This is a genomic window from Arthrobacter sp. BPSS-3, assembly GCF_044628475.1.
Lineage (GTDB): Bacteria > Actinomycetota > Actinomycetes > Actinomycetales > Micrococcaceae > Arthrobacter.
Genome location: NZ_JBIMMV010000001.1, coordinates 1 through 55,700 on the forward strand (window position 1 = coordinate 1; position 55,700 = coordinate 55,700).

A 55,700-nucleotide genomic window follows, 5' to 3' on the forward strand; every position below is an offset into this window, starting at 1 on the left:
CGTCGCCCAGGAACTCAACGGCCGCCCACGCAAAACGCTCGGCTGGGATACCCCGGCCGAGCGTCTGCGTGATTTACTACTAGCTACCTAGCCACCAGCAGTGTTGCAACGACCACTAGAAACCGCCGGGTGGGGTGCGGGCCGCCGTCGTGGGTGGGTGCTAGTCCCGGACCGCCGCCATCAGCTCGGCGACGTCCAGGGCATCCCCGAGCCCGAGGGCCAGCGCGGCCACCTGGCCCGTGTCTTCCGAAGTGCGCCGGCCGCCGACGTTGAGGCGGAACTTCTCGGCCAGCTCGTCATCGCTCAGCGGGTTTCTCGGGCCGCCGCGGTTGAACTCCACCCGCGCCTCATGCCATTCGCCGTCCCGGGTGTTGACGCGCAACACCGCCGGGAACTGGTGCGGGTAGATCTCACTGCTGCGCTCATCGGCGTGGCAGCGGACCAGCCCGGCCAGCCGCAGGGTTTCCGGATCCTTCGCCATCGCGTCGGTGAAGTCGTGATGCCCGACGCCCAGGCCGGAGCCGCCCAGGAGGGCCCGGGCGACGGTGAAGGGGCCGGAGAAGGCGGCGTGGTAGCCCGATTCCGGTTTGGCCTTGGACTCGGCGGGCTCGGCGATGGTCCGCAGCACGGGCGCCGGAACGCCCAGTTCGATGCCGACGATGTCCTCCGGCCGGACGCCGCGGTCGCGGAGCTCGCGGGCGGCGTCGATGCCGGCGTGGGTGAAGTGGTTGCACGGGTAGGGCTTGAAGAAGATGCCCGGGAGTTCCCATTGCTCGCCGAGACCTTCGACCACCTTGGCGGCATCGGCACGGTCCCCGCAGAAGGCGTGCAGGAAACCGAACCTGCCCTCGATGACCGTAGGCGGCCCGGTGAGCCCGTGCCGGGCCAGTTCGGCGGCCGTGATCCCGGAGTGCGCCGCCCAGCCGCAGTGCGTTCGCTTGACGCTCCCGCCGGTCCGGTTTGCCTCGAGCAGGCCCGCCCCGAAGCTGGCGGCGATGCCCATCGCGTCGGCGATGCCCTCGGCGTCGAGCCCGTAGAGCATCGCGGCGGCGGCAGCCGATCCAATAGCGCCGCAGATGGAGGTGGCATGCTGGCCGCGCTCGAAAAACTCCGAGTTTCCCAGGGCCTCGTCATAGCCGCCCATGCCCAGCCGTACCGTGATTTCGATGCCGACGCCGGCCGCGTCCAGGAGTGCCGCCCCGCTGGCGCCGGTGGCTTCCGCCACCGCCAAGGCCGCCGGGATGACGGAGGCGGAAGGGTGCAGGACCGAGGGCAGGTGCGTGTCGTCCGAGTCCATCGAGTGGGCCAGGGTGCCGTTCACCAGGGCCGCCGTCGCCGCGGGGAAACGGCGGCCGGTGCCGATGGCAGTGGCATCCTCGTTTCCGCCCCAGCCGGTGGCGACGCCGATCACGGCGGCCGCGGAGGGCTGGCTGTGGGCGGCCAGCGAGTTGCCCAGCAGGTCAAGCACCCGGCGGGCCACGTCCTTGCGCAGGTCCGGGGCAAGGCCGTCTTTTCGGGTATGGTCCGCCAGGGCGGCGAGCCGGCCGACGACGGTGCCGGTGAAATCGTGCCGGCTCATCGGGTCACCACCGCGACCGGGCGGATCGGGGAGCCGGTGCCGCCGACGATCCGCAGCGGGGCCATGACGAAGGTGAATTCGGTCAGCCCGTGCCGGGAGGCGTCCTCAAGGTTCAGGTGCTCGATGATGTGGATGCCGTTCTCCACCAGCATGATCCGGTGCACCGGCAGCACGCTGTGGCCCTTGCCGGCGGGGATGTGTTCGAAGGCGGTGGTGTCCGCGCCCGCGGCGACAATCCCGGCCGAAGCGAGCCAGCGGGCCGCTTCCACATCGGGACCCGGGACGCCGTCCGTCTGGCCGAGATACCGTGCGGGGTCCCCGAAGTGCCGCGCCCAGCCGGTCCGGATCAGGACCACGTCGCCGGAGCGGGGCGAGACCCCGGCGGCGTCGGCGGCATCCTGCAAATCCTTCGCGGTGATTGCCTGGCCCGCCTCCAGGGCCTCCACCCCGTGCAGTGCGGCGATGTCCAGGAGCAGGCCGCGGCGAAGCAGGAACGGGATCTGGTCCGCCCCGAGCTGGGAGAACTTCCCGCCGCGCTGGGCGTCCGCCGCGTCCACGCCGCCGTGCAGCATGCCCTCGTGGCTGACGTGGGAGAGGGCGTCGACGTGTGTTCCCACGTGTCCGCCGGTGACGATGATTTCGTTGGAGGCGGACCCTCCGTCGGGCCGGACCATGTCACCGTGCCGGCGGATCAGGGTCATCCGGAACCCGGGGTGGTTGGGGGAGCAGGGCATGCCGGTGAAGTGCGGGTGGCCGAGTTCGACCACTTCCTGGGTGCTGCCCGTGACGGCGCTGAGCAGGGCATCGGTGGTGGACGTGGTCGCGTTATGCATGGAACTCCTCGTAGGGGACTAGTCGCGGATGGCGAGGTCGAGGACCAGCCGGGCGTTCTCCACGACGGCGGGGTCAATGAAGCGCCCGTCGGAATCGAGAACGGCCGTCTCTCCGGCCTCGGCGGACGATTGGGCGAGGGCAACGACGCCCTCGGCGCGCGCCACTTCCTCCGGAGTGGGAGTGAACGCGGTGTTGACGACGTCGATCTGGCGGGGGTGGATCACGGTGCGGCCGAAGAATCCCTGCCTCCGGCCCTGCAGGCTGCTGCGGCGCAGGCCCTCAAGGTCGGCGACGTTGGTGTAGACACTTTGGACCGGGGAAGCGAGGCCGTGGGAGCGGCTGGCGGTGACAATCCAGCCGCGCGCCCACTCCAGGCCTTCCGGCGAAACCCGCAGATCAGCGGCGAGGTCGGCCTCGCCGAGGGCCAGTCCGGTGACCCGGGGATGGGTGCCGGCCAGCAGCGGGGCGTCGCGGAGTGCGGCCGCCGTCTCAACCAGGAGATGAAGCTGGCAGCCCAGGGCATCGCCGGCCCGGCGGATCGCGGCGGGATCCTCGGCCTTGGCGATTCGGACGCCCGCCGGTTTGCGCTCCGCCCGGCCCAGCGTCTCAAGCTCCTGCGCGGACCACGGCGTGTCCAGCGGGTTGATCCGGATCCAGACCTGGCGCCCGGCCCCGGCCGTTTCGAGGGCACCGACTGCATTCGCCAGGGCCATGTCCTTGGCCGTGGACGGCACTGCGTCCTCGAGGTCGATGATGACGGCGTCGGCGGCCGAATCCAGCGCCTTGGCGATCCGGTCCTCCCGGTGGCCCGGGACGTAGAGCCAGCTGCGCGGAATCATGAGGCGGCCTCCCGGCCGGCGGCCTGGGGGTTGTAACCAAGGTTGCGGGAGACCTTGGCGGCCGCTTCCAGCAACGCTTCCTCGTACCGGGAGCGCTTTTCCTCGGACATCCGGTAGCTCGGCCCGCAGACGGAGATGGAGCCAACCACCTGTGCGTCGTCGGAGAAGACGGGGGCGGCCAGCGACGCCGCACCCTCCTGGCGTTCACCCTCGGAATGGCACACGCCCCTCGCCCGTGCGTCCCGGAGGGAAGCGCGCAGCGCCTCGGGGTCGGTCACCGTCGCCGCGGTCTGCCGGGGCAGCGGCCTGGAGAGGATGTCCTCCTGCTCGTCCTCGGACAGGAATGCCAGGATGGCGCGGCCGGAACTGCCGCTGTGCAGGTCGAAGCAGCGGCCGATCTCCACGGTCATCTTGATTTCCTGGGTGCTCTCCACCTGGTCGAGGTAGACCCGGCCGCCCGGGATCCGGGCCGACACCGTTGCGGTTTCGCCGGTCTGCCGCTGGAGTTCCACCAGGGCTTCCCGGGCGCCCCGACGCAGCGGCGAGGTGTCCAGCGCCCGCGCCCCAAGGGTGACGGCGGCTGGCCCCAGCCGGTACCGGCGGCTGCTTGCCTCATAAGTGAGGAGGCCGCGTTCGACGAACGTGGACACGATGCGGTGCACCACAGCCTTGGACAATCCGGTGGAGCGGGCGATCTCGGAGATCCCGAGGGCACTGTTCCGGCGGCCGAAGGCCACGAGGACGTCGGCCGCACGGGCCGCGGAGGTGGTCCCGCTGGACGTGGTTTCCATAGTTGGCTCCCTGGATGACTGACGAAGTCCGGATTGACGACTTTTACCATTTGTACCGCCTAACGGAACGCTTGTCGAGACTTCCGCCCGAGAGAAACCCGCGAATTATCGGAAGTTTCTGAAAAATAACCCTTGCGCACTGGAATGTGATCGGGCAAAGTGTTCCACGACACAGACCAAATATGTTCCGCCAAGCGGAACAGGTAGGGAGGTGAGAATGCCCGAGTACGATTTCGATCTGGCCGTGGCAGGTGCGGGCGGTGGTTTGATCGCCGCGCTGCGTGCCGCGGATCTGGGCCACGACGTCGTCGTCATCGACGCGGATGACCAGTTCCAGCGCGGAAACAACACCTCGATGTGCACCGCCATGATCCCCGCGGCCGGCACCCGCTGGCAGGAAGCCGCCGGAATCGACGACAGCCCCGGCCGTTTCCTCGGAGACATCGACCGAAAGACCGGCGGCAGCGCCGACCGACGGCTCGCGGAGGCCCTGACCGCGGCGAGCGCACCCATGGTGACATGGATGGCCGACGAACTCGGGCTGCCCCTTGAACTGGTGACCGACTTCCACTACCCCGGACACAGCGCCGACCGGTGCCACACCATCTCCGGCCGGCACGGATCCACCCTCTTGGCCCACCTCGTGGACCGCGCCCGCCGCCACGAGCGGATCGAACTCATTACCCCCATGACCCTGGAAGAGGTCGAGGTCAGCGGCGGAGCGGTCTCCGGCATCGTCGCCTCCACCCCGGACGGTTCCACGGACCGGCTGTCCGTCCCGGCCGTGCTGCTGGCCACCAACGGATACGGCGGCGCGCCGGAACTGGTGGAGCGGTGGATCCCGGAAATGGCGGGCGTCCACTACCACGGCGGGTTCTACAGCCGCGGGGATGCCCTGCGGATCGGCGCCGGCCTTGGCGCGGACTCGGCCTACCTTGACGCCTACCAGGGGCACGCCGCCCTCTCCGCCTCCAGCCAGACCCTCGTGGGCTGGGCCACCGTCCTGCACGGCGGCCTGATCGTGAACACCGAAGGACGGCGCTTCGCGGACGAGACGACCGGCTACTCGGAGTTTGCGGCGATCCTGGCCGCCCAGCCCGGACAAACCGGCTGGATCATCATCGACCAGCACATCGAACAACAATGCCTGGCCTTCACGGACTTCCAGCAGGTCGCCGACAGCGGGGCGCTGGTGCGGGCCGAGACCGTGGCCGATCTGGCGGAGCGCCTCAAGGTTCCCGCGGACGCGCTCGCCGACGACGTCGACGCTGCCGCGAGGGCAGCCCGGGGTGAGGAGCCCGACCGGCAGGGCCGCAGCGACGAGCGTCACGCCTTGACCGGCCCCCTCGCCGCCGTCCGCATCGTTCCCGCACTCTTCCACACCCAGGGCGGCCTGGTGGTCGATCACCACGCCCGCGTGCTGACCCGGGTGGACCAGTCGCCCATCCCCGGCCTCTACGCCTCGGGCGGGGCCGCCACCGGAATCTCCGGCCACGGCGCCGCCGGTTACCTGGCCGGCAACGGCCTGCTCACCGCCTTCGGCCTGGCCTGGCTGGCCGCCGAAGACCTGGGCGCACGCACCTGACCGCGTTCCGCGCGGTCCCACCTTTCCATCACCAGAGCATCAGGAGTTTCACGTGAGTACCTTCCTCATCAAGAACGGCACCGTTGTGCGGCCCGAGGAGAACGCCCCCGACGACGGCGAATTCTTGGACATCCTCGTCACCGACGGCAAGATCACCGCGATCGGGCCGAACCTTTCCGCCGACGGCGCCGAGATCGTCGACGCCGCGGGCAAGCTGGTCTTTCCCGGCGTTGTGGACGCCCACCAGCACTGGGGTATCTACAACCCGCTGGGCGAGGACACCGTCTCCGAGTCCCGGGCAAGCGCCCAGGGCGGCGTGACCTCCGCGATCACCTACATGCGGACCGGTCAGTACTACCTGAACAAGGGCGGCCCCTACAAGGAGTTCTACCCCGAGGTGCTGGCCACCTCCGAGGGCAAGGCCTACATTGACTACGCCTTCCACCTTGCCCCGATGTCCAAGCAGCACATCGAGGAAATCCCGTCGCTGGTCGAGGACCACGGCGTCACGTCCTTCAAGATCTTCATGTTCTACGGCAGCCACGGCCTGCACGGACGCTCCACCTCGCAGAGCGAATTCCTCATGATCCCCGAAGACGAGAACTACAACCTGGCGCACTTCGAATTCGTCATGCGCGGCATCCAGGCCGCCCGGGAGAAGCTGCCCGAGTTGGCCCCGCACATCTCCCTCTCCCTGCACTGCGAGACCGCCGAGATCATGAGCGCCTACACCAAGCTCGTGGAGGAGGAAGGCACCCTCACCGGTCTCGCGGCCTACAGCGCGTCCCGGCCCCAGCACTCCGAGGGCCTGGCCGTGACCATCGCCTCCTTCCTGGCTGACGAGACCGGCCTGCCCAACATCAACCTCCTGCACCTGAGCTCGGCCAAGGCGCTGAAGGCCGCGATGAAGATGGCTGAGGCGTTCCCCCACGTGGACTTCCGCCGCGAGGTAACCATCGGGCACCTGCTGGCCGACATCGACACCGCCCACGGCCTGGGCGGCAAGGTCAACCCGCCGCTGCGCCCCCGCGACGACGTCGAGGCCCTCTGGGAGCACATGCTCGCTGGCAACATCGACTGGGTGGTCTCCGACCACGCGTGCTGCAAGGACGAGCAGAAGTTCGGTGACGACCGCGACGACATCTTCGCCGCAAAGTCCGGCTTCGGCGGCACCGAGTACCTGCTGCCCGGCCTGATCACCGAGGGCCGCAAGCGCGGGCTGTCCCTCCGCCGCATTGCCGAGCTGACCTCCTCGAACCCGGCGTCCCGCTACGGCCTGCCCGGCAAAGGCCGGCTGGTGGAAGGCGCCGACGCCGACATCGCGATCGTGGACCCCGACGCCGTCTGGACCGTACGCGCCGAGGACTCCGAATCCACCCAGGAGTACACGCCGTTCGAGGGCTTCGAACTCGGCGCCAAGGTCACGGACACGTTCGTCCGCGGCCACCGCGTGCTGACCGACGGCGTCATCACCGGCGAACCCGTCGGCCGCTACCTGCAGCGCCCGTACCTGTGAGCGCCAACGCCTTCGGCGCCGTCGCCGAGACCAACCACGGACCGCTCCGCGGCCTGAAGGTCCTGGATGCCTCGACCATCCTGGCGGGTCCGCTGGCGGCCCAGATCCTCGGTGATTTCGGCGCCAACGTCATCAAGATCGAGCACCCCACCAAGCCGGACGGCATGCGGGGCCACGGGCTGGATAAGGACGGGATCCCGTTGTGGTGGAAAATGGTCAGCCGCAACAAGCAGACCGTGACCCTTCACCTCGGAACCCCGGAGGGCCAGGAGATCTTCCGGGAGCTCGCCGCCACCGCGGACGTCGTCGTCGAGAACTTCCGGCCCGGAACCTTCGAGCGCTGGGGCCTCGGCTATGACGTGCTGTCCAAGGACAACCCCGGCCTGGTGATGCTGCGCGTCAGCGGCTTCGGCCAGCGCGGCCCGTACTCGTCCCGGCCCGCGTTCGGGACCCTGGTCGAGTCGATGAGCGGGTTCGCGCACCTCACCGGCGAACCCGACGGGCCGCCCACCCTGCCCGCGTTCGGGCTCGCGGATTCGATCGCCGGCGTCGCCGGGTCTTCCGCCGTCGCCATGGCCCTGCTGGAACGGGACCGCAACGGCGGTGAGGGCCAGGTGATCGACCTGGACCTGCTCAGCCCGATCATGACCGCCGTCGGACCCGCCGTGATCTACGCGGACCAGCTGGGACTGGACCAGGACCGCACCGGCAACCGCTCCCAGAACAACTCTCCGCGCAACCTGTACCGGACCAAGGACGACCACTGGGTGGCCGTCTCGACCAGTGCGCAGGCGATCGCCGAGCGGGTGCTGCGCCTGGTGGGCCACCCCGAGGTCATCGACGAGCCCTGGTTCGCCACCGGCAGGCAGCGCGCCCAGCACGCCGAGCTGCTCGACGGCTACGTCGGCAGCTGGGTCGAACAGCGCACCCGGGACGAGGTGGTGCAGGAGTTCGAGGCCGCCGGCGCGGCCGTGGCACCGGTCTACCGTCCCAGCGAGCTGCTCGTTGACGAACAAATTGTGGCCACGGAGATGATCACCCGAGTCCCCGACCCAGATCTTGGATCGGTCCGCATGCAGAACGTGATGTGGCGGATGACCAAATCCCCCGGCTCCATTCGGCATACCGGGCGCCCGCTCGGTGCCGACACCGACGAGGTCCTCACCGCCCTCGGACACGATCCCTCCGAACTCCGCGATCTCCGTGAACGCGGCGTCATCTGACCCCTAGGAACCCTATGAAATCGCGTTGGTTTACGCTCTGCATTGTCCTTGGACTGGTGCTGGTCAACTACATCGACCGCAGCGCCATCTCGTTCGCTGCGACGCCGATCCGGGAGCATTTCGGTATCTCCGCCGCCGAATACGGCATTATCAGCTCGGCCTTCTCCGTCGGGTACATGGTCTTCGCACTGCTCTCCGGACCCCTGGTGGACCGGTTCGGCTCCCGCAAGATCCTCATCTGGGGCATGATCGTGTGGGCCGTGTCCTCGGCGCTGACCCCGGCCGCCGGCGGCTTCCTCGGCCTGATCCTGGTCCGGATCGTGCTCGGCGCCGGTGAGGCTCCCTGCTTCCCGGCCGCTACCCGCATCGCCAGCCGGTGGCTCCCGGCCCAGGAGCGCGGCAAGGCACTGGCCCTGGTGGGCGGCGTGGCCGTCTCCGGCAGCCTGCTGATCGGCGGTCCCATCCTCACCCAGCTGGTGAGCCTCACCGGGTGGATGGGCATGTTCTGGATCCTCGCCGCCGCGGGCGTCCTGTGGGTCCTCATCGCGGTTCCGTACCTGAAGAACTCCCCAGCCGAGGCGGCTTTCTGCTCCGAGGAGGAGCGCGCCTACATCAAGAGCGGCCAGACCGAGGGCGAAGCCTCCGGCCGGGAAGAAAAGATGGAGTGGGGACCCATCCTGCGGAACCGCAACCTCTGGATCGTGGGGCTGGGCTACTTCGCCTGGGGCTTCATGTTCTGGGCCTTCATGTACTGGCTGCCGCAGTACCTCCAGGCAGGATTCGGGCTCTCCCTCAAGGCCGTCGGTGCGTTCTCGGTGGCACCGTGGGCTGCCGGCGTCGTCGGCGCCCTGGTCGGCGGCGTGCTGGTGGACCGCATCTACAAGCGCACCCAGCAGGTCCGCTCCCGCTTCACCATCATCGGTGTGGCGCTGCTGCTGGCCGGCGCCTCGCTGGTTCCGCTCCTGGTGATGCCGGTGACCCTGACGCTCGCCCTGGTCTGTATCTCCCTGGGCGTGGGCTTCGGCTTCATCACGGGCGGTATCTGGTGGGTTGCCTCTATTGACGCCGCTCCCAAGCAGCCCGGCACCGCCGCCGGGTTCGCCGATGCGTGCTTCGCGCTCTCCGGCATCATCGCCCCGAGCGTCATGGGCTTCATCGTCTCCGAGTCCGGCAGCTACACCGGCGGCTTCGTGATCATGGCCGTGCTCTGCGTCATCGCCGCCGCAGCGCTCCTGTTCTTCACGAAGGAACCGGCCCGCGTCACGGCCGAGCAGGAGGCGGCTCCGGTGCGGGGATAGTTCCCGGAGGCACCACGAGGGGCCGGGCAGCCGAGCGGCTGTCCGGCCTTTCTGTTGGCTACCTTTCTGTTGGCTTCCGGGTACCGCGGGAGGCATGATCGGTGCAGGGCGCCCGCCCGCAGGCGCCGTTTCCAAGCGACAGGAAGTCTCCATGAGCAGCCAGCAGCCTGAATCCACAGCACAAACCGTCCTGATTACCGGAACTTCCTCCGGCATCGGACTGGCCACCGCCGTCGCCGCCGCGCAGGCCGGCTGGACCGTCGTCGCCACGATGCGCAACCTGACGAAGGCGGACGCCCTGCGCTCGGCGGCCGCGGAGGCGGGGGCGGAGCTGGACATCCGTGAGTTGGACGTCACCGACCAGGCAGCCATCGACCGCGAGATCACCTACTGCTCGGAGCGCTACGGCCGGCTTGACGCGGTGGTGAACAATGCCGGAAGCGCCACCCTCGGGACCGTGGAAACCCTCACTGTGGAGGACATCCGCGTGGCCATGGAGGTCAACTTCTTCGGCGTCGTCGCGCTGACCCGGGCCGCGATGCCCCTCCTGCGGGCCAGCGGCGGCCGGCTCATCACCATCAGCTCGGTGGGCGGCGTGGTGGGCCAGCCGTTCAACGAGGCCTACTGCGCGGCCAAGTTTGCCGTCGAGGGCTTCCTGGAGAGCCTCCAGCCGCTGGCGGCATCGGTGGGGGTGGGCGTCCACGTGATCGAACCCGGCCCGGTCTCCAGCGAGTTCGTCGCCAACGCCGGCATCGACCCGAAGACCATGCTCGCCGACGCGGGACCCTACGCGCCGGCCCTCACCGCCTACCTGAACCGGACCACCCAGCAGTTCGGCAGCTCCAATGCTCAGACCCCCGATGAGGTGGCCCAGGTGATTCTCGCCAGCCTCCGCGACGAGGGGACGCCGTTCCGGGTGCAGACATCCGACTGGGCCCGGGGCTTCGTGGGCACCAAACTCAAGGACCTCGACGGGAGCCTGGTCACGGGGATGACCGCGGGGTGGGTGACCGACTGAAAACAGGGGCGGCTGCTCCTTGCGCACCGCCGGTGCATCCACGAGGATAAAGCCCTCCCCGCCGCGACAGAGGAGTCAGCGCCATGACCAAGTACCTGATCTCGTTTCCGAGCGCCGCCATGGACGTCCCGCTTGAGGAACTTCCCGCCGTCGCCGACGCCGCGCACGCCGTCGTCCGCGAGGCCCAGGCCGCCGGGGTGTGGGTGTTTGGCGGCGGCATCGACGAAAGCGTCCCGCCGGTGGTGGTCGACAGCGGCGGCGAGGCGCGGCAGGGCACCTACCCGCAGACCGCGCATCTGGAGGGCGGCTACTCGATCCTGGACCTGCCCTCCCACGAAGCGGCCGTGGAATGGGGCGCCAAATTCGCCAGGGCGTGCCGCTGCCCGCAGGAAATCCGCGCCTTCGGCGACGACGCGGAAGCCTGACCACCGGCCATGGCGGCCATGGACTGCCTGGTGATCTACGTGCCCGCGGCCGACGCCGATGCGGTCCGCCGGGCGCTCGGTGACGCCGGCGCGGGTCGGTTGGGCAACTACTCGCGCTGCTCGTTCAGCACCGCGGGCACGGGCCGGTTCACCCCGCTGCCCCGGGCCGCGCCCGCCGTCGGCGCCGTGGGCACGCCGGAGGAAGTCGCCGAGGTCAGGATCGAGGCCCTCTACCCGCGGGACCGCCGCGACGCCGTCGTCGCAGCGGCGCTGGCCGTGCACCCGTACGAGACGCCGGCCTTCATGACGTTTCCGGTGGACATCACCCGGCCCGAGGCTCCCTAGCGGCTGCTGACCTTTCCGGACAGCCGGGCCAGCGGCGCCAGCACCAGCGGCCGCGCCGCGAACCAGGCGCCCGCCGTGATGGCCAGGCCCGCCGCGAAGAGCCAGAAGCCCACCCAGTTCACCTCGTCCGTGCCGGCGAACATGTGGTTCAGGTTCCGCAGGGCCCCGGTGGCGAACACCAGGAATACGTGAACCAGGATGAACAGCACGAAGAACAGCATGGTGGGGAAGTGCAGCGCGCGGGCCACCTCCACGGGATAGACCCGGTTCAGGGTGGTGGCGTTCTTGGGCCAGAGTTCGCTCATCCGCACGCCGGTAACCACGGCAAGCGGCGCCGCAATGAATACCACCACGAAGTACATCAGCTGCTGCAGGCTGTTGTAGTTCACCCAGCCGTCCTCCACCGGCCAGTCGAGGGTCAGGTACTGCAGCAGGGCCGACGCCGCGTTGGGGAACACCTCCCAGCTGGTGGGTACGATCCGCAGCCAGTGCCCGGAAGCGAACAGCAGCACCACAAAGATCAGCCCGTTGGCCAGCCACAGGATGTCCAGCGACTGGTGCAGCCAGAGCGTAATGCTGATCTTCTTCCCGCCCCGCGCCGGCGTCCAGTAGGCGGGAGGCTTCTGCTGGGTCCGCACCTGGTAGCCGGAGCGGATGATCAGCACCATCAGGAAGAAGTTCAGGAAGTGCTGCCACTGGGCCCACCAAGGGAAACCGGCCTGCGCGGTGTCCGGCAGCTCGTAAGCGCCGGGGTAGCGGCGGAGGAACTCCGGGACGCCCGGCAGCGTGGTGACGCCGCGGGCGGCGAGAATCAGGATGCCGGCGGCGACGACGGCGCTCACGGCGATGAGCACCACCCGACGGATCCAGCCGGCCAGGGTCCGCGACCCGTAACGGCGGGGTTCGGGCTTCGGCGCGGCGGGCTTCTCCTTGGCGGGTGCAACCGGGGCAGCGACCGGTGCGGGCGCCTCGGCGGCCGCCGGGGCAGGAGCCTGAACAGGGGCCGCCGCGGGAGCCTGGGCCTCGGGCGCCGAGTCGACGACGGGTTCCGGGACCACGGGTTCCGGGACCACGGGTTCCGGGGCCACGGGAACCGAAACCGGTGCCGCTGAAGTGGCATACCGGGCCGGGGCGGTGCCTGCCGGGGGCCACGGCTCGCCACCGGCAACCCGCGGGAGGCCACGGCGCAGGGGAGTGGTACCGGCCTGAGCGGGGGCCGGAGCCGCGGCGGCGGGTGCCGTTGCCGCGGGAGCAGGAGCCGGGACGGGTGCGGATGTGGCCGCTGCCGGGGCGACCGCTGCGGGGGCCGATGCCTCGGCCGGCGCGCTAGCAGCCGCTGACAGCGGCGTCATTCCGGCGGGTGGCCAGGGCTCACCGCCCGGGACGCGGGGGAGGCCTCGCCGAAGCGGCCGGCCACCGCCGGACACAGGGGCAGTTGCCGATGCGGGAACGGGCTCGGCCACGGGAGCAGCCGCGGGCGCCGAAACTTCCGGAGCGGACGCGGGCGCCGAGACAGCCGCCGAAGCGAAGCGCTCAGGAGCCTCGCCCGCGGGAGGCCAGGGCTCGCCGCCCGGAACCCGGGGGAGTCCCCGGCGGAGCGGTCGTGAGGGGGCCGCCACCGCTACTTCTTCCGCGCTTCGAGGGCGCTGATCAGCTGGGGGACCACCGTGAAGACGTCGCCCACCACGCCGAAGTCGGCGATCTCGAAGATCGGCGCGTCGGCGTCCTTGTTCACGGCCACGATCGTCTTCGCTGTCTGCATGCCCGCCCGGTGCTGGATGGCCCCGGAGATACCGAGCGCCACGTACAGCTGCGCGGACACGGACACCCCGGTCTGGCCCACCTGCTGCGACTGCGCGACGTAGCCGGCGTCCACCGCGGCGCGGGAAGCTCCGACGGCCGCGCCCAGGGTGTCGGCGAGCTCCTCCACCAGGGCGAACTGTTCCTTGGAAGCGAGGCCCCGGCCGCCGGCCACCACCTTGGCGGCCCCGCGGAGTTCGGGGCGGGTTGAGGCTGCCGCGGCGCCCTCGAAGGACTCGATCCTTGCCGCGGGCTTCCCGGAGGCGGTCACCGTGAGGGTCTCCGGGGCCGCGGTCCGGCCCTCGGCCCGGGCCTCGATGGAGCCCTGCCGGATGGTGATGACGGGCGGCCCGAAGGTGGCCGTGGCAGTGACGTTGTAGGCGCCGCCGTACACGGAATGGTGCGCCACCACGCCCTCCTCGTCGCGGGAGACCCCCACGGCGTCGACGCAGACGGCGGAGCGGGTCCGGGCTGCGAAGCGGCCGGCCAGGTCGCGGCCGTTGAGGGAATGCGAGATCAGCACGGCGTCCGGCCGGACCAGCTCCACGGCGGCGGCCAGGGCGTCCACGGCCGGGACGCCGAGGGCCTCCCGGTCCGGAGTCTCCGCGACCAGCACATGGGCGGCGCCGAGGGCCGCGGCCTCCGCGGCGGGATCACCGGACGGAGAACCATCGCCGGGGGTGCTCCCGGCCTGCGGGGCAGGGATGACCAGCGCCACGGGGGTGCCCACGGCGGCAGCGGCGCCGAGCAGCCCGGCGGCGGCCTTCTCCAGCTCCCCGGCGGCGGTGGTTTCGAGCGCCACCAGGATGGCGTCAGTGGGAAAATCAGTCATGTCGTTGCTCCCTACGCCAGGCGGTTTTCGATCAGGAATGCGGCGATCTTTTCGCCCGCGTCGCCGTCGTCGACGATCTTCACGCCGGCCGCGCGCGGCGGCCGTTCCGCGACGGAGAGCATGATGGACCGCGCTGCCTCCGGATCGTCGGCCGTGACGCCCAGGTCCGCGAGGGCGATGACCTCCAGCGGCTTCTTCTTGGCCGCCATGATGCCCTTGAAGTTGGGGAACCGCGGCCCGGGCAGCGCCTCGGTGATGGAGATGACCGCCGGCAGTTGCGCGGAGACCTGCTGCACGCCGTCGTCCACCGGGCGGGTGCCGGATACGCTGCCGTCCCCGATCGAGACGGAGCTCAGGCCGGTGGCGTGCGGGACGTCGAGGAGTTCGGCGAGCATCGCGGGGATCATGCCGCCGGTGCCGTCGGTGGAGAGGTTGCCGGTGACCACCAGGTCGAAGCCGGTGCGGCGGATGGCGGCGGCGAGGGTCTCGGCGGTGAGTCCCAGGTCCGCGCCGCGGAGGGCCTCGTCGCAGACGTGCACGGCGCTGCCGGCCCCCATCGCCAGGCCCTTGCGGAGGGTGGCGGTGGCGGATTCGGGGGCGAGGGAGAGGACGACGATGTCGGTTCCCTCGTGCGCGTCGGCGTAGCTCAGCGCCAGCTCCAGGGCGCGCTCGCCGATCTCGTCGATCACCGCCTCGTTGGCCGCGCGGTCCGCGAGGCCGGTCTCGAGGCTTAGTTTCCGGTCCCCGTAGGTGTCCGGAACTTCCTTGACTAGGACGACAATCTTCATTGATGGCTCTTCCTGTGGCGGGCATGCCGCCGGGAGGCGGCACGCCGAATCTCCCTAGAGTCTACGAAACCTGCCGCTCTCCTCAGCGCGCCGAGGCCAGCGCGTCCCAGGCAAAGCTGGCCAGCCAATGGCTGGACATGAATTCGTCCGTGCTCACCGCGGCCAGGCCGGCCTCCAGCAGCGGTGCCGCGGCGCCGTCGAGCACGCCGCACAGCTCCTCCGTCGAGGACCCGGATGCGGACCCGGACGCGGAGAGGGCGGCGCTGATCCGGATCAGCTGCCCGGCCCGGCTGAGGTTCAGGCCGTTCAGATGCGCCAGGTAGCCGTCGGTTTCGTCGGTGACCGTGAACGGCGCCAGGATCCGGAACCCGGGCGCCAGGTCCGGCAGGAAGCGGGTGAACCAGGCGGCGAAGTCCCCGCCGTCGAGCACACGCGCCATCAGGTCCGCCTCGCTCAACCCGGCGGAGAGGAAGTCCTGGCCGCTGAGCTCCCACTCTCCGGGCCAGCCGGCGTCGTCCTTGAACCAGCGCAGCGCCGCCTCCTCGCACACGGCGGCGGCCCGGTCCCGTCCCAGCGCGCGGAAGGCGTCCAGCATCAGCCCCAGGCCGAAGGCGGCATTGGTGTGCAGCCCGTGCCGGACCGGGAACTCGGCCTTGGCGGTCCAGTCCGCCACCAGCGACGCCACGATGTCCACCAGCGGTTCCAGCGCCGCGCCCCATTCCCGCACCTGCGCGTCCTCCGCCGTGATGGCGGTGGCGGCGAGCCGCACCAGCCAGGCCCAGCCGTAGGGGCGCTCCCAGCTGGGGTTGGCCTGCAGGTAGGCGCCCTCCACGGCGAGGTTCTCCGGGGTGAGGTTGGCTGCCAGCACCCGGCGCAGCGCCGCGTCGCGGTCCGGGCTGACGCCGTGTTCCAGCAGGGACACGCCCAGCCAAGTCATGTGCACGCAGGAATGCCAGTCGAACGAGGTGTAAAACGCCGGGTGGAGCTCGCGGGGGCTTGGGCGGTCCTCAAGCGACGTCTCCACGTGGTGCGACGCGTAGGGGTACGGCCGGCCCAGGTTCTCCAGCACGATGTCCGCGTAGGTGTCGGCCAGCCGGTCCATCTCTTCGGTTCCGGCGGTGACTACGGTGACGGCGGACGGTGCGGCGGAGTGGCTCATGGTGCCCCTAACGGGTGGTGGCGGACGGGATCAGTTGAAGGCCAGGAAGTACATCAGGCCGATGTTGGCGGCCAGCAGCGGCACGGCGGTGGCGACCTGCGCCTTGATGACGCCGTACTTGTTCTTCATCTCCAGGAGCGCCGAGGGCACCAGATTGAAGTTGGCCGCCATGGGGGTACAGAGCGTGCCGCAGAAGCCGGCCAGCATGCCGATCGCGAAGATGATGGCCGGGGTGCCGTGGAAGCCCTGGACCAGCACCGGCCAGCCGATGGCAGCCGTCATGATCGGGAACGCGGCGAACGCGTTGCCCATCAGCACCGTGAAGAGGAACATGCCCACGGAGTAGACGATCACGGCGGCGATCAGCGAACCCTCCGGCAGGACGCCGGTGGCCAGGGTGCCCACGGCCTTGCCCACGCCGGCCTTGGTGAACAGGATGCCCAGGGTGGAGAGCATCTGCGGCAGCAGCGCGGCCCAGCCGATGGATTCGAGGATCCGGCGGCCCTCGAAGATGGGGGTCAGCTTGTTCTTGGGCTTGAGCAGCACGACGGCGACGACGGCGGCCGCGATGGCGCCGACGGCCAAGGCCAGGAGCGTGGTGTTGGCCGGGTCGAACAGCGGCTGGCCGCCGATCTTCAGGACCGGGGCGAGCAGGACGATGATCACGGTGACCACCGGCAGGGTCAGTGCCGGGATGAAGAGCTTGTTGCCGAAGCGGGCGGCGAAGGCGGTGCGCTCGGCCTCGCTGGTGGTGCGGGACTTGCCGTCACCCAGGGGCCCGGTGCTGGCCAGGACCACCAGGACCAGGACGGCCACGCCCAGGATCCATGCCGGGGCGGTGTTCGCCTGCACCCAGGAGCCGTAGAAGAAGCAGAGGCCCAGCAGGCCCCAGAAGGCCGAGCTGCCCCAGCGCTTGGGGTGGCTGGTGTCCCGGGAAATCAGGAACGCCCAGGCGATGAACAGAATGCCAATCAGCCAGAAGACGGCTTCAACCTTGATCATGCGGTCTCTCCTACGGTGACTGCGGACTTCTCTTCCTCGACGGCGGCGCGGACGTCCTTGTCCAGCTGGCGGTCCAGCCGCAGCAGCCGGAAGCCGTGGATGAGGAAGGCGATGATGGCGGTGGGGATGGCCCAGACGGCCAGCTCCAGGGGTTCGAGGTGCAGCTTGTAGGTGGTGTCCACGAACGAGGTGATCAGCAGGATGGAGCCGACCGCCACGAAGATGTCTTCACCGAAGAAGACGCCCACGTTGTCCGCCGCGGCGGAGTGGCCCTTGATCTTTTCCCTGACCTTGTCGGGGACGTGGCCGTAGCGGCGCAGCGCGGCGCCCTCGGCCATGGGGAACACCAGCGGCCGCACGGTCTGGGCGTGGCCGCCGATGCCGGTGAGGCCGACGGCGGCGGTGGCCTGGCGGACCAGCAGGTATCCCAGGAGCACGCGGCCGGCGGTCAGCCTGGCCAGCTTCGCGATCAGCGTCTTGGCCTGCTCCTGCAGCCCGAAACGTTCGATGATGCCGATGACCGGCAGGACCACCACGAAGATCGTCACGGACCGGCTGCTGGCAAAGCCGGAGCCGAACGCGTTGAGGATCTCCAGCGGGGAGAGGCCGCCCAACAACGCCGTAACGATGCCGGAAACGGTGACAACAATGAGTGGGTTGAGGCGGACGGCGAAGCCGACGATGACCAGCAAGACCCCGATGAGTACGAGCATATCCATCCATCCCCGCAGGACGCAGCAGTGTTCCGCGGACGAGAGTAGTTAGGGGCATGGCCGGCCCGGCCGAGCTGAAAGGGGTGACTTCCGCAAAGTGATGCCCATCACTGTGATCCACAGCTTATGGTTTTGTTGAACAATGCGCAAGAGGGGTGGCGGACCGTGCCGTCCGGGCCCCGGCGGCCGCCCCGCTTCCGGTGGGAATCAGGCTTAGTGCAGCTCGTGCGCCATCGCGGCCAGCAGCTGCGCCTCGGCCCGGTTGAGGTAGTCCCGCATCAGCTCCGCCGCCTCGGCGTTGTGGCCGGCGGCAATCAGCTCCAGGACCCGGGCGTTGTCCGCGACATAGGGTTCGTGGAAGGCGGGGTCCGAGCCCATCGAGTGGAACACCAGGCGCATCTCGGCCAGTACCTGCTTCATCAGTGAGTCCAGGCGCTCGCTGCCGGCGCGGGCCACCAGGGCGCGGTGGAACTCCTGGTTGGCGCCCGCCATCCCGGCGATGTCGCCGCGGGCGCGGGCATACTGGGCATCGGCGACGACGGCGCGCAGCTCATCCACCGGCGCGGCCTCGTGCCAGAGGACGGCGGCGGGTTCGACGAAGCGGCGGACCCGGTAGATTTCGCGGATGTCCTCGGCGGCGGGCCGGGCCACAAACACCCCGCGGTTGGGGATTCGGGTCACGATGTGCTCGGCATGCAGGGCGGTGAAGGCCTCGCGGAGGGTATTGCGGCTGACGCCGAGGGCCTCGCCGAGGGCCTCCTCGGAGAGCTTGGTGCCCGGGGTGAGGTCGCCAGCGGCGATCCGCTGCCGCAGCTGGTCCGAGACCCACAGTCCGGTGTGCGAGTGGGTAGACCCCTTCGCCACGCCGCGCAGGGACTCCAGGACCGCTTCAAATGTCATGGCGCCAAGCCTAGTGGAGCGGCCAGGCTGCCCCTTACGGCAGGCGTGACGGGCGCAGGACCGACGCCTCGCCCGCCCGCGACGGGTCCAGTGGCACCGGGCTGACCAGTACCGCCGGACCCCGGTGCAGCACGCCTTCGGACACCACCCGGCACCGCACGCCACCACGCCCGCGCATCGCCTTGTGGGCGCCGGGGGCCAGCATCGAATCCATCCAGGCGCAGGGGTGGGCGGGTCGTCCGGCCTTGAGTCGGACCGTGTCCCCGCCGGACTCCAGCATGAACTCGTGGCCCAGCAGTGGCGCCAGCTCGGCGCCGCGGATAATCACGTTGCGACGGGTCAGCAGCGGGTCCAGGGGCGGCGTGCCGAGCTCCGCGGCGATCGCTTCCAGGCCCTCGACGGCGAACAGGGTGGCGGCGGCGTCCATGTGCGCGGCCTTGCCGAAGAACCGGTCCCCGGCGATCCCCTTGCCCGCAACGAACTGCGCCTTTTCGGCGTCGTGGGTCGGGACGTCGGCCGCGCCCTCCCTGGCCCGGCCGAAGTAGGCGTGGGCGGGGGAGACCAGCAGGTGCAGGATCTCGATGTCGTAGCGGTAAGCCTCGCTCATGCCTCCACGCTACCGCCGGCGCCGCCGGTCCGGGCGAGCTTCATTATCTTGACGATAACTTCACTATGGCGGAGCATCGAGGCATGGACAATCTTGGCGGCCACCCCGGCCTGACGCTGGAGTCTCCCGGGGTCGAAGACCAGGCCGAGCGGGCGATGACCGCCGTCGGCGCCCTGGTGCTGCACCTGCGCCGCGAGGCCGGCTTCAGCATCGGAGGGCTCGCCGCCGCGGCCGGGTTGAGCCCGGGCCTACTGAGCCAGATCGAGCGCGGCCAGGGCAACCCCTCGCTGACCACCCTGATCAAGCTCTCCCAGGCGCTCAAGGTGCCGGTGGGGCGCTTCTTCGACACCGGGGACCAGGGCGGCGCGCTGGTCCGCCGCGACGAGCGCCGCCGGCTGGAAGTGGCCGAAGACAACCTGATCTACGAGCTGCTGACCCCGCACATGAACGGGCAGCTGGGCATGCTGCGCGCCCAGATCGCCGCCGGCTGGGACAACAAGGACGCCCCGTTCAAGCATGCCGGCGAAGAGTGTGTGACCGTGGTGCAGGGGCGGCTCTACGTTTGCGTCAACGGCGTGGGGTATGAGCTGGAGGAGGGTGATTCGCTGACCTACGACTCCTCCCTGCCGCACTGGTACCGCAACCCCACCGACCAGGATGCAGTGCTGATCGGGGCGATGACGCCGCCATCGTTCTGAGGGGGCACGCCCCCGGTTTCGTTCAATAAAATGAATAAATACGGCTCAAAGTGTTGACAGGGGTCGTCCAGGGGCCAAATACTGGGGACAGCGGGGCCGTTCGGCCGCCGCCGCGCCGGGCCGGAGACCGCAACCGGACCCCCATGGCGCAACACTCCAACACCGTTCCGGGGGAATCCACCCATGACGCCTGCCACCTCACCGGCTGCCACGACTTCGCCTGCCACCTCTCTGCCTGCCACCTCCGGGGCCGTTGCGCCCAGCGCCGCCGCCGTTGACTGGTCCGCTACGCTGATCGGCTTCGACACCACCAGCCGCAACTCCAACCTCGAGCTCATCCGGTTCATGGCGGACGAACTCTCCGCCCGCGGCATCACACCGCTGGTGGTCCCCAGCCCCGACGGCCGCAAGGCCAACCTCTTCGGCACCATCCCGGCCGCCGACGGCACCGTCACCGGAGGCATCATGCTCGCCGGGCACACCGACGTCGTCCCCGTCGACGGCCAGGACTGGCACAGCGACCCCTTCGCTGCCGAGATCCGCGAGGGCCGCCTCTACGGCCGCGGCGCCACCGACATGAAGGCTTTCAGCGGCGCCATCCTGGGGTTCCTGCCCGAGTTCCAGTCCCGGCCCCTCGCCGAGCCGCTCCACTTCGCCTGGACCTACGACGAGGAAGTTGGCTGCCACGGCGCCGTCGTCCTGCTCGCCGAACTGGAAGCCCGCGGCATCCGGCCCCGGCTCGGCTTCGTGGGGGAGCCCACCAGCATGCGGCCGGTCTCCGCGCACAAGAGCAGCCAGCTCTTCCGCGTCACCGTCTCCGGCATCGCCGCGCACTCCTCGATGACCTCCACCGGCGTCAACGCGATCGAATACGCCGCCCGGGCGATCGCCGCCATCCGGTCCCACGCCGACGAGCACCGGCTCTCCGGCCCCTTCGACCCGACCTTCGTGGTGCCCTACACCACCGCCAACGTCGGCGTCGTCAGCGGCGGCGCGGCCGTCAACACCGTCGCCGAGCACTGCGCCTTCGAATTCGAATTCCGGACCATCCCCGGCGTCGACCCGGAGGGCGTCATCGCCCGGATCCGGGAAGCCCTCGAGGGGCTCCGGACCGAGATCCAGGCCGAGAAACCCGGCACGGACATCGTCATGGAACAGCTGGGCGCCGTCCCCGGCCTCAGCCCCGAGGGCCCGCGCGCTGCCCTGGACCTCGCCCAGCGGCTGACCGGCAACGCCGTCGAAGAGACAGTTGTCTACGCCACCGAGGCCGGCCTGTTCCAGCGCGCCGGCATCGACACCGTGGTCTGCGGACCCGGGTCCATGGACCAGGGCCACACCGCCAACGAATACATCGAATTGAGCCAGATCGCCGCCTGCGAGGACTTCCTCCGCGCGCTGGCCGACCACCTGACCTCCACCGAGCCCACCGAAGGGACCCCGCAGCCATGAGCCATCCCACCACCACCGGCACGGCCGCCGCGGGAAGCGCAGCCGACGCGGACAGCCAGGCCGCCCCGCGCACCCTCAACGCCGTCGAACGCAGCAACGCCCGTAAGGCCGTCGTCGCCGCCTCGATCGGCAACGGACTCGAATGGTTCGACCTGATCGTCTACGGCACGTTCGCCGTCACCATCTCCAAGCTCTTCTTCCCCACCACCAGCGACGCCGCGTCCCTGTTGCTGACCTTCGCCTCGTTCGGTGTCTCCTTCATCATGCGGCCCCTTGGCGGCATCCTTATCGGACGATACGCGGACAAGGCCGGCAGGAAGGCAGGCATGCTGGTCTCCATCCTGGTGATGTTCGTGGGCACCCTGCTGATCGTCGTCGCTCCCACCGCGTCCATGATCGGCGTGACGGCCAGCATCATCGTCCTGGTGGCACGGCTGCTGCAGGGCTTCGCCACCGGCGGCGAATTCGGCACCGCCACGGCCTACCTGATCGAATACGCCCCCACCCGGAAGGCGTTCTACGGCAGCTGGCAGGTAGCCACCCAGGGCGGCGGCATCCTGCTGGCCGGCGTCTTCGGGTTCGTCCTGAACAGCTACCTCAGCACCCAGTCGCTGGAGTCCTGGGGCTGGCGGCTGCCCTTCATCTTCGCCCTCGCGATCGGCCCCGTGGGCTGGTACATCCGCTCCAAGATGGAGGAGACCCCGGAGTTCCTCGCCACGGAGACCTCGACGGCGCCGCTGCGGGAAACCTTCGTCGGCAACGGCGGGCGCCTCTGGGCGATCGTCGGCGTCGTCTCCCTGGGCTCCGTGGGCGTGTACATCGCCCTCTTCATGCCCACCTACGCGATCGTGAACCTGAACATGCCCAAGGCGGTCGCGTTCCTCTCCACCCTGATCTTCGGCATCGTGATGAGCGCAGGCTCCCCGTTCATCGGCATGCTCTCGGACAAGGTGGGCCCGGCCCGGGTGATGACCTGGGCCGCGGGCGGCACGATCGTCGTCGGCATCCCGGCGTTCCTGGCGCTCATCGCCGCCCCGGAGCTGCCCACCATGATCGTGGTGGAACTGGTGCTCTCGGTCCTGGCCACCGCCTACTTCGCCCCGCTGCCGGCGATCATGTCCTCGATGTTCCCGGCCCGGATCCGCTCCACCGGCCTCTCGCTGGGCTACAACATCGGCGTGACCGTCTTCGGCGGCTTCGCCCCGTTCATCCTCACCGCGCTGATCGGCAGCACGGGATCCTTGCTGGTGCCCGGCTACTACCTGGTGGCCATCGCCATCATCGCCGCGGCCAGCCTGACCGTCGCCCGCAAGGTCTACCGGCAGGCGTAACGTCATTCCATCGCTGAGGGAGCCCGTCCCGGCCGAGTGCCGGGGCGGGCTTCCTTGCTGCGGGGGCATTGTTGTTCAGCGTCCTGGCGCCTCACGCCGCCGGGACCGGCTTGACCCGCAGCGGGGCAAGGAACAGCACGATCACCACGGCCGTGATGGCACCCGCGGCCATGATCGAGGCCAGCACCACCACCTGGAACACCCCCGCAGACAGCGGGGAGATACCGCCGAAGATGGCGCCCACGAAGGCGCCGGGCAGGGTGACGAGGCCGGTGGTCTTGCTCTGGTCGGTGGTGGGGAGCAGCCCCGCGTGCACCGCCTCGCGGGCCAGCTCGGTGGTGGCCTGGCGCGGCCGGGCGCCCAGGGCCAGCCACCCCTCCACCTCCTCCCACCGGGCCGCGGCAGTCTGTTGGAAGTGCCGGCCGGCCAGGGTGGTGATGGACATGGCGTTGCCGATGACGATGCCGCCGATCGCCAGGGCATAGCGCGGCGAGAACTCGATGGCGCCGGTGGCGAAGACGACGGCGAGGGTGACGGCCACCCCGGCACCCATCGCGGCGCTGACCCGGCCGAACATCCGCCGGTCCCGGCCCAGCCGGCGGGTGGCCGTCCACGTGGCCACAGTGAACATCACCAGCAGCGCCAGGGCCACTAGGTAGCCGTTGGTGATGACGCCGCTGAGGATCAGGCTGATCGCCGCCAGCTGCAGGGCGCCGCGAAGGATCGCCCACGCCGGCGCGAACCGGGCGGGGACGCGGTAGGCCGTGAGCACCGCGAGGGTCACCGCCACCAGCACGGCGACACCGGCCAGCGCCGGCAGCAGATCTGCGGGAGGGGTCATGCGGCCAGCCTATCCGGGGGCAAAGAAAGCGCCGCCCGGCATCAGCTGGGCGGCGCATTCCTCAGGGACGGGGCAGGCGGCGGCCTGCTCCGGAGGGGCTACTTGCCTGAGTTCTCTCCCTTGGAGGTCTCTCCCTGCGCGTCCCCGTCCTGGCCGTCATCCTTCGGGCCGCTGACGGAGGCCACGGCCCCGGTCTGCTCGTCCAGCAGCACCTTGCCGGGACGCTTGTGCTCGAAGTTGAACATCGCCTTCAGGGAACCCGCCCCGGCGTCCGCGGAGGCGTCGCCGACCTGGCCGGTGTGCCAGTTGTCCTCGATGAAGCGCAGGATCGAGGCCTGGTCCGTCTGGGTGTGGTCCACGAAGTTTTTCTTCGCGTACGGGGAGATGACCACCAGCGGCTGGCGCGGGCCGGGTCCGCAGCGGTCGGCGTAGCCGCCGGCCATCGGGACACCGGCGGCCGCGCCGTTCTGGCACCACGCGGCGTCGTCGGCAGTGTTGGAGGAGTTCTTCACCTTCGCGGCGGCGTGGTCGTACCAGCCGTCCGAATCGTCGTAGGCCAGAACCACGGCGGTGTTCTCCCAGTTCTTGGACTTCTGGATCTGGTTGACCGTGGCGGTGATGAACCTCTGCTCATCGATCGGGTCGGAGTAGGCGGCGTGCCCGTCCTGGAACATGCCCGCCTTCAGGAAGGAAACGGCCGGCATGTTGTCCGTGTTCACCACCTTGCCGAAGTCGGTCAGGTCGTACTGGTGGTTGGCCTGGCCGTCGTGGCCGATTTCCGCGTCCGAGGCCGGGGCCAGGTGGTGCGGGTTGGCCGTGGACTTGTAGTACTGGAACGGCTGGTGGTGCGGGGAGTAGTCCACCACGGAGGCGCCGGCGGCGTTGGTGTGGCTGGTCAGGCACGACGCCGGGGCCGTGGCCGTCGCGGGGGTGCTGGGGGTGAAGCCGCCCTGGAACCAGCCCCAGGAGGTGCCCTTGGCGCTGAGCAGGTCACCGATGTTCTTGCCGGTCATGCCCGCCAGGTTGTTGGTCTTGGCGTGGCTATTGTTGGAGCAGTCGTCGTAGACCGGGTCCGGGTCGTTGATGACCGTGCCCACGCCGTTGGCGTCGGGCTGGCGGACGGTGTAGCTGCCGGCGGCGGGCGTGACCACGGGCCTGCCGTCCGCGGTGAACTCGGTGGCGCCGTGGGTCTGGCCGGAGACCAGGTTCAGCGCGCCCGGGGTGGAGGGACCGAAGACGGTGCTGTAGTGGTTGTCGCTCATGGCGTAGTTCTGGGCGTAGTTCCAGATGCCGGTGACGGTGTTGCCGTCGTAGTAGTCCATGGTCAGCCCGTCGCGGCCGTACTGGTTGGGGCCGCACGCGTCCCGGCTGGTGTACTCGACGAACTTATCCATCAGCCCGCCGTTGTAGGCCTTCTGCTCGGCACCGTAGTTGTGGTCCTGGTCGCAGGTGACGGCCTGCTGCGGGGTGAGCCGCTCGGGCTGCTTGGCGTTGGGGTTGTTCGGCGCCAGCAGCCCGGCGGAGGCCAGCGTGTCGATCTTCTTGGGCGTGTTCTTCGCGGCCGTGAAGGTGGCCGCCGGGGCGCCCGAACCCTGCTGGGTCTCGCCGGGGATGTTCGCGGCCTTCGGGTAGGTGGCGAAGTAGTGGTCGAAGGAAACGTTTTCCTGGAAGATCACGACGACGTGCTGGATGGGCGTCGCCGTGCCGCGGTGGTCATCGCCGCCGGCGGAGGCGGGGCCGGCGCCGACGCCGACCAGGCCTGCCGTGAGGGCCGTGGCGGCCAGGGCGGTGGCACCGGTGGCGGCGGCGATGCGCCGTCGGGTGGAGCGGGGGGCTGGGGGGATCATGACTATCCGATCGGTTCGGGCCTGCATTGGGGCTGGTGCCGCTAGTTGGCGGCTTTGACTGTTGCTTCGTAGGTGAGGATTTCGGTGCCGTTGCCTTCGTCGCCGCTATCCGGAGCCACCTTCAGGGTCAGGTGGTCGCCGTCGGCGGTCATTTTGAACGGGTTGCGGGTGGCCACGTGGCCGGCGGTGGACCACTGCTGGAACGGCACATCGCGGGTCACGGCGTGGGACTTCAGGTCGATCATCGCCATCCCGCCGAGTTCGTAGGTTCCGGCGGTCCCGCCGGCGGCGGGCGTCTGCGGGAGGTTGGTGATGCCGCCGCAGAGCATCTTGGAGGACGGGACGTACTGGCAGTCCTGGTAGTCGATGAAGTAGTTCGGGTTCTGCCAGGTGGCGAGCTGCTTACCCTGCAGGTCCCATTCTGCGAAGCGCCGCGATCCCCAAGTGTTTCCCACCAGGTGGCCGGTCTGCTTGTCCATGACGATGCCGCCGAAGTGGTCCTTGACCTCGAACTGCTTGTGCACGTCCAGGGTTTTGGCATCCACCCGGTAGATGATCGCGCTGCTGTCCGGGCGGTACTGCGCCACCGGCACCCAGACGTTGGTTCCGTCAAAGTCGATGCCGCCCGGGTGGTACATGTCGCCCTCACCCAGGGTGATGTCCTTCTGCAGGTTCCCGGCCTTGTCCATGACGAACAGGTGCCCGATGCCCTTGCCGGGGGTCCGGTCGAAGCCGTTCTGCGGGGTGGCGAACTTGGTGGTTGGCTCGGTGATCTGGACGGCCGAGAGGAAGATGTGGTCCCCGCTGAACGCGATGCCCTCCGTGTGGTACGTCGGGAAGTTGAGCTTCAGCTTGGAGGTCTGCTGCCAGGCCGTTCCGCGGTCCACGCGGTTGAACGCGTCCCTCAGGGCACTGTCACGGCCGTCCTGGGCGTGGGAGCCGGGGTCCGATCCACCGCGGTGGTCGTTGTCCGCGGCCTGGGCGACGGCGGTGCCGCCGATCGCGGATGCGGCCAGGACGATGGCTGCGGCGGCGGTAAGGATGCCTCGGGTACGAGTCGCGCTCATGGCGAGCCTCTCAGGGTTGGATCTCCGGCTGACCCGGCCAAGCTACCCGCAGGTAATGAACCGGGCGTGGAGCCAAGATGAACGCCCGGGGGCCGGTTCCGGCCCGCTCCTGACTGCGCACCAGACTGTGATGCAGCTCACGTGAAGTCGACCGTGAGGATTCCCGTGCCCGCCCCGTCTTCCTAGTGACGGCGCATCAGTGCGCCTCCCTCAACGAACAGGAGTGATAGCAATGACCAACCAGACGCACACCCCCGCAGACGTTCCGGCCAAGACCACGTCCACCGCGGTCGCCACCACCAACCAGCACACCAAGAACGACGGCCGCGGCAACACCACGGTGGCCGACGGCGTCGTCGCCAAGATCGCCGGCATCGCCATCCAGGAGATCGAGGGCGTCCACGCCCTCGGCGGCGGCGCGGCCCGGGCCCTCGGCACCCTGCGCGAGAAGGTTGGCCAGAAGGACCTCACCCAGGGTGTCAGCGTCGAGGTCGGCCAGACCCAGGTTGCCGTCGACGTGACCCTCGTCGTCGAGTACCCCTACCCGCTCCAGCAGGTGGCCGATAACGCCCGCGACGCCGTGTACAACGCCGTCGAGGACCTGGTCGGCATGGAGGTCACCGAGGTCAACATCACCATCACCGACATTCACGTCCCCTCGGATGACCAGGATGACGACGACACCAACGAGCCGAGGGTCGCATGAGCCCGACGGTAGCCGGCGTCGCCGCCGGCGCCGTCCTGGCGGTCGTCGCCTTGGCGTTCGGCTTCTGGGGACTGGTCCTGACCGCCCTGTTCATGGGCATCGGTGCCATCCTCGGCCGCAGCGCCGAGGGGCGGCTGGACCTGGCCGGAGTGCTGGACGCCCTGCGCGGCAAGCGCTCATCGTCATGACCCGCACCGGCCACACCCGGATCACCGGGACGGCCCTGCGGCACACCATCGAAGCGGTCACAGCAGAAGCCTTCGGGGTTCCCCGGGGCAACGTCTCCGCCCAGATGGACGACGACGCCGGCCAGCTGGCCGCCGCGGTGACCGTGCAGCTGGCCGTGCCGCCGCTGCTCGGCCCCCGGTCGGACCAGCCGGTCAGCCTCTTCGACCAATCCCGCGCAGCGCGGCAGGCCATCCTTGATCGCGCCCCGCAGCTGACCGGGATGCAGCTGGGCCGAGTGGACATCCGGCTGAGCGGCGCCAAGACCCCACGCGAGCACCAGGAAAGGAGAGTGGCGTGAACCAGAACCAGGCAACCCGGCGGATTCTCCGGCGGGAAACCCACTCCTCCCGAGCGACAGTCTCGGCCGTGACCGCGATCCTGCTGGCCGTCCTCTTCCTCTGGCTGGCGCTGGAGACCGTGCTGGGACTGCTCGGCGAACCCGCCCTGCTGGCCGCTCCGGGACAGCTGTGGCGCTGGCTGACCGGACTGCCCCAGGCCACCATCCCGGCCGGGCTGGCCGCGGCCGGCGCGGGCGTGGCGCTGCTGGGCCTGGCCCTGCTCCTCACCGCGCTCGCGGGCGGCCGCCGCTCCCGGCGGGCCCTCGAAAGCGACCGCACCGCCGTCGTGGTGGACGACGAGGTTATAGCCGCCGCCGTCTCCCGGCGGGCACGGCTGGCCGCCGGGCTCACTCCCGGCCAGGTGACCTCCACGGTTTCCTCCCGGTCGGTCACGGTCCAGGTCCGCCCCACCTCCGGTGTGCCCGCGGACCGGGATGCCATCCACGCGGCGGTGGGCGGCGAACTCGCCGCCTACCGCCTGGACCGCCGGCTCGCGCCCTCGGTCCGGATCCTCAAGGAAGGAGTGCTGGGACAGTGAGCAACACGAACAGGGCACTGAACCGCATCCTGCTGGCGCTGGCCGGGCTGGTCCTGCTGGCCGCCGGCGCCGTGACGGCCGCGGCCGGCCTGGTCCCGGACATCGCTGCCGGCTGGACCGCCACCGGCACGTTCCTGGCGGACCAGGCCCGGTCCGCACTGGGCTCGGCGCCCCTGCCGGGACGGCCCGGGAGCTGGTGGTCGGTGGCCGCGGTGGCCGTCTTCCTCATCGCAGCCGCGCTTTCCGTGGCCTGGCTCGCCTCCCAGGGCGGCGGCCGGACTCCCCGGCTGGCCAGCGACGACGACGGCGACCGGGGAGCCACCACCATCGACGCCGGTCTCATCGGCACCGCCGTCGGCGAGGCGCTGGACGGCAACCGCCTGGTGGTCGGCAGCAACGTCTCCGCTTGGGAAAACCGGCGCGGCACCGGACTGCGGCTCCGGCTGGAGGCCCGGAAGGGCGCCTCACCGCGGGAACTCGCGGACACCGCCGAGGAACTGGTCCGCGGCATCGACGCGCTGATCGGGCATCCGGTCCCGGTCCTGGTACGAATCACCACCGGAGTACGGTCCCGGGTGGCCGGCGCAGACCGCGCCCGCTGACCGGTACCGGAACAGAGCACCACCCCTCACACGAGCACGACCGATAGGAAAGGAACACGATCATGGGGATCGATGACAAGGCCAACAACGCCGTGACCAACCACCTCGGCGCCGCCAAGGAGGGTGCCGGCAAGCTGACCGGCAACGAACAGCTGGAACGCGAGGGCCAGCAGGACCAGGCCAAAGCCCAGCTGCAGGACGCCGGCGAGAAGATCAAGGACGCCGCGGCCGACGTCGGTGGCAACCTCCGGGAAGCCGCGCGCAAGATCAAAGAAGGCTTCAGCAAGAACTAGTTCCACCGGCCGCACCCGGCCCGGGCCGCCCCCTACGGGTACCCGGGCCGGTGCCCGGCCCACTTTTATGGCCCGCTCTCTACGGCCCGCGATGAAAGCGACAGACACGTGACTGGTTCACCCCCGGCGCCGCACCACCTGGACGCCGTCCCGGATGCGCTGCTTGCCGGCCGCGCCGCCGACGGCGACACCGCGGCCTTCGAAACCCTCGCCCGGCGTCACGGGCCCGTGATGCGGGCCGCCGCACGCCGCCTGACCGGCTCCCTCGCCGACGCCGATGACGTCGTGCAGGAGGCGCTGATGCAGGCCTGGCGCCAGATCGACACTTTGCGGGAACCCGCGGCGGTCAGGGGCTGGCTGCTCCGCATCACCGGCAGCCGCAGCATCGACCACCTGCGCCGCCGCCGCTTCCATACCGACGTCGACTCGGTCGAGGAGGCCCTCGACGCGGGCATGGCCGGCCGGCCCGCCAGCCCGGACCCGGAATCTTCGGCTGTCAGCGGCTCGCGGATCGAAGCACTCAAGCGGGCGCTGGCCGCACTGCCGGAGGAACAGCGCCGCTGCTGGGTGCTCAAGGAATTCAACGACCAAAGCTACGAGGACATCGCGCAGACCCTGAACATCAGCACCGCGAGCGTCCGCGGCAGGCTGGCACGGGCGCGGGTCACCCTGGCGCGCGAAATGGAGGAATGGCGATGAGTACACCCAACGACACCCTCGACTGCGGACATACCCTGGCCGAACTCAGCACGTATCTGGACACCGGCGAGTTCGCCGACCCCGGACACCTCAATCAGTGCCCGGAATGCCAGGCGGGACTTGCGGCGCTGGGCAGCATCTCGGCGCTCGGCACCGACCTGCGCGACGCCGACATCGCGGCGGCGGGATCCGGGACCGACGACTGGATGCAGTCCATCCTGGACAACCTGCGGCTGGAACTCAGGCCCGGGCGGAGCATTCCCGTCCGCGGCGGCCATGCAGACGACATCCTGTCCGAGACGGAAGGCGCCATTTCAGCGGTGATCCGTTCCGTGGCGGATGCGTTGCCCGGGACCGCGGCGGGAAAATGCCGGCTGCACGGGGACGTAGGAACCCCGGGGGCGCCGGTGACCGTCTCCGTGGACCTGGCCGTGGTGTACGGCCACCCGTTGGAACAACGGGCGGCCGAGCTCCGCAGCCAGCTGGCGGAAACGCTGTCACAGCAAACCGAATTGAACATCACGTCGATCGACGTCACCATTACCGACATCCTGGCCCCGCCCCCATCGGCGGACCGGACCCAGACCACACCGGAGGAGAAGCCATGACCGAGCCCCTGCGCCCGAGCGCCAGCGCTTCGGACCACGCCCCGGCCGTCGCACCGGACACTGCTGTCAACGGCGTGCCGGACAGTGCCGTGGCACGCGAATTGCACCGGGCCCTCGAACAGGTCGACGGCGTCCAGACGCTCTACCCGGCCCACCCGGTGTGGCAGAACATTGCCGGCGCCGCCCACGCCGCGGTCACCGGCGAGGCTCCCAACCCGGTGGCTGTGGACGCCTCCGGCGACGTCGTCACGGTCAAGGCCCGCATCGGCGTGGCCACCGGACACCGCGCCCCCGACGTCGCACGCGCAGCGGCAGCCGCGGTCCGCGCACACCTGGAACCCCGCCGCTGTGCGGTGGAGGTTGCCGTCGTCCACATCGCCGGATGAGCGCCCGGCCGGCATTACCGGTCGATGCGCTTCAGGGCGCGAGCGACGGCCGCGGCTGTGGGCCGGCGGGAGGGTTCCGGATCGGTCATCGCATGCAGCAGCACGGACCAGCGTCGCCCGACCGTCGACGGGAGCCGCGGCAGCCGCAGCGTCCGGGCCACCATCGATTCCAGCGCCGGACCAGGGAAAGCCTTGATGCCGGTGAGGCATTCGAAGATCACCAGGCCCAGGGCATAGATGTCGCTGGCGCTGCTGGTCCCGGTGCCGTGGACCGCCTCGGGGCTGAGGTAGTGGGGCGTGCCGGACGTGGCGCTGTTGGCCCGGTGCCGGGCGCTCGTGGCGATGCCGAAGTCTGTCAGCATGGCCCGGCCTCCTGTGCCGGTGTCCCCGGATGTGAGGCCGGCCAGGATGATGTTGGCCGGCTTCACGTCGTTGTGCACGATGCCGCGGCGGTGAAGGTGGGCCAGTGCCCCGGCAATGTCGGCCGACCATACGGTCACCTGCCGGGCGCTGAGGGTGTTGCCGTGCAGGTGGGAGCGCAGGTCGGGGCCGTCAACCAGCTCGGTGACGACGTAGCCGCGGCCGGCCTCCGTTGCGGCGTCGTCGGCCGCCCGGCCGTGGCCCAGCACCCGAACGATCGCGCGGTGCCGCAGGGGGCCGTGGAGGTCCCTTTCGCGGATAAACGGCGAGGCGGCGTCTACGGTCCCGGCGCGGAAGATTTTGACTGCCAGCTCGGGGGCGGAACCCCGCGCTGCCAGGTCGGTGGCCCGGTAGACGTCCGCCTCGGAACCGCGGCCCAACAGGTCCCCGAGGCGGTAGCGGCCGTCCAGGAGGCGTTCGCCGGCGCCGGTGCCCGTGGCGGCGGGGGTGCCCGCCGGCCGGCTGACGATGCCGGGGGTAGCCGCCGGGCAGGTCCCGGGCTTGGCGGGGAGCGGCGTGTGTGTGGCCGGAGCTTGGCCGGGCGTCCGACGGTGCAGGGGGCGGGCCGCACGGTGTTGGTCGCCGAGAACTTGGGCGAAGGTCACAGCAGGAGCCGGGCGAACTCGTCGTCGGGCAGTCCGGCAGCCTCGATGAGCTCGGTGCTGGTCGAACCGTTAGCGGCCGCGGCGCGCAGGGCGGACAGCAGTTCGTCCTTCGCAGCGTCCAGCTCCCATTGCAGGCTCTCGACCCGGGCCGCGGCGGTGCGGACGGCGTGCAGCGGTTCTCCGGCGGCGGCCGCGTCCTGCCGGAAGCCGCAGGGGCAGATCCACTCCGCGGAGCCCGGCAGCTGGAAGCCCCAGAGCAGGGAATCCAGCGACGCTTTCCGTTTCACCATGGCCCCACCGCAGTGCTGCGGGGCGGCGTCGACGGGCACTGATGAGGCGGCGGGGGCCGCCTGCTGGGGTTCGAGGACTGCCGTCATGGGATCACCGATCTATTAGCTAGGAGACAACGTAGCTAGTCTAACTAGTATTATTGTCTTGTCCAGCCCGGCTCCGAGGCCGGGGGCAGGCCGGGGCTAGGATGGTACGACTCATCCGCCGTTTCCAGGCCGGCCGGCAGGGGCAGCAACGAGACCGACGAGGGTCGGTGAGAAGGCGGGATGATCACGTGGTAACCGATGTGCTGGTCCGCAACAACGTCCGGACCCTGGGTCCTGAGGACGGCCCGGCGCTGGTCTTCGCGCACGGCTTCGGAACGGATCAATCGATCTGGCGCCGGATCCTTCCCGCCTTCAAGGACCGGTACCGCGTGGTGCTGCTGGACCACGTCGGCTCGGGCGGCTCGGACAAGGCGTCCTACGATTCCGGCCGCTACGCCTCGCTGGAGGCCTACGTGGACGACCTGCTGGAGGTCTGTGCCCGGCTCGAGCTGCGGGACGCGACGCTGGTGGGACACAGCGTGGGGTCCATGATGGCGGTCAGCGCCGCGGCACGCGACGGCGCGGACCGCTTCGGGCGCCTGATCCTGTTGACCGCCTCGCCCTGCTACCTGGACCACCCGGACCAGGGCTACGAGGGCGGGTTCAGCCGCGGCGACCTTGACGATCTTTTCCGGTCCCTGGATTCGAACTATCTGGTGTGGGCAGAGTCCATGGCGCCGGTCTATATGAACGTCCCCGACGCCCCCGAGCTGGACCGTGAGGTCCAGGGCAGCTTCGGCCGCATCGGGCCGCGCGTGGCCCGGGACTTCGCCCGGGTGGCCTTCCTCTCCGACACCCGCCACCTGCTTTCCGGGGTTCTGGTTCCGACCCTGGTGCTGCAGGCGACGGACGACGTCGTCACCCCCGATTCGGTAGGCGCCTACCTTCAGGAGAACCTGGCCCACGGCACGCTGGTCCGCCTCGCCGCCACCGGCCACTTCCCGCAGTCCAGTGCGCCCGAGGAGACCGCGGCCGCCATGCTCGACTTCCTGGCAGCGTCGTGACCGGGCCCGCGCCGCTGGACTACGGCGAACTCTTCCACGCCGCGCCGGCCGGATACGCCGTCGCCGGGACCGACGGCGTGATCGAGGCCGCGAACGCCACCCTCACCCGCTGGGCCGGGGCGTTGCCGGGCGCCCTGGCGGGGACGCGGCTGCTTGACCTTTTCCCCGCCGGGGACCGGCTGATGTTCCGGACCCACGCCGGCCCGGTCCTGGACCGGGAAGGCCAGCTGTCCGAGCTGGCGGTCTCGCTGCTGGGGCCGGATGGGGAGCGGCGGCCAGTCTTGCTCACGGTGACGCGGACCGAAATCGGGGGAGCGATGCGGGACCTGGCGATTTTCTACGCCGCACCGGAACGGCGGCGTTACGAATGCGAGCTGGCCGCCGCCCATCGGCAGCTGGAGGACGCCGCCGCGGAGCGGGCTGCCCTGTTGCGGGAGGCGCACCACCGGGCGCTCCACGACCCGCTCACGGGGCTGCCGAACCGCCGGCACCTGCAGGAGAGCCTGATTGCGGCCCTGGCGAGGGCCGGGGACGACGGCGGGCGCGTGGGGCTGTTGTTCTGCGACGTCAACGACTTCAAGCTCGTCAATGACTCCCTGGGCCACGCCGCGGGGGACCGGGTGCTGGAGCACGTGGCCCGGATGCTGTCCGGTGCGGTCCGCGGTTCCGACATGGTGACCCGGTACAGCGGGGACGAGTTCGTCATCCTGGTTCCGGACCTGGTGACCGCGGCAGAGCTCGACGCCGTGGCGGTACGGGTCCGGGGCTGCCTGGCGGCCCCATTGGCAGTCGAAGGCGCCACGCTGCCGTTGTCGATCGCGGTGGGCCAGGCGGAAACGGCAGTGGACCCGGCCGCCGGAGCGGACCGGGTCCACGATCTTGCCGCCTCATTGCTTGCCGGCGCTGACCAGGATATGTACCGGGCCAAGACGGCCATGCGGTCAGCGGCCGGTTAGCCGGATCCTAGGCGGACGCCGCCTCAAGGTTGCCCGCGCCGTGCTGCACGCTGAGCGTAAAGGTGTTGGGGCCGCTGGCGTGGACGGCGACATTGGACTTGGCGGTGTTGTGCCGGACCGAGTGTTCGTGGACCAGGGCGTCCAGCTCGTGGTGCATCGTGGCACGGTCCCAGAATTTGTGGGTCACGGTGGTGGCAGTTTCAAACGTCATTGTTCAGGCTTCCATTCTTGATCCGGATCTCCGGCTGCCGCACCGGTGCGGAGCCGCCGTCAGTCCACACCGGAAAAACCCGGGACCAGGGCGGCTGGAAAGCCCACCGGTGTGGCCCCGTTGCGTCCACCAGTATGGATTTCCATGATGCACAGCGGCCGGAAGGGCCCTCAAGCCAGAAGTCGAATATTGCAGGTGAGAATGGTCACATGCCCGGGCGGGGCGGCCCGGCGGTTACTTCTTTTCGGTCAGGGCCGAGGCCTTGTGGGCTGCGCGGGCGCCGGTCTTGGCCGACTCCACTACGTACTGCGGCTCGTCTTCGCTGGCCCGGTGCGTATTGCCGTCCAACTCGAAGTCGCTGGTCTTCTTTTCCACGATCTTGCCGTGGGTCTTTCCCTGGGGCGAGTTCCACTCCACGGACATTCCTTTGCGCAGTGACACGGGTGCTCCTTCGGTTGGATGGATCGGGTCGGACGGAAGGGGAAGCCGCGGCCGCTACTTCCCGGACGCGGTGGGGGAGGCAGTCGCCGACGCCGTTGCCGACGGCGACTGCAGCTGGGCTGCCGTGAGCTTGAGCCAAGGGGAGTCCGGGGCGCCCTCGAGCATGGCCTGCGGGCTGTCGCCTTGGCTCCACCACTTGGCCTCGAAGGCGTACCCGTCGAAGAGAATCCGGGTGCCGCGCTGGTACACGGTGGTCGGAGACCAGTCCGGGTAGGTGCCGGCCGGGACCGTGGCGCGGGGGCTGGGGCGGTCGCCGGGCAGAACCGGGCCGATCAGCTTCCACGGCACGGCTGCGCCCTGTTCCACGGGGTTGTCAGGGCTGTCGCCCTGGGTCCACCACTTGGCCTCGTAGACGTTGCCATGCCAGACGATCCGGTCGCCGCTGACGTAGCGGGACGTCTGGTTCCACACCGGGTACGGGCTGGTGGAGGGGTCATCGGTGGCAGTGGGGGTCGCGGAGGCCGCCGGTGCGGGTGCGTCGGCGCTGCGGGTCGGGATGACGTCGGCGCCGAGGACCGTCGAGAAGGAGGAGCTGCCCTGGTTGATGCCGCTGCAGCTGTCCGAGACCTTGGTGACGTCGGGGTAGTTGCTGCCGCAGGTGCGGTCGCGGTTCAGGGACCACATGGACACCCGGCCCACGCCCTTGGACTTGGCGTAGGCGTTGAGTGCGGCCGCGTCGTCCAGGGTGAAGATTTCGCCGGCAATGTCGTTCTGGCCGATCATCGGCGTCAGTCCCAGCCGGCGCCAGGTGGTGTCCGTGCCGAGGTCCTCGCCGTTGTCGCGGTACAGGGCCTGGAGCTGCTTGTGGGCGGCGTCGGCGGCGGACGCGGAGGCCTGGTACATGGACTGTCCCGGCTGCTTGCTGCCGCCGAAGTCCATCGTCATGATGTTCACGCCCGTCAGCGTTACGCCGGCGCGGAGGGTGCGGGCCACGGCGTCGCGCCCGGCCTCGGTCAGGCCGTTGGGGTCCGCCGGGAGGGTAAGCCAGACGTCGAGGTTCTTGCCGGCGCCCGAGCGCTGCTGCTGGAGGGCGGCGACGGCCTTGCCGCGGCGGTCCAGCGAGGCGGTGTCACTGAGCGCGGCCCCCTCGACGTCGAGGTCGATCGAGGCGAGGTCGTAGCGTTCGACGACGTCGCGGTAGGCGCCGGTGAGCCGGTCCTGGTCCGTGCAGGCGAGCGCCAGTTCGCTGTTGGTCAGGCCGCCGAAGGACACGGACACTGAGCCGCCGGCCTGGCGCAGCCGGGCGATGCGGCGGTCCAGGTCAAGGTCCGACTCGGCCTGGGCCAGGCCGTAGGCGGCGCCCCAGGACGGGACGCAGGGGTTCTGCTTGTCCGCGACGATGAAGGACAGCACGGTGCCCTTCGCCTCGGGCGTGGTGGGGGTCTCGAACGCGAACCGCGGCGTGGCCGTCACATCCACGTAGCCCGAGAACACGGACGGGATGGAAGAGGCGGCGTTGGCGTCCTGGAAGGAACGCAGGCCCAGGTAGGAGCCGCCGGCGAGGACCGCCACGACCAGGATCAGGATCCCCAGCCGCAGCTTGGAAAGGCGGCGTCCGGGAAAGCGGTTAGACACAGAATTACCCCAATGCTTGTCGGAGAGCTGTCCGGCAACCCCCTAATGCGGATACGCCGCCAAATCAAGGGTCTCCCGCCGGTAACGATCTTCGGCCGGGGGACTGATAATTCGGGGTCGTGCGCTTAGTATAAGGGCAGATCGCGGTGTGCAATGGCGGACAGCGCGGCCTGACGTGTGTCCGCTGGGGGTACACATATGCAGATGGGGAAGTATGACTGACGTCCTGGCCGCGCCTCGGCCCGAAGACCTGGACGCCGATGACGCGGCGTCGAAAACCCGGAAACGCCAATGGGGTGCGGAACGGCGGTCAGAGCCCCTGGCCATCGTCCACCCCGAGCCGTCGCGCCGGAAAATCATCCTTGGCCGGGTCGGCATCGTCGTCACCGTCCTGGCCTGGCTCGCCTATGTGGTGACCACCGTGCTGCGGCAGCTCATCAACGACCCCACCGCCGGGTTCCGGTTCCGTGCCGAATCCGTCTCCTACGTCGTCGTCGTAACATTCCTGACTTTTTCGGCGCTGATGTACCTGCTGGCCCGCCAGGGCGCGCTTAACCGCTTCCGCGACCACCGCAGGATCCCCCGCGGCGAACTGGACCGCCATTTCGCCGACTACCACTCCTCCGTCACCGTCCTGGTCCCCTCCTACGCCGAGGAGCCGCAGGTGGTCCGGGCCACACTGTGGTCCGCCGCGCTGCAGGAATTCCCCGACCTTTCCGTGGTGCTGCTGCTCGATGACCCGCCCTTCCCGACCGACCCGGCGGACCAGGAACGGTTGCAGGCCACCCGCGACCTGGCCGCCAACATCACCCGGACGCTGAAGGAACCCGCCACCCGGCTGAACGCGGCACTGGCGGCCTTCGAAGCGGGCGGGGAGCACGGCGACGCCGGCCTGCGCGCGCTCATCGACGAATACGAATACGCCGCCGGCTGGCTCGAAGGCATGGCAGAGGCCGAACGCGTCGAGGACCACGTCGATGAGTTCTTCGTGGACCTGGTCCTCATGGGCCTGGCCCGCGAACTCCGGCTGGTCCTGACCGCCCTGCACGCCGCCCAGGCCCAGAGCGCCGTCCCCGAGCGTCCGCGGATGCGCGAGCTCTACGCCCGCCTGACCTGGATCTTCAACGCCCGCGTCGCCTCGTTCGAGCGCAAGAAGTACGTCAGCCTCTCGCACGAGGCGAACAAGGCGATGAACCTGAACTCCTACCTGAGCCTGATGGGCCACCGCTGGCGGCAGGAACAGACCGCGGACGGGACCGTCTTGCGGCAGGCCACAGAGCCGGCGCCCGGCGACCTGGTCGTGGCCGACAGCACCTACGTCCTGACCCTCGACGCCGACTCGCTGCTGCTGCGCGACTACTGCCTGCGCCTGGTCGCGTTCCTGGAATCCCCGGGCAACGAACGGGTCGCCGTCACCCAGACCCCGTACTCCTCCTTCCGCGGCGCCCCGACCCGTATCGAGCGCGTCGCCGGCGCCTCGACCGACCTCCAGCACATCCAGCACCAGGGCATGACCCGCTACGGCGCGACCTTCTGGGTGGGCGCCAACGCCGTGATCCGCAAGGTGGCGCTTGAGGACATCGTGGAGATCTCCTCCGAGGGCGGCTTCGAGGTGCGGACCTATATCCAAGACCGGACCGTCATCGAGGACACCGAATCCAGCGTGGACCTCGGCCGCGAGGGCTGGGACCTGGTCAACTACCCCGAACGCCTCAGCTACAGCGCCACCCCGCCGGACTTCGGGTCCCTGGTGGTGCAGCGCCGGCGCTGGGCCAACGGCGGCCTGCTGATCCTGCCCAAGCTCTGGGACACCATCCGGCGCCGCCGCGGCACCGACCGGAACGTGCGCGGCCGCGAGGTCATGCTGCGGGTGAACTACATGGCCTCCATCACCTGGGCCAGCTTCGGCCTGCTCTTCCTACTGGCCTACCCCTACGACAGCCGGCTGCTCAGCCCGCTGGTGTTCCTCGCAGCCCTGCCCTACTTCCTGGCGATGGGCAGCGACCTCCGCGATTCCGGCCACCGTTTCAGCGACATCTTCCGGATCTACGGGTTCAACCTGGTGCTCATGCCGGTCAACCTGGCCGGCGTCATCAAGTCGCTGCAGCAGGCGCTGACCGGGGACAAGATCCCGTTCGCCCGCACGCCCAAGGTCAAGGACCGGACCGCCGCCCCCGCGATCTACGTCCTGGCCCCGTACGCGATCGTGGCGTTCTCACTCTTCACCGTCTGGCGGGACGTCTCCCTGCAGAACTGGGCCAACGCGGTGTTCGCGGCGTTCAACGCGGTCATGGCCACCTATGCGATCGTGGCCTACATCGGGGTCCGGAACTCCATCGTGGATATCTTCCTGGGCGTGCTGAACTGGCTTTACGTCAGGCCCAAGGCCCCCCGCGCCGAGGCTCCGGCGATCGTGCCGAAGGCTCCCGAGGAGATCGACTGGGAGTCCATCCTGTACCACGGCGACCGCCGGCTTAACCGGGACCTGCGCGGCAAGAAGGACCGCCGCAGGCGTGCCGGCGTCCGCTGACCGGGGTGTTGACACGCTGCCACTGCGCGCCGCGCCTACAATGGGCCGGATGACGGCCGAAACGATCCTCGCTGCGAACGGGAAGAACTCGCTGACGGTCACCGACGGCATCATCGAGTCCTCCTGGGCGCCGGGCTCGTTCGTAGACATCGCCGACGCGCGGGACGCCCTCAAGGCGACCGCCGCGATCACCGGGAGCGGCCGCATGCCGATGCTCTCGGTGATGACCGACGTCGAAATCAGCGCGGCGGCCCGGTACGAGTTCGCGAAGTCCTCCGACGTCCTGGCCATCGCGGTGCTGGGCTCCAGCGCGGTGGACCGGGTGATCGCCGCGGCCACCAGCCGGGACACCGACTACCCGCACGAGTTCTTCACCTCCCGGGCCGAGGCGCTGGCCTGGCTGCGCGGGTTCCTCGAGGACTCCGAAGGCCCGGAAACCGGCGGCCTGGCCGCCGGAAACCCGGCCCCGGGATACTCTGACGCCGCGAACCGCTGAACTGGTAGCCTCCCCGTAACGGCCGTCGACCCGGACTAGGGGCCCGGCCAGGACGTGACCCGCCGCGCTGTGATCCGCCGCCTGCGGCGGGGCGCCAAGCGAGGGAGTGCCATGGGCGTCGCCGAAATACAGGTTGACCAGCGCGTGATCGGGATCGATTCGCGGCGCTTCGCGTCGGAGGAGAAGGCGCTGGTGGAACTCATCACCAACAGCGACGAAAGCTACGCCCGGATGGAGCGCGCCGGCGCAGCGGTCCCGGGCCGGATCCGGGTCAGCTACGAACGGCACCTTACCGGCGCCGTGCTCACGGTCGCCGACCAGGCGGAGGGCATGAGCTTCGGGCAGGCCCGCAGCATCCTCAGCTACGGCGGGGCGCACAGCCCGCTGGCCCGCGGCGAGGGCAATGGCCGCGGCTACTTCGGCCGGGGCCTGAAACAGGCAGTCTTCGGGCTGGGCCACGGCTGGCTGGAAACCGTCCAGGACGGGCGCTTCACCCGGATCGACATCTTCCGCGGCGGCAACGGCGGGTACCTGTACGACGGCGGCGGGAGCCGCCCGGCCCTCCCCGCGGACTATGCGCGGCTGGGGCTGATGACGGACGGGCCGACGGCGGGGCACGGTACCCGGGTGACGATCGTCGTCGAGAACCCCCGTGTGGTGATCAGCCAGCACCACACCCTGCGTCAGTCCCTGGCCAACAACTTTTACCTGCGGGCGGTGCTGGGCCGGCGCACGGTGGAGTTGTCCGCGGGCCACCCCGGCTCCGGCGCGGACAGCCCCGAATCCGTCCTGATCACCGAGCCCGCGGCCGAGGTCCTCATCGGGCCCGGGCTGGCCGGGACGGTGCCCTTCGAGGGCCGGGACTACCCGTTCACCCTGACCGTGAAGCGGGCCTCCGGGACCGAGCTCATCAGCCGCGGCGACGAGAGGACCAACGGGCTGGTGGTGCTCTCCGGCCAGGCCGTCCTGGACTGCCAGCTGTTCGACTTCGAGAACCAAGTGGGCACGGAGTACCTCTTCGGGGAGGTCCGCTGCGATGCCCTGACCGACATGCTGGGCCACGGCCGCGCGGTCATCAGCGACGAGCGGGAAGGCCTCAACGCCCGGGATCCCTTCGTGGAGGCCTTCTCGCGGGCCGTCAGCGCGGCGCTGGCCCCCGCCGTACTGGCTGAGCGGGAGAAACTCTCACATTTGGAGCGGGCCACCACCTCGGGCCGGACCGCGGAGATGATCGAGGAGCTGCTGCGGCACATGAACCGCGCCGCCGTCGTCGACCTCGGCCTGCAGACGGAGCCCGAGGTTCCTTCCTTGACGCCCGGCACCGGACAGGCCGCCGCCGGCGTCTTCGCCCAAGCCACCCGGGACGCCGACGCACCCGGCGCGGGCCCGGCACTGCGGTTCACGACGCCGTTCTACTACCGCCCGCCGGGGCATGCGTTTCACGTGGGACTGCTGCTCGACCCCGCGCTGCTGCCGCCCGGTGCGGACGTCCCTGCCACGGGTCTTGCCGTCGACCCCGAGCTGCCACCGTCCATCCATCTCGAGGGGCCGGACACTCTGGGAAGCGATGAACCGGGACGGCTGGTCTGGACGGTCACCGGGGACCGGGCGGGGGATCGGGGCACCCTCACCGCGAGGGCCGGGGATCACTGGGCCACTTGCGAGATCGTCATCGCCGAGCAGGCGTCCCGGCACGCCGGTGACCAGCCGGCGCACGCCGGGGCCGTGGCTGCGCCGGGCGACTCCCGGGCCAGGCCACGGCCCAACCGGGACCACGGCATGGACCTGTTCACCGGCTACGAGTTCCGCAGCCTGCCCGACGGCGCGGACCGGGCGGTGTACAGCGCCGCGGAGCGCAAGGTCATTATCAACACCGCGGCCCCCACCGTGCGGCTCTACGTCGACGGTCGAGGCCGGTTCCGCGACTCGGCCAGGCTGCTGCTGGCCGAACTGTTCCTGGACGTCATCGCGGACGAACTAGCCCGGCGCCGGGCGGCCCAGCACGGCCACGGCGGCGACCTTGAAGCGTTCCAGGCCGCCCGGCGGGACATCGTTCGCCGCTACGGCAGCGACGTCCACCGGACTTTCCTGGGCTAATGCCCGCGGGCGTCAGAGATAGTTGCGGACGCTCGCGCGCAACGCCTCCGTGTGTTCGTAAATCTCCTCCAGTGAGTTTATCGGGACGCGGGTCTCCTCCTTATCGCTCCCGAAGAGGCCGAGGTACTTCTGCGAGCGGTTAAAGTGCAGCCGGGCAATCGGCTTGCGGTTGTTGTCGTCGAGAAGCACCGCAAAGTACGACTTCGCATCACGCTGCGAGACGCGGGCCGGCTTTACCTCGCTGCAGACGATCGCACGCACAATCTGGTAGCCCTCGATTTCCTCCAGCGTCGTCTCGATACCGTCGGCGGCCTCAAGGTCGGCCACAGCAACGGGGGCGCTGGTGACAGTCGCTGCTGCCGCCGGATCCTCGGTCTGCGGGAAGTTAGGAGTTCCGAGCGCCTTCTTCAGACGATCGTTGACCTGGTCGTTCAGGTACTGCTTGGCGGCCTTAGTAACAAGAGCCGTGAATTGTTCCCTCACTTTTTGGGTGTAGGCGCCGCTGTAGACACGGCCCGTCAGGAACTTCACCCACTCGTCCTCCGGCTCCCTGAACTGAGCGGCCAGGGTCCGCTTAATTTCGCCGATGTACTTGAGTTCGCCAGCGGCATTGATAATGCTGTCGAGGTCAAAGACGTCCTTGGATAGCTTCCTGAGCTCCGGGATGAGTGTCTCGTCGATGTCATTGAGGTCCAGCACCAGGAAGGGCTTGGCGTCCATTCGGTTGGGCGCGTCCAGGTCCGTGAAGAACTGGTAGACCTCGCCGTTCGTCAGGATGGCGATGCGTGCGTTTGTCACCGCGAAGTAGCGGAAGAGTTGCGAGGCGTGCTCGATCTTTACAGGCTCCGTCGATTTCTTGCACTCGATCAGCATTTGGACTTCGCCGTCTTTGACGATCGCGTAGTCGATCTTCTCGCCCTTCTTGAGTCCGACGTCGGCGATGAACTCCGGCACGACCTCCAGCGGGTTGAAGACGTCGTAGCCAAGAATGGTTGAAATGAACGGCATCACGAAGGCATTCTTCGTGGCTTCCTCGGTCTGGATGGCTTCTCTTTGCTGCCGCACCTTTGCCGCGAGCGCCGATAGCTTCTCTGCAAAATCCATACGTCCCCCTGTATGTGAGTGATTGTGCAGTCAATCTAACGCAGTGCCGTGACAATTCTTCGGATCGGGCCGCCTCCGGGTTGACAGAAACCCTTGACGGTCATCGGGAAGCGGCCTATTCTACAACCAAATGGTTGCAGATCAGTTGAGTGAAGAGGCGGCGGACCGGGTGTTCCAGGCCCTTGCCGACGCCACCCGGCGGGACATCGTGCGGCGGGTGACGGCGTCGGAGTCTTCGGTTTCCGGCCTCGCCGAGCGTTACGCGATGAGCTTCGCCGCCGTCCAAAAGCACGTTGCCGTCCTGGAGCGCGCCACCCTGGTGACCAAGCAGAAACACGGACGGGAGCAGATCGTGCGGGCCAACCACGACGGACTGCAACGGGTCCGGCGCCTTCTGGACGACTACGAAAACATCTGGAGGCAACGCTCGGACCGGATCGCGGACCTCCTCGCGGAAGGCACGCCGCCCGCGCCGGGGAGTGACTCCACCGTGGACTAACCAGCACCATCAATCGCAGGGAAGGGGACACAATGACCGTCATTAGTTCAGCCCAGGATCCCGGGGCGCTCAGCCTCACCGTGATCGCGGAGTTCGACGCCGGAGTCGAGCGCGTCTGGCAGATCTGGGAGGATCCGCGGCAGCTCGAGCGCTGGTGGGGTCCGCCCACCTGGCCGGCGACCTTCGAAAAGCATGACTTCGTCCCCGGCGGGGAGGCTACCTATTACATGACCGGACCCGCGGGGGAGAAGGCCCGCGGGTGGTGGCGCTTCGTCTCCCTGGAGGCCCCACACCGCCTGGTGTTCGATGACGGTTTCGCCGACGACGACGGCGAGCCGGTCGCGGAGATGGGCACCATCCACGGCGTCGTCACCCTGGAAGACCTTGGCGGCCGCACCCGCATGAGCGTGGTCTCAACCTTCGAAACCCCGGAACAGATGGAAAAGATCGTCGCCATGGGCATGGAGGAAGGCATGAAGGGCGCACTCGGCCAGGTCGACGCGCTCCTTGTCGAACCTGCGCGCGCCTGAGCGGCGCGCCCTGAACCGGTCCGCCTGAACCGGGCCGCCGCCCTCAGTTGTTGAGGGCGGCGTACAGGTTCAGGCTGGCCGAGAAGACCAGCCAGGACAGGTACGGGAGCATCAGGAGTCCGGCCGCGGTGCTGATCGGGCCGAAGCGGAATACCGTGGCGGCGGCCAGGGCAGCGTGCGCCGCGATCAGCCCCAGGGCCAGCCACAGTGCTGCGGTCCCCAGCAGCGGATACATGCCGAAAAACATCAGGGGCCACGCCAGGTTCAGCACCAGCAGGCCGCCGTAGGCCAGGAAGGCCGGCCGGCGCGGCAGCAGCCGCTGGCGCCAGACCAGCCAGGCGGCGACCGCCATGCCCGCGTAGAGCAACAGCCAGACGGAACCGAAGACCAGCGCAGACGGCGTCCACGGGGCCGTCAGGGCGGTGGCGTACCAGCCGTCGGCGTTGGCCCGGATGGGCAGGGACCCCACAAACGACACCACAAAGGAGACGGCCAGGAAGGCGGCCAGGGCGGCTGCCTGCCGGCCCCGCGGGAGGGCGCCGGGGGCGGACGTGCCCGGAGCGCTTGGTTCGACGTTCAAGAGCACAGAATCACTGTGAACAACATCCGGCACTTCCGTCAAACCGTGACCCATGTTCCCCGGCTGTCCGCTGCCCTAAGCTGGCGCTGTCAAGGACTGCTGCGTCTGGAAGGACATCATGGGCAACGAAGCTGCATGGCAGGAAAACATCACCCCCGGCCGGTTCGCGGGCAGGACCGTCATCGTCACCGGGGCGGGTTCGGGCATCGGGCTGGCCACGGCCCTCCGGGTCGCGAAGGAGGGCGGCCGGGTGGTCGCCGCGGACGTGAGCGCGGAGCGCCTCGATGAACTGGTGGCCGGGCACGGGGAGCTGGAGATCGTCCCCGTCGCGGGGGACATCTCCGCCGCGGAGACCGTCGCCGCCGTCGTCGAGGCCGCTGGCGGCCGCGTCGACGCCCTCGCGAACGTCGCCGGCATCATGGACAATTTTGCCCCGATCCACGAGGTGGACGACGCGGTCTGGGACCGCGTGTTCCGCATCAACGTCACCGGACTGATGCGGCTGACCCGGGCGGTCCTGCCGCTGATGCTGGAGGCGGGGACAGGCTCGGTCGTCAACGTCTCCTCCGAAGCGGGCCTGCGCGGCTCCGCCGCCGGCGCCGCGTACACCGCCTCAAAGCACGCCGTCATCGGGCTGACCAAGAACTCGGCCGTGATGTACGGGCCTAAGGGGCTGCGCTTCAACACGGTTGCCCCCGGCGCGACCATCACCAATATCGTCGCCGAATGGGGCTCGCAACTGGCGGTCGAGCGGCTGGGACCGCTGATGGGCGCGAATATTCCGACGCCCGCCTCGGCGGCGCAGCTGGCGGCCTCCATCACTTTCCTGCTCAGCGACGACGGCACCAACATCAACGGCGCGGTGCTCGCCTCCGACGGCGGCTGGTCCGCGCTCTGACACCGCGGCCGTCGCCACACACGGCGATGCCCCGGCCGGATCCGGCCGGGGCATCGCCCTGTGTGGATTGCTTGGTGCTGCTGCCGCGGCTAGGCCGGCTTCAGCGCGGTGCGCCAGACGCCCACGGCCTTGGCCGTGCCGAACGTCCAGGTGGCGGTGCCGGAGGCCCCGGCGGTGGCCTGCGGCGCATCGGCGAGTTCACCGATCTGACCGCCGCTGGATTCCCAGCGTTCGGTCCAGCCGCCCGGCGGGGTGGCGCCGGGGCTGGAGCTGTCAAAGCCGATCCCGCCGATCAGCATGGCCCCGTTGCTGGCGGTGGTAATGCTCGGGGCTGTGATGCTGGTGGCCGAGTACGTGGTGTTGACCGCGGTTGCGACCGAGCTGTCCAGCGGCGTCGTGGTGTTGACGCCGCGGTAGGCGGTCACCCCGGCCCCCCATTTGACGGCTGTGCTCAGTGTCCAGCTGTAGCTGGCCGGGTCCGCGGATCCCACCACGTGGTAGTAGCTGAAGACCTTGGCCCCGCTGCTGGCGGAGCTGTTGATGCCCAGCCCGTTGACGATCGGCGTCCAGCCCGCGGGTGCGGTCACGGACGGGCCGAGGTCTGCGGTGATGGCGGCGACCAGGACGTCACCGGCTGCCACCCCGGAGGGCTTGGCCAGGCTGACAGTGGAACTGGCCGTGGTGGCGACCGCCGTGGACGAGGCGCCCACCGTGATGCCCGACGACGTCGGCGGCGGGGGCGGTGGCGGTGGAGCGGAGCCGACCGTGATCACGGCGCTGGAGGTCGAGGACCCGGCGCTGTTGGTGGCGGTCAGCTTGGCCGTGAACGTTCCCGCTGCGTAGGTGTGGGAGGGATTCTGGGTGGTCGCCGAAGTTCCGTCACCGAAGTCCCACGCCCACGAGGTCGGGGAGCCGGAGGAGGTGTCGGTGAAGGCAACGTTCAGCGGTGCGGTGCCCGACGTCGGCGTCGCCGTGAAGGATGCCACCGGTTTCGGGGCCGGCGGCGGGGTGCTTCCCAGGCCGCGGTAGGCGAACCAGTAGGTTTTGGTGACCATGTTGCTGGCCATGATCGCCATGCCGCTGGTGCTGTTCACGCTCTGCTTCGTGGTGGTGACGTCGTTCATGTTGAATGATGCGCCGTCCTGAATCACCGGGGTGCCGCGGCCCGAACCGAAGACCGGGTTATCCATCGGAGCCGTCTTCTCGTAGATGGTGCCGGCGACGCCCGAGTACGCGCAGCCGGTCACGGTGCTGCCCGGTGCGGTGTGGAAGGCGTGCACCACGTTGTTCTGCGTATCCAGAAGGATCTGCGGCCGGGACACACAGTCGCCGACGGAGGCGATGGTGGACTGGCTGAAGGACCCGGTGGCCGGCTTGAAGACCAGCAGCAGCAACTGGGGCAGGGTCTTGTCCGTGGAGGTGTCGTTCAGGCTGGTCTTGACGGCCGCGAACACGCGGCCGCTCGTGTCCGCCTGGAGGGTCTTGATGTTCAGGTGGTCGTCCGCCTGGCCCTTGCCCTTGATGGCGTCCTGGAAACGCCATGACGATGTAGCGGTCGGATTGGTGCCGTCGGTGCGGATGGCCCAGTGCACGCTGTCCGTGAGCTGGTCACTCCACATCACGCCGATCTTGTTACTGCCGAACGCCACGATCGCGGAGATGTCGTCCGCCGCGGCTGTGGGATTGGCAACCGGGATGACAAACGGGGTGTTCCAGCTGGTCCCGCCGGGCGCCGAATTGTTGACGTAGACCGTGCTCTTGTAGCCGTTGGTCGAGTCGCCGGTCACCTGCGTCCAGGTCGCCCAGATGGCGCCGGTGGTGTCCTTATCGATCGTCATCGACTCACTGCTCTGGTTGGTGATGGTGGTGGGGAATCCGGCGTCCAGGGTGTACGTACCGCCAGAGTAGCTGTAGCGGTAGAGCTTGGCCGGCTGCCCGGAGAGGGAGGGCTTCGGCGTGGAGTCCGTGGAGACGGTCACCACGTGCGAGGCGATGTAGAGCTTGCCGCCGTCCCACAGCACGTCAGCCAGGGTGTTCGCCCGGCTGTCGTTGAGCAGCCCCGTGTCTACCCACTTGTTGGTGGGGACGTCCAGCCGGAAGATGTGCCAGCCGCTGCCGGAGGTCCACATGTCTGCCCACCAGGAGCCGTCATTCCACCACAGCTTGCTCTGGGGCTTGTCCGAGGTGGGAGGGTTGCTGACGCCGCTAAAGCTGATGCTGGGAGTTCCGTAGCTGTCCGCAGCCGATGCGCTTCCGGCGACCCCCAACATGCCGCCGGCGACGGCCAGGGCCACCACCAGGGACCGGCTAAGCCAGTGCGATATTCGTTTCATCATCGGGACCATTTTCTTTCATGCCGCGACAATCATTGGCGCGGGAGGGTTTTGGACGCGGGCCCTCATGCGGGCGCAATTGTCCGGTGTTGAATGAGGCCATGGTAGCCACCGGGCCGCCGGCTGGATAGATCCTTTTGCTAATTCTTTGTAAACTAATTCCGGCGACCAAGCGTTGTCTCTCGTGAAAGCGGTAATTGAGCGCTTCAACCAGGAATGCCGGGCGCGGCATCCGGTGCGGCGTACGCAGGCCGGCGGTCCTGGAAGGGAGTGGTCCGCCCGGACCGCGGGTGCCGGCCGGCTGCCGATGGAGTTGCTGCCCGGGCGGGAAGGGCTCCGCGGAAATGGGACGACAGGGCGGCTTCTTGCCCGGTATTCCGCTGTTTACCGCAGCCTGGCGGCGGGCTCCCGGCGGCTGAGTAGTCCATCGCGGAACCTGCCCTGCGGTCCGAGTAGCCGGGTCCGGGGACCCAAGTAGGGGTCCTTTACTACTGCGGATATGGGTACACGGGCCCAAGTAACAGCCACTCGTGACACAACTTTAGGTGAACTTTAGGCTTCGGATATGGCCACAGCCCAGTGGCAAAGCTGGGATATGGGTCGGTACAGGTTTGTGAAATTCTCTCCGAATTTGTCCGATAGGTTCTCAATCGCTGGGGGTAATTCCCGGGCGTCTAAATTCATGAAGTGGTGAGGCTTTTGTCAGTTCAAAATTTGGCCCCAAGATCTGTCTCAACAACCGATAGTTCTGCGCTCCGGGCAACTGTCAGCGTGGTAATTCCAACCCTCAATGAGGAAATGAATCTGCCCTGGGTGCTGCGGCGCATGCCGTCGTACGTGGATGAGGTGGTGATCGTCGACGGACGCTCGCGGGACCACACCGTCGACGTCGCCCGCGCCCTGCGGGTTGACGTCGTCGTGGTCAAGGAACCGCGCAAGGGCAAGGGCATCGCGGTCCGGGCCGGCTTCGCCGCCGCCTCCGGAGACATCATCGTGATGCTCGACGCCGACGGCAGCATGGATCCGCAGGAGATCGGGTGGTTCGTCTCGCCCCTCCAGCACGACTACGACTTCGTCAAGGGCTCCCGGTACGTCACCGGCGGAGGCTCGGAGGACCTGACCTGGCTGCGCAACACCGGCAACCGGGTGCTCACCGGCCTCGCCAACACGGTCCTCCGCAGCAACTACTCGGACCTCTGCTACGGCTACATCGCCCTGCGGCGCGAATGCCTGGAGGTACTGCAGCTCGAATCGGACGGCTTCGAAATCGAGACCGAGCTGATCGTCCGGGCGGCCCGCGCCGGCCTGCGGATCGCGGAGGTGCCCAGCTTCGAGCTGGACCGCATCTCCGGGGTTTCGAACCTGCAGACCTTCCGCGACGGCTGGCGCGTGCTGCGCACCCTGGCCAAGGAATGCACCAGCTGGGAGGCTCCCTCCGCCGGGGCCCGGCCCGAGGCGCTGCGCCGGGTGAAGTACACCTACCCGGACGTCCGCTTCGCCCGCACTCCCACGGACCCGCGCAGCGTGCTCACGGTGGCGGAAGGGGCTTGAGATGCTCAACGCCAACTTCCGTCCGTCGGTTTCGGTGGTGATCTGCTCCTATACCGAGCAGCGCTGGGACCTGCTGATGCGCGTGATCGATTCCGTCCACGCCCAGACCCTCCGGCCCGAACAGGTGATCGTGGTGGTTGACCACAACGTGGACCTGTACAAGCGGCTCGTGGCGACTGTCCAGGACGTGACCCTCGTCGAGAGCACCGGTCCGAAGGGACTCTCCGGGGCCCGGAACACCGGCGCCGCGCTCGTGACTTCCGACATCGTCGCCTTCCTGGACGACGACGCCGAGGCCGAGCCGACGTGGCTGGAGCGCCTCACGGCCCTATACGACGACTCGGATGTGCTGGCCGTCGGCGGCCGCGTCGAACCCGTCTGGGAAGGCGGCCGGCCCGGCCACTTCGGTCCCGAGCTGGACTGGATCGTCGGCTGCAGCCACCGCGGCCTGCCCACAGTGGCCTCCGAGGTCCGCAACGTCGTGGGTGCCAACATGTCCTTCCGCCGCGAGATCCTCCAGCACGTGGGCGGCTTCAATGTCAGCCTTGGCCGGCAGGCAACCAAACCGCTGGGCTGCGAGGAAACCGAGATCTGCATCCGTGCGGCCATCGGATCCCCCGGTTCGCGGGTCGTCTACGAACCCGCTGCCGTGGTCCGGCACCACGTCCCGGTCCAGCGGGGCACGTTCCGGTACATGCTCGAGCGCGCCTGGTCCGAGGGCCTCTCCAAGGCCCAGGTCAGCAAGGTCGTGGGCCACAAGCGGGCCCTGGGGCCGGAACGGCGGTATGTCCGCAGCGTCCTGCCCCGGGCGTTTGTCGGTGCCATGTCGGACTGGGGTCGCGGCAAGGACCCGCAGGGCCTGCAACGAGCCGGCGCCTATGTGGCGGTGCTGGGCGTGACCGCCGCCGGCTACGTCAGCGGCCGCAGGCTTGGCACCCGTGAGGGCTCCCCCCTGGCTGCCGCCGCTCCTGCGGCCCAGCAGCCCTGGCGGGAAGCCACGTGATCGACGTCGCCGCGCCGCGCCGGCCAGAACCGGCCGGCCCGGTCCTCGAGCTGGCCCCGGCCATGGGGGCCGAAGCGGCCCCCGACTGGGCCGGTGCCCGCTGGGTCGGAGCCGTGGACCTGGGATCCCTGGGCGGGTGCAGCGAACTGCGGCTGCAGGACGCGCACGGTTACCGGCGGGCGCGTCTGCTGGTCAGGGAAGGTGCCGCCGTCCGCGGCTTCGTCGACCTGGAAACGGCCGACGGAACGCTCTCCCGGACCCGGCTCGAGGAGGCAGCCGCCGCCCTCCCGAGGGTCCCGGCGTCGGTTTCCACCACGACGCCGCCGATCAGCGTCGTCGTCTGCACGCGGGAGCGGCCGGAGCTGCTCCGGAAGGCACTGCACGCCATCCTCCGCCTCGATTACCCGGACTTCGACGTCATCGTCGTGGACAACGCCGCCCGGACCAGCGCCACCCGTGACCTGGTCCGGACCGAGTTCTCCGACGCGCGGCTGGTCCTCATCTCCGAGCGGCGCCCCGGACTTTCCAACGCACGCAACGCCGGACTCCGTCACGCGCGCGGCGACATCGTCGCCTACACCGACGACGACGTCGTGGTGGACCCGGGGTGGCTGAGGGGGATCGCCGCCGGCTTCGAGCAGGCCCCCGACGTCGCCTGTGTCACCGGGCTGGTCCCGGCGGGCGAGCTGCGCTCGCTGGCGCAGGGATACTTCGAGGGGCGGGTGAGCTGGTCCAAGGCCGTGGCGCCCAAGGTCTACTCCCTGGCCGACCCGCCGGCGGACATGCCGGTCTTCCCGTTCTGCGTGGGGGCCTATGGGACGGGAGCGAACTTCGCCCTCGACCGCCGGACGGCCCTGTCGCTCGGCGCCTTCGATCCTGCCCTGGGGGTAGGCACTCGGACCGGCGGGGGCGAGGACCTGGACATGTTCACCCGGGTCATCCTGTCCGGGCGGTCGCTGGTGGTCCAGCCCTCCGCCGTCGTCTGGCATCGGCACCGCGCCGAACTCGACGACCTGATCGTCCAGGCCCGGGGCTACGGCAACGGCCTGGGAGCATGGCTGACCAAGATCATGCTCAACCCCCGGACCGCGCGGATGGCGCTGGTCCGGGCTCCCCGCGGCGCCGTCTACTTCCTGCGCAACACCCGCGCGCATGCCGACGGCGAGACGGCCGACGACGTCCCGAGGAACCCGGTGATGGCAAAGGCGCTGCGCACCGAGCTCGTCTCGGTGGCCCGCGGCCCGTTCAACTACCTGCTGCAGCGCCGCTCCTGCCGGCGCCGACGAGCCGCGTAGGCAGCCGCAACGCAGCACACGACGCACAGTTTTGAGGGGAATTCGGCGTCACCATGGAACACCGTTTTCCCCTCGCCACTTTTTCAACAAGCGAGGAAGTCAAGTTCATGAGTCTCATTATGGAAAACGAGAAGCCGGCGCCCAGGGCGCCCCTCTCGTCGGTGAACAGGCTCCGTACGGAGCGCCCCCTGGATGTCGGCCTGGCCATTGCCGGAGTCGTCCTGGCAGCACTGATCCTGCTCGGGCTGGGAGGACCCGCGCTGGCCCCGGTGACGCTGCTCGGCTGCCTGATCCTTCCGGGGTGGGTGGTGGTACGGCGGCTCACCGGCGTTGATCCGCTCGCGCGGGCCATCGGCACCCTGGTACTCAGCGCCGCCGTCTACACCGTCCTGTCGCTGGCGATGGTGTGGACCCACCTGTGGCAGCCGCGGCCCGTCGCGGCCGCGGTGCTGATCGCTTCCTCCGTCCTGGTGATCGTCCTGCCCGCCCCGGCCACGGACCGGGAGCCGCTGCAATTGCGGCGGCTCCTCAGCCTGGAGGGCCTGCGGAACAGCAGCCCCGCCAGCCACATCCCGTGGGCCGTGCTGGCTGCGGCCATGGTCCTCTGGGGCGTGGCGCTGTCCGTTACCGGCGACGGGCTGAAGGGCGACGCCGGCCTGCTCACGACGTTCCCGCCGATCTGGTTCGTGGCCGTCGCCGCCGTAGCCGGGCTTTGCATCTGGGCGGTTGCGGCCCGGGAAATGGCATCCACCCCCTTCCTCGCGGTCTCCTTTACCGGCCTCGTGGCCATGCTCTACGCATCGGCGGCTATGGTGGTCAGCGTTCCCCGGCTCCCGTGGACGTACAAGCACATCGCGGTTACCGACTACATCGGGGCCTCCGGCCAGGTGGACGCCTCGATCGATATCTACAACCGCTGGCCCGGGTTCTTCTCCGCCAGCGCCTTCCTGGGTGACGCGGTGGGTTACCCGGACGCCATCGGCTACGCCTCGCTGGCAGAGTTCAGCTTCGCGGTGCTGGGTGTGGCGCTGGTTCTGGCGATTGTCCGGGCCCTGTCCAGCAACCGCAGGATCCAGTGGACGGCGGCTCTGGTGTTTGCCCTGACCAACTGGGTCAACCAGAACTACTACTCCCCGCAGGCGTTCTCCTACACGCTGTACCTGACGATGTGCCTGATCGCCCTGACCTTCCTGCGCGGCACCCCGGCCCGGTTCGCCGTCGCCTGGGAGGAGAAGCTGAGCCGCCGCCGGGCCGAACGGGCGGCTACGGCACAGGATGAGGCGCAGCCCCGGCCCTTTGCCCAGACCCTGGTGCTGCCGGCGGTGATTGTCCTGCTGGTCCTCCAGGCGGTATCGGTGGCCAGCCACCAGCTCACTCCCTACCTGGCGAGCCTGGCGCTGTTGCCGCTCTTCGTCTTCGGCTACTTCCGGCCGCGGTGGGCGGGCCCGGTCCTGGCGGTGCTTGCCGTCCTGTACCTGCTGCCCAACCTCGACTTCGTGGCCGGCAAGTACGGACTCTTCGGCTTCGACTTCCTGAAGAACGCCAGCTACGAACCGCCGGACGGCGGGCCCACCGGCCTGCTGGGCCGGGCGCCGGAGGCCTTGTCAATCCTCATCGGCGTGCTGGGCGTGGGCGGGTTCGTTCGCAACCTGCTGCGCGGCAACGTCCGGCAGACGATCATAGTGGCCTGGCTGGCCGTCGCGCCGCTGTTCTGGCTGCTGATCCAGTCCTACGGCGGCGAGGCGAAGTTCCGGGTCTACCTGTTCGCCCTTCCCTGGCTGGCCGTCGGCGCCGCCTGGCTCTTTTGGGCCGGGCCGCTGCGGACCCGCAAGGCGGCCATCGGTGCCACCGCTGCGCTGACCGCCATGGCACTCCTGTTCACCGTCACCTACTTCCAGAACGAGGCCAAGTTCCGCGTCCCCAAGGAAGACGTCGCCGCGGCCCAGTGGCTGGACTCGACGGTCAACCCCAAGGATGCGGTGATGGAAACGAACGCCTTCTTCCCGCTGCTGGTGGGCCCGAACTATCCCAGCTACCTGGATGCGGGACGGACGGCATCGCTGACCAAGTTCATCCAGTCCTCCGGCCACGGCCTGACCTCGGTGGACGTGGCCCGCTACGCGGACCGCAACTTCAAGCCGGACCGGATCTTCGTGGTCTTCTCCGACTCGCAGATCGCGCAGGCGGCCAAGGACAACCTGTTCGATCCCGGCACGCTCCCCACCCTGGAGCGGCAACTGGCCGGATCCTCCAACGTCCAGCGGGTGTTCGAGAACGGCGCCGTCCGGATCTACGAACTCGCCAAGACCGGCTAGCGTGACGAGGAGCGTCGTGGTGCTGGTCAGGGTGATCGTCGTCCTGCTCGCCGCAGGGATCACCATGACCATTGCCATGATGCTCAAACCGTCGCCTCCGGCCACGGCGATGCCGGTAGGGGACCTCCCCGGCTGGAAACAGACGGGGACGCAGGACTTCACTCGGGCGGCGCCGATGGGCGCGGTCGGGGACGTGTACGGGCCGGACATGCGGGGATACCACGACCTGCCCGACACATCGGGCCAGGGGGTCTACACCCCCGACAAGGTCCTGTCGGTCAAGGACGGAAAGCTGGACTTCTTCCTCCACAGCTCCGGGGGGAAGCCCAGGGTGGCCAGCGTGGTGCCTTTCGGCTACGACGGGCAGCGCTATGGCCGCTATTCCATCCGGTTCCGGGCCGACACGATGCCCGGGTACAAGATCGCCTTCCTGCTGTGGCCCACTAGCGATAACTGGCTGGACGGGGAGATCGACTGGCCGGAGGGGGAACTCAACGGCCCGTTTTACGGGGTATCCGCCATCAAGGATTCCCCGCTGAAAGGTCCGGACCGCTTCGACCCGACTACCCGGAACACCTCCGCCACGGACGGAACCGGGTGGCACGTGGCGACGACGGAATGGACTCCAGGCAAGGTCAAGTGGTTTTGGGACGGTGAACTCGTGGGGGAAACAACATTGCCGGACGGCGTTCCCAACACCGGCATGAGGTGGACGCTGCAGGCCGAGACTAAGGACGGGGCCGACGCCGGAACGCCGGCGCCGTCGGTCTCCGGCCACATCGAGGTGGACTGGGTGGTGCAGTATGCGTACGCCCCGTAAGGCCACGGCGACGCCGTTCCCGGTCCCTGCCGCCGGCAGAAGCTTCATCGACGCCGTCCTTCGGGGCCACTATGACGAATGGGACCTCGCCGGCCTCGGCCTGGGCCGGGACTGGACCACTGTCTTCATCACCCCGCAGTTCACCACCTCCCGGCACGTCGTCGCCCTCATCTTCGCCCCCGGCGCGCGGCAGCCCTCGCTCGTGGTGAAGGTGCCGCGCTGCCCCGGTGACAACGAGGGGGTGCTCCGGGAGGCGGACATGCTCTGGCAACTCGGAGTCCTCGGCGGGGACCAGGTCGAGGGCGTGCCCCGTGTGGTCGCCGCCCTGGATCTGTCCGGACACACCGTCCTGGTCGAAACCCCGCTGACCGGCCCGGCCCTGGACCCCGACCGGGTGGCCGCGGACCTGCCGGTAGCCGTCGCCCTCGGCGTGGACTTCATCGATACGCTGCCCTGCACCCGGCCCGCAGCGGGAAACGAGGGTTGGTACGAGCGCACCGTGCAGCGGCCCCTGCAGGCGCTGGAGCTGCTGCTACCCGGCGAGGACGAACTCGCGGACCTGGTCGGCCGGACCCACGAGGCGTTGGAGCCGCTACGTTCGGCGCAACTGCCGTCCGTGTTCGAACACGCCGACCTCAGCCACCCCAACCTGCTGATCGGCCCGGCCGGGCGGCTCCAGGTGATGGATTGGGAGCGCGCGTCCGCCTACGGGCTGCCCGGACACGACCTGACCTTCTTCCTGCAGTACCTCAGCGAGTCCGCCGAGCAGGCGTTCGAACGGCCAGCCCAGCTGGCGGCTTTCGACACCGCCTTCGGCCGGGACGGCTGGGCGCGCGAGCCCCTGCGCCAGCACCTGGTCCGCCGCGACATCGACCCCGCGCTGCTGCCCGCACTGGTGCTGGCCACCTGGGCACGGTCCGCCTCCACCCTCGCCTTTAGGCTCGCCGCGGAATCGGCAGAGCCAGTGGGACAGGCCCAGGGTGCTGAGGCCGGACGCGGCGGGGCGGTACCGGGGGGACCGGAAGTGCAGGCGGCCCAGCCCGGCGCCGCCGCCGACCAGCCTGCGCACGCCGTCGACGCCGGCGCGGGACCCGTGTCCGCACCTGCCGGACACG

General features: G+C 69.4%; 56 protein-coding genes (1 of these 56 running past the window's edge). 33 read left to right on the top strand and 23 right to left on the bottom strand.

Features of this window, described 5'->3' with window-relative positions:
- Positions 1 to 160: 160 nt before the first annotated feature.
- From ACFVY3_RS00005 to ACFVY3_RS00020, 4 genes are read right to left on the bottom strand one after another with little or no spacing between them, the layout of a single operon-like run.
- The gene (locus tag ACFVY3_RS00005) at positions 161 to 1,579 is read right to left on the bottom strand and encodes an MmgE/PrpD family protein (RefSeq protein ID WP_400158330.1); all 1,419 of its coding nucleotides are present in this window, start codon (positions 1,577 to 1,579) and stop codon (positions 161 to 163) included.
- Complete coding sequence (locus ACFVY3_RS00010; RefSeq protein ID WP_400158331.1) at positions 1,576 to 2,412, bottom strand: cyclase family protein; 837 nt, start codon at positions 2,410 to 2,412, stop codon at positions 1,576 to 1,578. Before ACFVY3_RS00010 ends, ACFVY3_RS00005 begins: the two co-directional genes overlap by 4 nt.
- An 18-nt stretch (positions 2,413 to 2,430) precedes the next feature.
- Entirely contained in the window at positions 2,431 to 3,252 is an 822-nt protein-coding gene (locus ACFVY3_RS00015) for an HpcH/HpaI aldolase/citrate lyase family protein (RefSeq protein ID WP_400158332.1), read from the bottom strand.
- A complete protein-coding gene (locus ACFVY3_RS00020) occupies positions 3,249 to 4,043 on the bottom strand; it encodes an IclR family transcriptional regulator (protein WP_400158333.1) in 795 nt (264 codons plus the stop codon). The genes ACFVY3_RS00015 and ACFVY3_RS00020 overlap by 4 nt, the downstream gene beginning before the upstream one ends.
- A gap of 217 nt (positions 4,044 to 4,260) precedes the next feature.
- On the opposite strand from ACFVY3_RS00020, the gene ACFVY3_RS00025 reads away from it, so the two are divergent.
- From ACFVY3_RS00025 to ACFVY3_RS00055, 7 genes are all read left to right on the top strand, one after another.
- The gene (locus ACFVY3_RS00025) at positions 4,261 to 5,628 is read left to right on the top strand and encodes an FAD-binding protein (protein ID WP_364134133.1); all 1,368 of its coding nucleotides are present in this window, start codon (positions 4,261 to 4,263) and stop codon (positions 5,626 to 5,628) included.
- 52 nt (positions 5,629 to 5,680) lie between these two features.
- A complete protein-coding gene (locus ACFVY3_RS00030; protein ID WP_400158334.1) occupies positions 5,681 to 7,144 on the top strand; it encodes a dihydroorotase family protein in 1,464 nt (487 codons plus the stop codon).
- Positions 7,141 to 8,367, top strand: a complete 1,227-nt coding sequence (locus tag ACFVY3_RS00035; protein WP_290256274.1) for a CaiB/BaiF CoA-transferase family protein — start codon at positions 7,141 to 7,143, stop codon at positions 8,365 to 8,367. The genes ACFVY3_RS00030 and ACFVY3_RS00035 overlap by 4 nt, the downstream gene beginning before the upstream one ends.
- Before the next feature lie 14 nt (positions 8,368 to 8,381).
- Complete coding sequence (locus tag ACFVY3_RS00040) at positions 8,382 to 9,665, top strand: MFS transporter (RefSeq protein ID WP_290256273.1); 1,284 nt, start codon at positions 8,382 to 8,384, stop codon at positions 9,663 to 9,665.
- A gap of 151 nt (positions 9,666 to 9,816) precedes the next feature.
- A complete protein-coding gene (locus tag ACFVY3_RS00045) occupies positions 9,817 to 10,683 on the top strand; it encodes an SDR family oxidoreductase (protein ID WP_400158335.1) in 867 nt (288 codons plus the stop codon).
- Positions 10,684 to 10,766: 83 nt separating this feature from the next.
- A complete protein-coding gene (locus ACFVY3_RS00050) occupies positions 10,767 to 11,108 on the top strand; it encodes a YciI family protein (protein ID WP_400158336.1) in 342 nt (113 codons plus the stop codon).
- Positions 11,109 to 11,117: 9 nt separating this feature from the next.
- The gene (locus ACFVY3_RS00055; protein ID WP_400158337.1) at positions 11,118 to 11,453 is read left to right on the top strand and encodes a hypothetical protein; all 336 of its coding nucleotides are present in this window, start codon (positions 11,118 to 11,120) and stop codon (positions 11,451 to 11,453) included.
- Here the strand turns inward: ACFVY3_RS00055 and ACFVY3_RS00060 are convergent.
- The 8 genes from ACFVY3_RS00060 to ACFVY3_RS00095 form a co-directional block, all read right to left on the bottom strand.
- Positions 11,450 to 12,541, bottom strand: a complete 1,092-nt coding sequence (locus ACFVY3_RS00060) for a cytochrome b/b6 domain-containing protein (RefSeq protein WP_400158338.1) — start codon at positions 12,539 to 12,541, stop codon at positions 11,450 to 11,452. The two genes, ACFVY3_RS00055 and ACFVY3_RS00060, sit on opposite strands and share 4 nt — an antisense overlap.
- Before the next feature lie 533 nt (positions 12,542 to 13,074).
- Positions 13,075 to 14,085, bottom strand: a complete 1,011-nt coding sequence (locus tag ACFVY3_RS00065; protein WP_400158339.1) for an electron transfer flavoprotein subunit alpha/FixB family protein — start codon at positions 14,083 to 14,085, stop codon at positions 13,075 to 13,077.
- Positions 14,086 to 14,096: 11 nt separating this feature from the next.
- On the bottom strand, positions 14,097 to 14,873 hold the full coding sequence (locus ACFVY3_RS00070; RefSeq protein ID WP_400158340.1) for an electron transfer flavoprotein subunit beta/FixA family protein: 777 nt from the start codon (positions 14,871 to 14,873) through the stop codon (positions 14,097 to 14,099).
- Positions 14,874 to 14,955: 82 nt separating this feature from the next.
- Positions 14,956 to 16,032, bottom strand: coding sequence for a DUF2891 family protein (locus tag ACFVY3_RS00075; protein WP_400158341.1), 1,077 nt, complete (start codon positions 16,030 to 16,032; stop codon positions 14,956 to 14,958).
- Positions 16,033 to 16,062: 30 nt separating this feature from the next.
- Positions 16,063 to 17,034 (bottom strand): DUF979 domain-containing protein, encoded by a 972-nt coding sequence (locus ACFVY3_RS00080; protein ID WP_400158342.1) that lies wholly within the window; start codon positions 17,032 to 17,034, stop codon positions 16,063 to 16,065.
- Positions 17,031 to 17,753: a DUF969 domain-containing protein gene (locus ACFVY3_RS00085; RefSeq protein WP_400158343.1), complete on the bottom strand. Its 723-nt coding sequence runs from the start codon at positions 17,751 to 17,753 to the stop codon at positions 17,031 to 17,033. The genes ACFVY3_RS00080 and ACFVY3_RS00085 overlap by 4 nt, the downstream gene beginning before the upstream one ends.
- 207 nt (positions 17,754 to 17,960) lie before the next feature.
- Complete coding sequence (locus tag ACFVY3_RS00090) at positions 17,961 to 18,647, bottom strand: GntR family transcriptional regulator (protein ID WP_400158344.1); 687 nt, start codon at positions 18,645 to 18,647, stop codon at positions 17,961 to 17,963.
- A 34-nt stretch (positions 18,648 to 18,681) separates the two neighbouring features.
- Positions 18,682 to 19,254, bottom strand: a complete 573-nt coding sequence (locus ACFVY3_RS00095) for an MOSC domain-containing protein (RefSeq protein WP_400158345.1) — start codon at positions 19,252 to 19,254, stop codon at positions 18,682 to 18,684.
- Positions 19,255 to 19,337: 83 nt separating this feature from the next.
- On the opposite strand from ACFVY3_RS00095, the gene ACFVY3_RS00100 reads away from it, so the two are divergent.
- From ACFVY3_RS00100 to ACFVY3_RS00110, 3 genes are all read left to right on the top strand, one after another.
- Positions 19,338 to 19,952, top strand: coding sequence for a helix-turn-helix domain-containing protein (locus ACFVY3_RS00100; protein WP_377971653.1), 615 nt, complete (start codon positions 19,338 to 19,340; stop codon positions 19,950 to 19,952).
- A gap of 183 nt (positions 19,953 to 20,135) precedes the next feature.
- Positions 20,136 to 21,401: an acetylornithine deacetylase gene (argE, locus tag ACFVY3_RS00105; RefSeq protein WP_400158346.1), complete on the top strand. Its 1,266-nt coding sequence runs from the start codon at positions 20,136 to 20,138 to the stop codon at positions 21,399 to 21,401.
- Complete coding sequence (locus ACFVY3_RS00110; RefSeq protein WP_400158347.1) at positions 21,398 to 22,732, top strand: MFS transporter; 1,335 nt, start codon at positions 21,398 to 21,400, stop codon at positions 22,730 to 22,732. Before argE ends, ACFVY3_RS00110 begins: the two co-directional genes overlap by 4 nt.
- Before the next feature lie 91 nt (positions 22,733 to 22,823).
- Here ACFVY3_RS00110 and ACFVY3_RS00115 read toward each other — a convergent pair whose 3' ends face one another.
- The 3 genes from ACFVY3_RS00115 to ACFVY3_RS00125 form a co-directional block, all read right to left on the bottom strand.
- Positions 22,824 to 23,573, bottom strand: a complete 750-nt coding sequence (locus ACFVY3_RS00115; protein WP_400158348.1) for an ABC transporter permease — start codon at positions 23,571 to 23,573, stop codon at positions 22,824 to 22,826.
- A 98-nt stretch (positions 23,574 to 23,671) separates the two neighbouring features.
- On the bottom strand, positions 23,672 to 25,420 hold the full coding sequence (locus tag ACFVY3_RS00120; RefSeq protein WP_400158349.1) for a phospholipase C: 1,749 nt from the start codon (positions 25,418 to 25,420) through the stop codon (positions 23,672 to 23,674).
- A gap of 41 nt (positions 25,421 to 25,461) precedes the next feature.
- On the bottom strand, positions 25,462 to 26,487 hold the full coding sequence (locus ACFVY3_RS00125; RefSeq protein WP_400158350.1) for a DUF6454 family protein: 1,026 nt from the start codon (positions 26,485 to 26,487) through the stop codon (positions 25,462 to 25,464).
- Between the two features lie 232 nt (positions 26,488 to 26,719).
- Here ACFVY3_RS00125 and ACFVY3_RS00130 point away from each other — a divergent pair, with 232 nt between their 5' ends.
- The 9 genes from ACFVY3_RS00130 (at position 26,720) to ACFVY3_RS00170 (ending at position 30,885) form a co-directional block, all read left to right on the top strand.
- On the top strand, positions 26,720 to 27,193 hold the full coding sequence (locus tag ACFVY3_RS00130) for an Asp23/Gls24 family envelope stress response protein (RefSeq protein WP_400158351.1): 474 nt from the start codon (positions 26,720 to 26,722) through the stop codon (positions 27,191 to 27,193).
- Positions 27,190 to 27,381, top strand: a complete 192-nt coding sequence (locus tag ACFVY3_RS00135) for a DUF2273 domain-containing protein (protein ID WP_400158352.1) — start codon at positions 27,190 to 27,192, stop codon at positions 27,379 to 27,381. Before ACFVY3_RS00130 ends, ACFVY3_RS00135 begins: the two co-directional genes overlap by 4 nt.
- Positions 27,378 to 27,719: a hypothetical protein gene (locus ACFVY3_RS00140; protein WP_290256254.1), complete on the top strand. Its 342-nt coding sequence runs from the start codon at positions 27,378 to 27,380 to the stop codon at positions 27,717 to 27,719. The genes ACFVY3_RS00135 and ACFVY3_RS00140 overlap by 4 nt, the downstream gene beginning before the upstream one ends.
- Positions 27,716 to 28,297 carry a hypothetical protein gene (locus tag ACFVY3_RS00145; RefSeq protein WP_400158353.1) on the top strand — a complete coding sequence of 194 codons (582 nt, stop codon included), beginning with the start codon at positions 27,716 to 27,718 and terminating at the stop codon, positions 28,295 to 28,297. The genes ACFVY3_RS00140 and ACFVY3_RS00145 overlap by 4 nt, the downstream gene beginning before the upstream one ends.
- A complete protein-coding gene (locus ACFVY3_RS00150) occupies positions 28,294 to 28,899 on the top strand; it encodes a hypothetical protein (RefSeq protein ID WP_400158354.1) in 606 nt (201 codons plus the stop codon). The genes ACFVY3_RS00145 and ACFVY3_RS00150 overlap by 4 nt, the downstream gene beginning before the upstream one ends.
- Positions 28,900 to 28,961: 62 nt before the next feature.
- Positions 28,962 to 29,192: a CsbD family protein gene (locus tag ACFVY3_RS00155; RefSeq protein WP_290256251.1), complete on the top strand. Its 231-nt coding sequence runs from the start codon at positions 28,962 to 28,964 to the stop codon at positions 29,190 to 29,192.
- A gap of 108 nt (positions 29,193 to 29,300) precedes the next feature.
- Positions 29,301 to 29,891, top strand: a complete 591-nt coding sequence (locus ACFVY3_RS00160) for an RNA polymerase sigma factor (RefSeq protein ID WP_400158355.1) — start codon at positions 29,301 to 29,303, stop codon at positions 29,889 to 29,891.
- Positions 29,888 to 30,499, top strand: coding sequence for an Asp23/Gls24 family envelope stress response protein (locus tag ACFVY3_RS00165; RefSeq protein ID WP_400158356.1), 612 nt, complete (start codon positions 29,888 to 29,890; stop codon positions 30,497 to 30,499). The genes ACFVY3_RS00160 and ACFVY3_RS00165 overlap by 4 nt, the downstream gene beginning before the upstream one ends.
- Complete coding sequence (locus ACFVY3_RS00170) at positions 30,496 to 30,885, top strand: hypothetical protein (RefSeq protein ID WP_400158357.1); 390 nt, start codon at positions 30,496 to 30,498, stop codon at positions 30,883 to 30,885. Before ACFVY3_RS00165 ends, ACFVY3_RS00170 begins: the two co-directional genes overlap by 4 nt.
- Positions 30,886 to 30,899: 14 nt before the next feature.
- On the opposite strand, the gene ACFVY3_RS00175 is transcribed toward ACFVY3_RS00170, so the two are convergent.
- On the bottom strand, positions 30,900 to 31,910 hold the full coding sequence (locus ACFVY3_RS00175; RefSeq protein WP_400158358.1) for a serine/threonine-protein kinase: 1,011 nt from the start codon (positions 31,908 to 31,910) through the stop codon (positions 30,900 to 30,902).
- The gene (locus tag ACFVY3_RS00180) at positions 31,907 to 32,287 is read right to left on the bottom strand and encodes a hypothetical protein (protein ID WP_400158359.1); all 381 of its coding nucleotides are present in this window, start codon (positions 32,285 to 32,287) and stop codon (positions 31,907 to 31,909) included. Before ACFVY3_RS00180 ends, ACFVY3_RS00175 begins: the two co-directional genes overlap by 4 nt.
- 188 nt (positions 32,288 to 32,475) lie before the next feature.
- Here ACFVY3_RS00180 and ACFVY3_RS00185 point away from each other — a divergent pair, with 188 nt between their 5' ends.
- Both ACFVY3_RS00185 and ACFVY3_RS00190 read left to right on the top strand, forming a co-directional pair.
- Complete coding sequence (locus tag ACFVY3_RS00185; protein WP_400158360.1) at positions 32,476 to 33,291, top strand: alpha/beta fold hydrolase; 816 nt, start codon at positions 32,476 to 32,478, stop codon at positions 33,289 to 33,291.
- A complete protein-coding gene (locus ACFVY3_RS00190; protein ID WP_400158361.1) occupies positions 33,288 to 34,247 on the top strand; it encodes a diguanylate cyclase domain-containing protein in 960 nt (319 codons plus the stop codon). The genes ACFVY3_RS00185 and ACFVY3_RS00190 overlap by 4 nt, the downstream gene beginning before the upstream one ends.
- Before the next feature lie 7 nt (positions 34,248 to 34,254).
- Here ACFVY3_RS00190 and ACFVY3_RS00195 read toward each other — a convergent pair whose 3' ends face one another.
- The 3 genes from ACFVY3_RS00195 to ACFVY3_RS00205 form a co-directional block, all read right to left on the bottom strand.
- Complete coding sequence (locus ACFVY3_RS00195) at positions 34,255 to 34,458, bottom strand: hypothetical protein (protein WP_290256243.1); 204 nt, start codon at positions 34,456 to 34,458, stop codon at positions 34,255 to 34,257.
- Positions 34,459 to 34,692: 234 nt separating this feature from the next.
- A complete protein-coding gene (locus tag ACFVY3_RS00200) occupies positions 34,693 to 34,899 on the bottom strand; it encodes a DUF2945 domain-containing protein (protein ID WP_290256242.1) in 207 nt (68 codons plus the stop codon).
- A gap of 54 nt (positions 34,900 to 34,953) precedes the next feature.
- Positions 34,954 to 36,534: a chitinase gene (locus ACFVY3_RS00205; RefSeq protein WP_400158362.1), complete on the bottom strand. Its 1,581-nt coding sequence runs from the start codon at positions 36,532 to 36,534 to the stop codon at positions 34,954 to 34,956.
- A 214-nt stretch (positions 36,535 to 36,748) separates the two neighbouring features.
- Between ACFVY3_RS00205 and ACFVY3_RS00210 the strand changes: the two genes are divergently transcribed.
- The 3 genes from ACFVY3_RS00210 (at position 36,749) to ACFVY3_RS00220 (ending at position 41,657) form a co-directional block, all read left to right on the top strand.
- Positions 36,749 to 39,064 (top strand): glycosyltransferase family 2 protein, encoded by a 2,316-nt coding sequence (locus tag ACFVY3_RS00210; protein ID WP_400158363.1) that lies wholly within the window; start codon positions 36,749 to 36,751, stop codon positions 39,062 to 39,064.
- Positions 39,065 to 39,113: 49 nt separating this feature from the next.
- Positions 39,114 to 39,560: an STAS/SEC14 domain-containing protein gene (locus ACFVY3_RS00215; RefSeq protein ID WP_290256239.1), complete on the top strand. Its 447-nt coding sequence runs from the start codon at positions 39,114 to 39,116 to the stop codon at positions 39,558 to 39,560.
- 111 nt (positions 39,561 to 39,671) lie between these two features.
- Positions 39,672 to 41,657 (top strand): ATP-binding protein, encoded by a 1,986-nt coding sequence (locus ACFVY3_RS00220; RefSeq protein WP_400158364.1) that lies wholly within the window; start codon positions 39,672 to 39,674, stop codon positions 41,655 to 41,657.
- 12 nt (positions 41,658 to 41,669) lie between these two features.
- Here the strand turns inward: ACFVY3_RS00220 and ACFVY3_RS00225 are convergent, their stop codons facing one another.
- Entirely contained in the window at positions 41,670 to 42,761 is a 1,092-nt protein-coding gene (locus ACFVY3_RS00225) for a type I restriction endonuclease (protein ID WP_400158365.1), read from the bottom strand.
- 130 nt (positions 42,762 to 42,891) lie between these two features.
- Here ACFVY3_RS00225 and ACFVY3_RS00230 point away from each other — a divergent pair, with 130 nt between their 5' ends.
- Positions 42,892 to 43,260 carry an ArsR/SmtB family transcription factor gene (locus tag ACFVY3_RS00230; RefSeq protein ID WP_400158366.1) on the top strand — a complete coding sequence of 123 codons (369 nt, stop codon included), beginning with the start codon at positions 42,892 to 42,894 and terminating at the stop codon, positions 43,258 to 43,260.
- Positions 43,261 to 43,292: 32 nt separating this feature from the next.
- Complete coding sequence (locus ACFVY3_RS00235; protein ID WP_400158367.1) at positions 43,293 to 43,790, top strand: SRPBCC domain-containing protein; 498 nt, start codon at positions 43,293 to 43,295, stop codon at positions 43,788 to 43,790.
- 43 nt (positions 43,791 to 43,833) lie between these two features.
- Here the strand turns inward: ACFVY3_RS00235 and ACFVY3_RS00240 are convergent, their stop codons facing one another.
- The gene (locus tag ACFVY3_RS00240) at positions 43,834 to 44,376 is read right to left on the bottom strand and encodes a TspO/MBR family protein (RefSeq protein WP_400158368.1); all 543 of its coding nucleotides are present in this window, start codon (positions 44,374 to 44,376) and stop codon (positions 43,834 to 43,836) included.
- 112 nt (positions 44,377 to 44,488) lie between these two features.
- On the opposite strand from ACFVY3_RS00240, the gene ACFVY3_RS00245 reads away from it, so the two are divergent.
- Entirely contained in the window at positions 44,489 to 45,268 is a 780-nt protein-coding gene (locus ACFVY3_RS00245) for an SDR family NAD(P)-dependent oxidoreductase (RefSeq protein ID WP_400158369.1), read from the top strand.
- An 89-nt stretch (positions 45,269 to 45,357) separates the two neighbouring features.
- On the opposite strand, the gene ACFVY3_RS00250 is transcribed toward ACFVY3_RS00245, so the two are convergent.
- Complete coding sequence (locus tag ACFVY3_RS00250; RefSeq protein WP_400158370.1) at positions 45,358 to 47,604, bottom strand: PKD domain-containing protein; 2,247 nt, start codon at positions 47,602 to 47,604, stop codon at positions 45,358 to 45,360.
- 768 nt (positions 47,605 to 48,372) lie between these two features.
- Here ACFVY3_RS00250 and ACFVY3_RS00255 point away from each other — a divergent pair.
- The 6 genes from ACFVY3_RS00255 to ACFVY3_RS00280 form a co-directional block, all read left to right on the top strand.
- Complete coding sequence (locus ACFVY3_RS00255) at positions 48,373 to 49,152, top strand: glycosyltransferase family 2 protein (RefSeq protein WP_377971691.1); 780 nt, start codon at positions 48,373 to 48,375, stop codon at positions 49,150 to 49,152.
- 1 nt (position 49,153) lies between these two features.
- The gene (locus tag ACFVY3_RS00260) at positions 49,154 to 50,155 is read left to right on the top strand and encodes a glycosyltransferase family 2 protein (RefSeq protein WP_400158371.1); all 1,002 of its coding nucleotides are present in this window, start codon (positions 49,154 to 49,156) and stop codon (positions 50,153 to 50,155) included.
- Positions 50,152 to 51,450 (top strand): glycosyltransferase family 2 protein, encoded by a 1,299-nt coding sequence (locus ACFVY3_RS00265; RefSeq protein ID WP_400158372.1) that lies wholly within the window; start codon positions 50,152 to 50,154, stop codon positions 51,448 to 51,450. Before ACFVY3_RS00260 ends, ACFVY3_RS00265 begins: the two co-directional genes overlap by 4 nt.
- 107 nt (positions 51,451 to 51,557) lie before the next feature.
- Positions 51,558 to 53,765, top strand: coding sequence for a hypothetical protein (locus ACFVY3_RS00270; RefSeq protein WP_400158373.1), 2,208 nt, complete (start codon positions 51,558 to 51,560; stop codon positions 53,763 to 53,765).
- 1 nt (position 53,766) lies between these two features.
- Complete coding sequence (locus ACFVY3_RS00275) at positions 53,767 to 54,585, top strand: glycoside hydrolase family 16 protein (RefSeq protein ID WP_400158374.1); 819 nt, start codon at positions 53,767 to 53,769, stop codon at positions 54,583 to 54,585.
- Positions 54,569 to 55,700, top strand: the 5' portion of a protein-coding gene (locus ACFVY3_RS00280; protein ID WP_400158375.1) for an aminoglycoside phosphotransferase family protein. It continues 92 nt past the right edge of the window; 1,132 of the gene's 1,224 nt are visible here — the first part of the coding sequence; it begins with the start codon at positions 54,569 to 54,571; its stop codon lies off the right edge, out of view. The genes ACFVY3_RS00275 and ACFVY3_RS00280 overlap by 17 nt, the downstream gene beginning before the upstream one ends.

Coding starts and splice junctions, on each gene's coding strand:
- ACFVY3_RS00005 (WP_400158330.1), bottom strand. CDS start 1,579: ATGAGCCGGCACGATTTCACCGGCACCGTCGTCGGCCGGCTCGCCGCC.
- ACFVY3_RS00010 (WP_400158331.1), bottom strand. CDS start 2,412: ATGCATAACGCGACCACGTCCACCACCGATGCCCTGCTCAGCGCCGTC.
- ACFVY3_RS00015 (WP_400158332.1), bottom strand. CDS start 3,252: ATGATTCCGCGCAGCTGGCTCTACGTCCCGGGCCACCGGGAGGACCGG.
- ACFVY3_RS00020 (WP_400158333.1), bottom strand. CDS start 4,043: ATGGAAACCACGTCCAGCGGGACCACCTCCGCGGCCCGTGCGGCCGAC.
- ACFVY3_RS00025 (WP_364134133.1), top strand. CDS start 4,261: ATGCCCGAGTACGATTTCGATCTGGCCGTGGCAGGTGCGGGCGGTGGT.
- ACFVY3_RS00040 (WP_290256273.1), top strand. CDS start 8,382: ATGAAATCGCGTTGGTTTACGCTCTGCATTGTCCTTGGACTGGTGCTG.
- ACFVY3_RS00045 (WP_400158335.1), top strand. CDS start 9,817: ATGAGCAGCCAGCAGCCTGAATCCACAGCACAAACCGTCCTGATTACC.
- ACFVY3_RS00050 (WP_400158336.1), top strand. CDS start 10,767: ATGACCAAGTACCTGATCTCGTTTCCGAGCGCCGCCATGGACGTCCCG.
- ACFVY3_RS00055 (WP_400158337.1), top strand. CDS start 11,118: ATGGCGGCCATGGACTGCCTGGTGATCTACGTGCCCGCGGCCGACGCC.
- ACFVY3_RS00065 (WP_400158339.1), bottom strand. CDS start 14,085: ATGACTGATTTTCCCACTGACGCCATCCTGGTGGCGCTCGAAACCACC.
- ACFVY3_RS00070 (WP_400158340.1), bottom strand. CDS start 14,873: ATGAAGATTGTCGTCCTAGTCAAGGAAGTTCCGGACACCTACGGGGAC.
- ACFVY3_RS00075 (WP_400158341.1), bottom strand. CDS start 16,032: ATGAGCCACTCCGCCGCACCGTCCGCCGTCACCGTAGTCACCGCCGGA.
- ACFVY3_RS00080 (WP_400158342.1), bottom strand. CDS start 17,034: ATGATCAAGGTTGAAGCCGTCTTCTGGCTGATTGGCATTCTGTTCATC.
- ACFVY3_RS00085 (WP_400158343.1), bottom strand. CDS start 17,753: ATGGATATGCTCGTACTCATCGGGGTCTTGCTGGTCATCGTCGGCTTC.
- ACFVY3_RS00090 (WP_400158344.1), bottom strand. CDS start 18,647: ATGACATTTGAAGCGGTCCTGGAGTCCCTGCGCGGCGTGGCGAAGGGG.
- ACFVY3_RS00095 (WP_400158345.1), bottom strand. CDS start 19,254: ATGAGCGAGGCTTACCGCTACGACATCGAGATCCTGCACCTGCTGGTC.
- ACFVY3_RS00100 (WP_377971653.1), top strand. CDS start 19,338: ATGGACAATCTTGGCGGCCACCCCGGCCTGACGCTGGAGTCTCCCGGG.
- argE (WP_400158346.1), top strand. CDS start 20,136: ATGACGCCTGCCACCTCACCGGCTGCCACGACTTCGCCTGCCACCTCT.
- ACFVY3_RS00110 (WP_400158347.1), top strand. CDS start 21,398: ATGAGCCATCCCACCACCACCGGCACGGCCGCCGCGGGAAGCGCAGCC.
- ACFVY3_RS00115 (WP_400158348.1), bottom strand. CDS start 23,573: ATGACCCCTCCCGCAGATCTGCTGCCGGCGCTGGCCGGTGTCGCCGTG.
- ACFVY3_RS00120 (WP_400158349.1), bottom strand. CDS start 25,420: ATGATCCCCCCAGCCCCCCGCTCCACCCGACGGCGCATCGCCGCCGCC.
- ACFVY3_RS00125 (WP_400158350.1), bottom strand. CDS start 26,487: ATGAGCGCGACTCGTACCCGAGGCATCCTTACCGCCGCCGCAGCCATC.
- ACFVY3_RS00130 (WP_400158351.1), top strand. CDS start 26,720: ATGACCAACCAGACGCACACCCCCGCAGACGTTCCGGCCAAGACCACG.
- ACFVY3_RS00135 (WP_400158352.1), top strand. CDS start 27,190: ATGAGCCCGACGGTAGCCGGCGTCGCCGCCGGCGCCGTCCTGGCGGTC.
- ACFVY3_RS00140 (WP_290256254.1), top strand. CDS start 27,378: ATGACCCGCACCGGCCACACCCGGATCACCGGGACGGCCCTGCGGCAC.
- ACFVY3_RS00155 (WP_290256251.1), top strand. CDS start 28,962: ATGGGGATCGATGACAAGGCCAACAACGCCGTGACCAACCACCTCGGC.
- ACFVY3_RS00165 (WP_400158356.1), top strand. CDS start 29,888: ATGAGTACACCCAACGACACCCTCGACTGCGGACATACCCTGGCCGAA.
- ACFVY3_RS00170 (WP_400158357.1), top strand. CDS start 30,496: ATGACCGAGCCCCTGCGCCCGAGCGCCAGCGCTTCGGACCACGCCCCG.
- ACFVY3_RS00180 (WP_400158359.1), bottom strand. CDS start 32,287: ATGACGGCAGTCCTCGAACCCCAGCAGGCGGCCCCCGCCGCCTCATCA.
- ACFVY3_RS00195 (WP_290256243.1), bottom strand. CDS start 34,458: ATGACGTTTGAAACTGCCACCACCGTGACCCACAAATTCTGGGACCGT.
- ACFVY3_RS00210 (WP_400158363.1), top strand. CDS start 36,749: ATGACTGACGTCCTGGCCGCGCCTCGGCCCGAAGACCTGGACGCCGAT.
- ACFVY3_RS00215 (WP_290256239.1), top strand. CDS start 39,114: ATGACGGCCGAAACGATCCTCGCTGCGAACGGGAAGAACTCGCTGACG.
- ACFVY3_RS00220 (WP_400158364.1), top strand. CDS start 39,672: ATGGGCGTCGCCGAAATACAGGTTGACCAGCGCGTGATCGGGATCGAT.
- ACFVY3_RS00225 (WP_400158365.1), bottom strand. CDS start 42,761: ATGGATTTTGCAGAGAAGCTATCGGCGCTCGCGGCAAAGGTGCGGCAG.
- ACFVY3_RS00230 (WP_400158366.1), top strand. CDS start 42,892: ATGGTTGCAGATCAGTTGAGTGAAGAGGCGGCGGACCGGGTGTTCCAG.
- ACFVY3_RS00235 (WP_400158367.1), top strand. CDS start 43,293: ATGACCGTCATTAGTTCAGCCCAGGATCCCGGGGCGCTCAGCCTCACC.
- ACFVY3_RS00245 (WP_400158369.1), top strand. CDS start 44,489: ATGGGCAACGAAGCTGCATGGCAGGAAAACATCACCCCCGGCCGGTTC.
- ACFVY3_RS00250 (WP_400158370.1), bottom strand. CDS start 47,604: ATGATGAAACGAATATCGCACTGGCTTAGCCGGTCCCTGGTGGTGGCC.
- ACFVY3_RS00260 (WP_400158371.1), top strand. CDS start 49,154: ATGCTCAACGCCAACTTCCGTCCGTCGGTTTCGGTGGTGATCTGCTCC.
- ACFVY3_RS00270 (WP_400158373.1), top strand. CDS start 51,558: ATGAGTCTCATTATGGAAAACGAGAAGCCGGCGCCCAGGGCGCCCCTC.